The organism is Halobacillus rhizosphaerae, assembly GCF_046719735.1.
GTDB classification, from domain to species: Bacteria; Bacillota; Bacilli; order Bacillales; family Halobacillaceae; genus Halobacillus_B; species Halobacillus_B rhizosphaerae.
Genome location: NZ_JAUTWQ010000011.1, coordinates 173014 through 229488, shown reverse-complemented (window position 1 = coordinate 229488; position 56475 = coordinate 173014). Strand labels below are relative to the sequence as shown.

62 protein-coding genes, 1 riboswitch and 1 other annotated feature (2 of these 64 cut by a window edge) are annotated in these 56475 nt (G+C 42.1%); of the genes, 16 read left to right on the top strand and 46 right to left on the bottom strand.

What is annotated here, in order from left to right; all coding sequences use genetic code 11:
• The 10 genes from Q7A53_RS13900 to acpS all read right to left on the bottom strand — a co-directional run.
• On the bottom strand, nucleotides 1-987 hold the 5' portion of the coding sequence (locus Q7A53_RS13900; RefSeq protein WP_411789771.1) for a PP2C family protein-serine/threonine phosphatase. It extends 24 nt beyond the left edge of the window; only the first 987 of its 1011 coding nucleotides appear in the window; the start codon lies at nucleotides 985-987; its stop codon lies off the left edge, out of view.
• A gap of 13 nt (nucleotides 988-1000) precedes the next feature.
• Entirely contained in the window at nucleotides 1001-1402 is a 402-nt protein-coding gene (locus tag Q7A53_RS13895) for an anti-sigma regulatory factor (protein ID WP_411789770.1), read from the bottom strand.
• Between the two features lie 2 nt (nucleotides 1403-1404).
• Nucleotides 1405-1761, bottom strand: a complete 357-nt coding sequence (locus tag Q7A53_RS13890; protein WP_305792008.1) for an STAS domain-containing protein — start codon at nucleotides 1759-1761, stop codon at nucleotides 1405-1407.
• A gap of 5 nt (nucleotides 1762-1766) precedes the next feature.
• Nucleotides 1767-2636 carry an RsbT co-antagonist protein RsbRA gene (locus Q7A53_RS13885; RefSeq protein ID WP_411789769.1) on the bottom strand — a complete coding sequence of 290 codons (870 nt, stop codon included), beginning with the start codon at nucleotides 2634-2636 and terminating at the stop codon, nucleotides 1767-1769.
• A 344-nt stretch (nucleotides 2637-2980) separates the two neighbouring features.
• On the bottom strand, nucleotides 2981-3331 hold the full coding sequence (locus Q7A53_RS13880) for a type II toxin-antitoxin system PemK/MazF family toxin (protein ID WP_411789768.1): 351 nt from the start codon (nucleotides 3329-3331) through the stop codon (nucleotides 2981-2983).
• A 5-nt stretch (nucleotides 3332-3336) separates the two neighbouring features.
• The gene (locus tag Q7A53_RS13875; RefSeq protein ID WP_411789767.1) at nucleotides 3337-3618 is read right to left on the bottom strand and encodes a CopG family ribbon-helix-helix protein; all 282 of its coding nucleotides are present in this window, start codon (nucleotides 3616-3618) and stop codon (nucleotides 3337-3339) included.
• 162 nt (nucleotides 3619-3780) lie between these two features.
• Nucleotides 3781-4941, bottom strand: coding sequence for an alanine racemase (alr, locus tag Q7A53_RS13870; RefSeq protein WP_411789766.1), 1161 nt, complete (start codon nucleotides 4939-4941; stop codon nucleotides 3781-3783).
• A 307-nt stretch (nucleotides 4942-5248) separates the two neighbouring features.
• A complete protein-coding gene (locus Q7A53_RS13865; protein WP_411789765.1) occupies nucleotides 5249-6271 on the bottom strand; it encodes a LolA family protein in 1023 nt (340 codons plus the stop codon).
• A gap of 53 nt (nucleotides 6272-6324) precedes the next feature.
• A complete protein-coding gene (locus Q7A53_RS13860; RefSeq protein WP_411789764.1) occupies nucleotides 6325-7839 on the bottom strand; it encodes an NAD(P)H-hydrate dehydratase in 1515 nt (504 codons plus the stop codon).
• A gap of 58 nt (nucleotides 7840-7897) precedes the next feature.
• Entirely contained in the window at nucleotides 7898-8254 is a 357-nt protein-coding gene (acpS, locus tag Q7A53_RS13855; RefSeq protein WP_411789763.1) for a holo-ACP synthase, read from the bottom strand.
• 125 nt (nucleotides 8255-8379) lie between these two features.
• Between acpS and Q7A53_RS13850 the strand changes: the two genes are divergently transcribed.
• On the top strand, nucleotides 8380-9144 hold the full coding sequence (locus Q7A53_RS13850; RefSeq protein WP_411789762.1) for a rhomboid family intramembrane serine protease: 765 nt from the start codon (nucleotides 8380-8382) through the stop codon (nucleotides 9142-9144).
• A 544-nt stretch (nucleotides 9145-9688) separates the two neighbouring features.
• On the opposite strand, the gene Q7A53_RS13845 is transcribed toward Q7A53_RS13850, so the two are convergent.
• Nucleotides 9689-11164, bottom strand: a complete 1476-nt coding sequence (locus tag Q7A53_RS13845) for a DEAD/DEAH box helicase (RefSeq protein WP_411789761.1) — start codon at nucleotides 11162-11164, stop codon at nucleotides 9689-9691.
• A gap of 229 nt (nucleotides 11165-11393) precedes the next feature.
• Here Q7A53_RS13845 and Q7A53_RS13840 point away from each other — a divergent pair, with 229 nt between their 5' ends.
• Together Q7A53_RS13840 and Q7A53_RS13835 are read left to right on the top strand one after the other, a co-directional pair.
• Complete coding sequence (locus Q7A53_RS13840; protein WP_411789760.1) at nucleotides 11394-12323, top strand: DMT family transporter; 930 nt, start codon at nucleotides 11394-11396, stop codon at nucleotides 12321-12323.
• A gap of 19 nt (nucleotides 12324-12342) precedes the next feature.
• Entirely contained in the window at nucleotides 12343-13194 is an 852-nt protein-coding gene (locus Q7A53_RS13835) for a DegV family protein (RefSeq protein WP_411789759.1), read from the top strand.
• A 128-nt stretch (nucleotides 13195-13322) separates the two neighbouring features.
• Here the strand turns inward: Q7A53_RS13835 and Q7A53_RS13830 are convergent, their stop codons facing one another.
• The 12 genes from Q7A53_RS13830 to Q7A53_RS13775 form a co-directional block, all read right to left on the bottom strand.
• Entirely contained in the window at nucleotides 13323-14600 is a 1278-nt protein-coding gene (locus Q7A53_RS13830) for an MFS transporter (protein ID WP_411789758.1), read from the bottom strand.
• Between the two features lie 20 nt (nucleotides 14601-14620).
• Nucleotides 14621-15310: an alpha/beta hydrolase gene (locus Q7A53_RS13825; RefSeq protein ID WP_411789757.1), complete on the bottom strand. Its 690-nt coding sequence runs from the start codon at nucleotides 15308-15310 to the stop codon at nucleotides 14621-14623.
• A gap of 202 nt (nucleotides 15311-15512) precedes the next feature.
• Complete coding sequence (locus Q7A53_RS13820; protein WP_411789756.1) at nucleotides 15513-15932, bottom strand: YppG family protein; 420 nt, start codon at nucleotides 15930-15932, stop codon at nucleotides 15513-15515.
• Nucleotides 15933-16028: 96 nt separating this feature from the next.
• Nucleotides 16029-16310: a glutaredoxin family protein gene (locus Q7A53_RS13815; RefSeq protein ID WP_411789755.1), complete on the bottom strand. Its 282-nt coding sequence runs from the start codon at nucleotides 16308-16310 to the stop codon at nucleotides 16029-16031.
• Nucleotides 16311-16653: 343 nt separating this feature from the next.
• Nucleotides 16654-17442: a uroporphyrinogen-III synthase gene (locus Q7A53_RS13810; protein ID WP_411789754.1), complete on the bottom strand. Its 789-nt coding sequence runs from the start codon at nucleotides 17440-17442 to the stop codon at nucleotides 16654-16656.
• A gap of 14 nt (nucleotides 17443-17456) precedes the next feature.
• The gene (locus Q7A53_RS13805; RefSeq protein ID WP_411789753.1) at nucleotides 17457-18071 is read right to left on the bottom strand and encodes an NAD(P)-binding protein; all 615 of its coding nucleotides are present in this window, start codon (nucleotides 18069-18071) and stop codon (nucleotides 17457-17459) included.
• Nucleotides 18072-18127: 56 nt separating this feature from the next.
• Nucleotides 18128-18871 (bottom strand): sirohydrochlorin chelatase, encoded by a 744-nt coding sequence (locus Q7A53_RS13800; protein ID WP_411789752.1) that lies wholly within the window; start codon nucleotides 18869-18871, stop codon nucleotides 18128-18130.
• Between the two features lie 10 nt (nucleotides 18872-18881).
• Nucleotides 18882-19658, bottom strand: coding sequence for a uroporphyrinogen-III C-methyltransferase (gene cobA / locus Q7A53_RS13795; RefSeq protein ID WP_411789751.1), 777 nt, complete (start codon nucleotides 19656-19658; stop codon nucleotides 18882-18884).
• 153 nt (nucleotides 19659-19811) lie between these two features.
• Nucleotides 19812-20540: a phosphoadenylyl-sulfate reductase gene (locus Q7A53_RS13790; RefSeq protein WP_411789750.1), complete on the bottom strand. Its 729-nt coding sequence runs from the start codon at nucleotides 20538-20540 to the stop codon at nucleotides 19812-19814.
• Between the two features lie 105 nt (nucleotides 20541-20645).
• Nucleotides 20646-20749: riboswitch (SAM riboswitch) on the bottom strand.
• 258 nt (nucleotides 20750-21007) lie between these two features.
• Nucleotides 21008-22864, bottom strand: coding sequence for a ribosomal protection-like ABC-F family protein (abc-f, locus tag Q7A53_RS13785; RefSeq protein WP_411789749.1), 1857 nt, complete (start codon nucleotides 22862-22864; stop codon nucleotides 21008-21010).
• Nucleotides 22865-23005: 141 nt separating this feature from the next.
• The gene (locus Q7A53_RS13780) at nucleotides 23006-23113 is read right to left on the bottom strand and encodes an RAxF-45 family protein (protein ID WP_411789748.1); all 108 of its coding nucleotides are present in this window, start codon (nucleotides 23111-23113) and stop codon (nucleotides 23006-23008) included.
• A 60-nt stretch (nucleotides 23114-23173) separates the two neighbouring features.
• Nucleotides 23174-23638 (bottom strand): MarR family winged helix-turn-helix transcriptional regulator, encoded by a 465-nt coding sequence (locus tag Q7A53_RS13775; protein ID WP_411789747.1) that lies wholly within the window; start codon nucleotides 23636-23638, stop codon nucleotides 23174-23176.
• Nucleotides 23639-23833: 195 nt separating this feature from the next.
• On the opposite strand from Q7A53_RS13775, the gene Q7A53_RS13770 reads away from it, so the two are divergent.
• Nucleotides 23834-24445, top strand: a complete 612-nt coding sequence (locus Q7A53_RS13770; RefSeq protein WP_411789746.1) for a class I SAM-dependent methyltransferase — start codon at nucleotides 23834-23836, stop codon at nucleotides 24443-24445.
• 32 nt (nucleotides 24446-24477) lie between these two features.
• Here the strand turns inward: Q7A53_RS13770 and Q7A53_RS13765 are convergent, their stop codons facing one another.
• Both Q7A53_RS13765 and Q7A53_RS13760 read right to left on the bottom strand, forming a co-directional pair.
• Entirely contained in the window at nucleotides 24478-24858 is a 381-nt protein-coding gene (locus tag Q7A53_RS13765) for a VOC family protein (RefSeq protein WP_411789745.1), read from the bottom strand.
• 718 nt (nucleotides 24859-25576) lie between these two features.
• Nucleotides 25577-26509 carry a YegS/Rv2252/BmrU family lipid kinase gene (locus Q7A53_RS13760; RefSeq protein WP_411789744.1) on the bottom strand — a complete coding sequence of 311 codons (933 nt, stop codon included), beginning with the start codon at nucleotides 26507-26509 and terminating at the stop codon, nucleotides 25577-25579.
• 256 nt (nucleotides 26510-26765) lie between these two features.
• On the opposite strand from Q7A53_RS13760, the gene Q7A53_RS13755 reads away from it, so the two are divergent.
• The 4 genes from Q7A53_RS13755 (at nucleotide 26766) to Q7A53_RS13740 (ending at nucleotide 30634) form a co-directional block, all read left to right on the top strand.
• Nucleotides 26766-27437 carry a hypothetical protein gene (locus tag Q7A53_RS13755; protein WP_411789743.1) on the top strand — a complete coding sequence of 224 codons (672 nt, stop codon included), beginning with the start codon at nucleotides 26766-26768 and terminating at the stop codon, nucleotides 27435-27437.
• Between the two features lie 19 nt (nucleotides 27438-27456).
• Nucleotides 27457-28785 carry an efflux RND transporter periplasmic adaptor subunit gene (locus tag Q7A53_RS13750; protein ID WP_411789742.1) on the top strand — a complete coding sequence of 443 codons (1329 nt, stop codon included), beginning with the start codon at nucleotides 27457-27459 and terminating at the stop codon, nucleotides 28783-28785.
• A gap of 79 nt (nucleotides 28786-28864) precedes the next feature.
• On the top strand, nucleotides 28865-29863 hold the full coding sequence (locus Q7A53_RS13745; protein WP_411789741.1) for an LLM class flavin-dependent oxidoreductase: 999 nt from the start codon (nucleotides 28865-28867) through the stop codon (nucleotides 29861-29863).
• A gap of 84 nt (nucleotides 29864-29947) precedes the next feature.
• A complete protein-coding gene (locus Q7A53_RS13740; protein ID WP_411789740.1) occupies nucleotides 29948-30634 on the top strand; it encodes a VOC family protein in 687 nt (228 codons plus the stop codon).
• Between the two features lie 240 nt (nucleotides 30635-30874).
• Here the strand turns inward: Q7A53_RS13740 and Q7A53_RS13735 are convergent, their stop codons facing one another.
• On the bottom strand, nucleotides 30875-31129 hold the full coding sequence (locus tag Q7A53_RS13735; protein ID WP_411789739.1) for a DUF2164 domain-containing protein: 255 nt from the start codon (nucleotides 31127-31129) through the stop codon (nucleotides 30875-30877).
• Nucleotides 31130-31197: 68 nt separating this feature from the next.
• Here Q7A53_RS13735 and Q7A53_RS13730 point away from each other — a divergent pair, with 68 nt between their 5' ends.
• On the top strand, nucleotides 31198-31824 hold the full coding sequence (locus Q7A53_RS13730; protein WP_411789738.1) for a pyridoxamine 5'-phosphate oxidase family protein: 627 nt from the start codon (nucleotides 31198-31200) through the stop codon (nucleotides 31822-31824).
• Here Q7A53_RS13730 and Q7A53_RS13725 read toward each other — a convergent pair.
• From Q7A53_RS13725 to Q7A53_RS13700, 6 genes are all read right to left on the bottom strand, one after another.
• On the bottom strand, nucleotides 31821-32408 hold the full coding sequence (locus tag Q7A53_RS13725) for a class I SAM-dependent methyltransferase (RefSeq protein ID WP_411789737.1): 588 nt from the start codon (nucleotides 32406-32408) through the stop codon (nucleotides 31821-31823). The two genes, Q7A53_RS13730 and Q7A53_RS13725, sit on opposite strands and share 4 nt — an antisense overlap.
• 145 nt (nucleotides 32409-32553) lie before the next feature.
• Complete coding sequence (locus Q7A53_RS13720) at nucleotides 32554-33636, bottom strand: FAD-dependent oxidoreductase (protein ID WP_411789736.1); 1083 nt, start codon at nucleotides 33634-33636, stop codon at nucleotides 32554-32556.
• 62 nt (nucleotides 33637-33698) lie between these two features.
• The gene (locus Q7A53_RS13715; protein WP_411789735.1) at nucleotides 33699-34016 is read right to left on the bottom strand and encodes a thioredoxin family protein; all 318 of its coding nucleotides are present in this window, start codon (nucleotides 34014-34016) and stop codon (nucleotides 33699-33701) included.
• A 77-nt stretch (nucleotides 34017-34093) separates the two neighbouring features.
• On the bottom strand, nucleotides 34094-34909 hold the full coding sequence (locus tag Q7A53_RS13710; RefSeq protein WP_411789734.1) for a DUF368 domain-containing protein: 816 nt from the start codon (nucleotides 34907-34909) through the stop codon (nucleotides 34094-34096).
• Nucleotides 34910-35097: 188 nt separating this feature from the next.
• Complete coding sequence (locus Q7A53_RS13705) at nucleotides 35098-36432, bottom strand: DUF2254 domain-containing protein (protein WP_411789733.1); 1335 nt, start codon at nucleotides 36430-36432, stop codon at nucleotides 35098-35100.
• An 84-nt stretch (nucleotides 36433-36516) separates the two neighbouring features.
• On the bottom strand, nucleotides 36517-37110 hold the full coding sequence (locus Q7A53_RS13700; protein WP_411789732.1) for a nucleotidyltransferase domain-containing protein: 594 nt from the start codon (nucleotides 37108-37110) through the stop codon (nucleotides 36517-36519).
• Between the two features lie 185 nt (nucleotides 37111-37295).
• Here Q7A53_RS13700 and Q7A53_RS13695 point away from each other — a divergent pair, with 185 nt between their 5' ends.
• Complete coding sequence (locus tag Q7A53_RS13695) at nucleotides 37296-38825, top strand: BCCT family transporter (protein ID WP_411789731.1); 1530 nt, start codon at nucleotides 37296-37298, stop codon at nucleotides 38823-38825.
• 52 nt (nucleotides 38826-38877) lie between these two features.
• On the opposite strand, the gene Q7A53_RS13690 is transcribed toward Q7A53_RS13695, so the two are convergent.
• The 6 genes from Q7A53_RS13690 to Q7A53_RS13665 all read right to left on the bottom strand — a co-directional run bounded on the left by Q7A53_RS13690 (nucleotide 38878) and on the right by Q7A53_RS13665 (nucleotide 43626).
• Nucleotides 38878-39867 carry a tryptophan--tRNA ligase gene (locus Q7A53_RS13690; RefSeq protein ID WP_411789730.1) on the bottom strand — a complete coding sequence of 330 codons (990 nt, stop codon included), beginning with the start codon at nucleotides 39865-39867 and terminating at the stop codon, nucleotides 38878-38880.
• A 136-nt stretch (nucleotides 39868-40003) separates the two neighbouring features.
• Nucleotides 40004-40236, bottom strand: a binding site (T-box leader).
• Between the two features lie 69 nt (nucleotides 40237-40305).
• Entirely contained in the window at nucleotides 40306-41154 is an 849-nt protein-coding gene (locus Q7A53_RS13685; protein WP_411789729.1) for an NmrA family NAD(P)-binding protein, read from the bottom strand.
• A gap of 68 nt (nucleotides 41155-41222) precedes the next feature.
• A complete protein-coding gene (locus tag Q7A53_RS13680) occupies nucleotides 41223-41840 on the bottom strand; it encodes a metal-dependent hydrolase (RefSeq protein WP_411789728.1) in 618 nt (205 codons plus the stop codon).
• Nucleotides 41841-42264: 424 nt separating this feature from the next.
• Complete coding sequence (locus Q7A53_RS13675) at nucleotides 42265-42549, bottom strand: iron-sulfur cluster assembly accessory protein (protein ID WP_411789727.1); 285 nt, start codon at nucleotides 42547-42549, stop codon at nucleotides 42265-42267.
• A gap of 303 nt (nucleotides 42550-42852) precedes the next feature.
• Entirely contained in the window at nucleotides 42853-43269 is a 417-nt protein-coding gene (locus Q7A53_RS13670; protein ID WP_411789726.1) for an organic hydroperoxide resistance protein, read from the bottom strand.
• Nucleotides 43270-43344: 75 nt separating this feature from the next.
• A complete protein-coding gene (locus Q7A53_RS13665; RefSeq protein WP_411789725.1) occupies nucleotides 43345-43626 on the bottom strand; it encodes a YkvA family protein in 282 nt (93 codons plus the stop codon).
• Between the two features lie 255 nt (nucleotides 43627-43881).
• On the opposite strand from Q7A53_RS13665, the gene Q7A53_RS13660 reads away from it, so the two are divergent.
• Entirely contained in the window at nucleotides 43882-44433 is a 552-nt protein-coding gene (locus tag Q7A53_RS13660; protein WP_411789724.1) for an NADPH-dependent FMN reductase, read from the top strand.
• 340 nt (nucleotides 44434-44773) lie between these two features.
• Here the strand turns inward: Q7A53_RS13660 and Q7A53_RS13655 are convergent, their stop codons facing one another.
• Nucleotides 44774-45382, bottom strand: coding sequence for a lytic transglycosylase domain-containing protein (locus tag Q7A53_RS13655; protein WP_411789723.1), 609 nt, complete (start codon nucleotides 45380-45382; stop codon nucleotides 44774-44776).
• Between the two features lie 605 nt (nucleotides 45383-45987).
• Here Q7A53_RS13655 and Q7A53_RS13650 point away from each other — a divergent pair.
• Complete coding sequence (locus Q7A53_RS13650; protein ID WP_411789722.1) at nucleotides 45988-46179, top strand: hypothetical protein; 192 nt, start codon at nucleotides 45988-45990, stop codon at nucleotides 46177-46179.
• 140 nt (nucleotides 46180-46319) lie between these two features.
• Here the strand turns inward: Q7A53_RS13650 and Q7A53_RS13645 are convergent, their stop codons facing one another.
• The 4 genes from Q7A53_RS13645 to Q7A53_RS13630 form a co-directional block, all read right to left on the bottom strand.
• Nucleotides 46320-46595, bottom strand: coding sequence for a GNAT family N-acetyltransferase (locus Q7A53_RS13645; protein ID WP_411789721.1), 276 nt, complete (start codon nucleotides 46593-46595; stop codon nucleotides 46320-46322).
• 245 nt (nucleotides 46596-46840) lie between these two features.
• The gene (locus Q7A53_RS13640; protein ID WP_411789720.1) at nucleotides 46841-48283 is read right to left on the bottom strand and encodes a carbon starvation CstA family protein; all 1443 of its coding nucleotides are present in this window, start codon (nucleotides 48281-48283) and stop codon (nucleotides 46841-46843) included.
• 186 nt (nucleotides 48284-48469) lie between these two features.
• Nucleotides 48470-49204, bottom strand: coding sequence for a LytR/AlgR family response regulator transcription factor (locus Q7A53_RS13635; protein ID WP_411789719.1), 735 nt, complete (start codon nucleotides 49202-49204; stop codon nucleotides 48470-48472).
• Nucleotides 49201-50946: a LytS/YhcK type 5TM receptor domain-containing protein gene (locus Q7A53_RS13630; protein ID WP_411789718.1), complete on the bottom strand. Its 1746-nt coding sequence runs from the start codon at nucleotides 50944-50946 to the stop codon at nucleotides 49201-49203. The genes Q7A53_RS13635 and Q7A53_RS13630 overlap by 4 nt, the downstream gene beginning before the upstream one ends.
• Nucleotides 50947-51060: 114 nt before the next feature.
• On the opposite strand from Q7A53_RS13630, the gene Q7A53_RS13625 reads away from it, so the two are divergent.
• From Q7A53_RS13625 to Q7A53_RS13615, 3 genes are all read left to right on the top strand, one after another.
• Nucleotides 51061-51843, top strand: coding sequence for a carbon-nitrogen family hydrolase (locus tag Q7A53_RS13625; RefSeq protein WP_411789717.1), 783 nt, complete (start codon nucleotides 51061-51063; stop codon nucleotides 51841-51843).
• Nucleotides 51844-51940: 97 nt separating this feature from the next.
• Nucleotides 51941-52162 carry a hypothetical protein gene (locus tag Q7A53_RS13620; protein ID WP_411789716.1) on the top strand — a complete coding sequence of 74 codons (222 nt, stop codon included), beginning with the start codon at nucleotides 51941-51943 and terminating at the stop codon, nucleotides 52160-52162.
• Nucleotides 52163-52318: 156 nt separating this feature from the next.
• Entirely contained in the window at nucleotides 52319-52552 is a 234-nt protein-coding gene (locus tag Q7A53_RS13615; RefSeq protein WP_411789715.1) for a hypothetical protein, read from the top strand.
• Between the two features lie 90 nt (nucleotides 52553-52642).
• On the opposite strand, the gene Q7A53_RS13610 is transcribed toward Q7A53_RS13615, so the two are convergent.
• From Q7A53_RS13610 to Q7A53_RS13600, 3 genes are all read right to left on the bottom strand, one after another.
• On the bottom strand, nucleotides 52643-53728 hold the full coding sequence (locus Q7A53_RS13610) for a nitric oxide synthase oxygenase (protein WP_411789714.1): 1086 nt from the start codon (nucleotides 53726-53728) through the stop codon (nucleotides 52643-52645).
• A 323-nt stretch (nucleotides 53729-54051) separates the two neighbouring features.
• On the bottom strand, nucleotides 54052-54255 hold the full coding sequence (locus Q7A53_RS13605; protein WP_411789713.1) for a zinc ribbon domain-containing protein: 204 nt from the start codon (nucleotides 54253-54255) through the stop codon (nucleotides 54052-54054).
• 55 nt (nucleotides 54256-54310) lie between these two features.
• Entirely contained in the window at nucleotides 54311-55648 is a 1338-nt protein-coding gene (locus Q7A53_RS13600) for an FAD-dependent oxidoreductase (protein ID WP_411789712.1), read from the bottom strand.
• 176 nt (nucleotides 55649-55824) lie between these two features.
• Between Q7A53_RS13600 and Q7A53_RS13595 the strand changes: the two genes are divergently transcribed.
• On the top strand, nucleotides 55825-56475 hold the 5' portion of the coding sequence (locus Q7A53_RS13595; RefSeq protein ID WP_411789711.1) for a pyridoxal phosphate-dependent aminotransferase. 531 nt of this gene lie beyond the right edge of the window; 651 of the gene's 1182 nt are visible here — the first part of the coding sequence; its start codon is at nucleotides 55825-55827; its stop codon lies off the right edge, out of view.

Below are 56475 nucleotides of genomic sequence, written 5' to 3'. Positions count from 1 at the left end.
CAGGGTGAAATCATCCCGCAACTGAAAGTCTTGAAGTCTTTCAAAATGCTTAAAGACCTGCTCTACAACCTCTTGAGCAGGAAGGTGGGCATACTGCTTAATCACATGAAGAATTTCTTCTTGTTCAATAAAGCGGTCACCCTGCCGGCATTCCGTCACTCCATCAGTAAGGAGAATGATCATGTCTCCCTGTTCTACTTTCCGCTGATGTTCAGTGTAAGACGCTTCTGCGGACACACCGAGCACGAGTCCTGAGGCTTCAATCTCTTCATATTCGTCGCGGTCTTTGTGGTAATAAAAGCCCGGTTCATGACCTGCAGAGGAATAATGAAAAGTATGAGAATCTGTATCATACAATCCGTAGAACATGGTAATAAACATACTGGAATCGACGTTTCTTTCCACTACTCGGTTCAGACTGCCGAGAATAACCCCCGGGTCCATCCGCAGTTCAGGGAAGCTGTCCATCGAATACTTAATCATCGACATACATAAAGCAGCAGGTACCCCTTTACCAATTACATCAGCGATAGCTACACCAAGCGAGCCTTCCCTGTCTTGGACAAAGTGGTAATAGTCGCCATTCATCTGCTTTGCAGGTACACTAATTGCGCCTACTTCCACTTCTTCCAGTTCAGGTTTCACTGTTGATAACAGGGTTTTCTGCATGTTAGCAGCGACCGAAAGCTCTGATTTAAGTTCAAGCTGCTTCTCACGCAAAGACTGATATTCCTGATAAGCAAGTCCATAAGAAATCATTGTTTCCAGCAGAAAACTCATAGAAGATTGAATATATTCAGGCATTTCCGGGTATAGCTCCTCTAGGGACTGAATATGCACGTTAATAATTTCCTCTGGAGAAATATTATGCTGCATCGAATGCTTGCTGAATTGTTCTGCTTGGTAGAGAGCCTGCTCATCTTTGGTTCTAATATACTCTTGCAATAATTCTTTATAATTTTCTACATCCAGTTTCAATGTGCTCACTAGTTAACCTCCTCTACCGGAGCCATTTGATTACTTTAATTTCAGTACCTTTGCCATCTTCTGAATAAATATCAAATTCGTCCATTAACCGTTTCACACCAGGAAGACCTGCCCCAAGTCCGCCTGAAGTAGAGAACCCGTCTTCCATCACCTGGCTTAGCTCTTTAATTCCAGGTCCGTTATCCATGGCAACAATACTCATCCCTTTGTGATTCATATCGTCCACTGCTTCAAAACATATTTTACCTGTCCCAGCATATAAATAAATATTTCTTGCCAGCTCTGATATGGCAGTGGCGATGCGGGCTTGATCTACAGTTCCAAATCCAATTTTTCTTGAAATGTCCCTGCCCAGCTGTCGGGCGCCCACAATGTCCCACTCTTTTTTAATGTTGACACAGGATTGGAAGTCCATGGCTACTCCTCCAATTCCTGACGAAGTTTAATTAATCCTTGTTCTAAATCTAGTGCAGTAGGGACATCCTGCATGTGAATTCCTAAGTCAATCAGTGTCATCGCTACAGCAGGCTGGATACCTGTCAAGACTACCTTTGCACCCATAAGGTCGGACATGGTAACTACGTCTCCGAGAACTTTGGCGATGAAAGAGTCAATAATATCGACAGAAGTTAAATCTATAACCACACCTGTTGAGCCGCTCTCGTGTATTTTACTTAACAAATCTTCTTGAAACTGAATGGCCGTTTGGTCATCCAAATCAATTTGAATAGAAATAAGTAAGTAGTTATGCAGCTTTAGAATTGGTATTCTCAAGGTGTTCACTCCTTATTCAGTGAATCTATTAGTTTTTCAATGTTTTCATCGTTGTTCTGACTTTCTTCGATTTTGCGGTTTGTTAGTTCAAGGGCCGTTTGGAACCCTTTGCGAAGTGAACTTTTCGTAGGGAATTTCCCTAAATCAATTCCCAGGTTGACGATCGTCTGAGCAATTTCCGGACGAATTCCTACTAATATACATCTAGAACCGATTAATCGGACAGCTTCAGCTGCTTGAATAATGTGATGAGCAACCATCGTATCCACAACAGGAACTCCGGTAATATCAATAAGTACAACTTCCGCATTGTGCTTAATCACACCATCTAGAAGATTTTCCATTATCAGTTTAGCTCTTTCCGTATCAATCGTTCCAATCAGAGGCATAATCGTAATGTTTTCCATTACTGGAATGAGTGGAGCAGACAATTCTTGCAAAGCAACTCTTTGAAGAGAGACAATATTTTCCCAGCTTCCAGAGTACTCATTTACGAGTTGATTAATAACCGGGTCAACCCAGCCATCCACTTTACGAAGCACTTCAGAAAAGTAATCTGAGTCAATCTGATCTGATTGCTTTAAAATAAAGTCGGTAATGACCCTGCGAAACACTTGCATTCCGTCTGTTAAATAGCTCAGCGGCCATCCAAGGTTGATCAAGCGTTCAGCAAAGTCCTCTAAATCCTTTGAAAGTCCCTGCTTCTGAATATTAGAGAAAATGACATTTACAAATTCCCGATTGGTGCTTTCAAGCATCTCATCAGAAATCGTTGCTGTATAGTCATTCTCCTTGTGGGTCTCAACTTCCTCTAACCACATTTTTACAATATCGTTGCTATGTTCAAGAACGATGTCCTTTAGTTTTTGATCCATTTGTAAACCTCCACCATATTCCTATAAAATTAACGAATTAATATCCAAATATAATGTTATCAAAGATTCGATATTTTATATACTAATTAACCCTATTTTATACTTGATTGAAAAAATCCGCTATGTATTTTCCCAAATTTTTGTACTGGCAAACATTTGAAGTGACAATAAAAGCTCAGTATTCGGCCTGCGGTACAAGAGCAGGAAATGAATTTCTATTTATAAACTTGGATCTTAGGCTGCTGGTACAGCTTTTGCTCTATGAAAAAAGGGAGGTAAATCCAATTGACTCAAACTTTTTTGAGACAACAAAAATGAAGCTGCCTTCAACGACAGCTTCATTATTAAAAATCAATTAGTCCAAGACTAATCTGCAGCGCTTCATTCACACGCTGCATCATAGGTTCATCTAGCTGAGTAATCTTGTCGGTCAAACGCTGTTTATCAATAGTTCTGATTTGTTCCAGCAGGATTACTGAATTTCGTTCAAAACCGTATTTGGCTGCATCAATTTCAACATGTGTAGGAAGTTTGGCTTTCTGTATTTGCGCTGTAATCGCTGCAACGATTACAGTAGGACTGAAACGATTACCGATATCGTTTTGAAGAATGAGAACCGGACGAACCCCGCCTTGCTCAGATCCCACAACTGGGGACAAATCAGCGAAATAAACGTCTCCTCGTTTGACTATCAATGGCTTCACACCCCGCCCACTAATTGCTCCAGGGTGTGTTCTGCCTCCTCTTCAGCCTGAAACGCTTCTGAAGCGATGTTTAAATTAATTTTCGCCATTTCCATGTAGCCTCTGCGCATGGATTCTCTAACATGGCGTTGTTTCTTCTCCCGCAAATACATTTTAGTTGCTTGACACATGAAATCGCTCCGATCACTGTTTTCGAGTTGAATGAATCCATCTACTTCATTCAGTAGGTTATCCGGAATCCGGATGACAATCTCTTGCATGCTGTCGGACAAAACCATACACCTCCACCATCTTCTCTAAAAAAGAAACCAGTCAATAAGTCCACCCTAATCTTATCATTCAGGAGTGTCTATTGCAAAGGAGTGTTGGAATTTTTTCGTAAAAGATGCCACCTTAGCTCTCCTGATGGGAAAAATTGCCGAACGCTGACATGAAGCGGGTCACAGGGAGTTATCCACTTCCACAATTTGTCCATTTTTTAAATATATTCGAGGAACTCGATAACTAATCATACAAGGGATTTCATAATTAATGGTATCTAAATAGTCTGCTACTTCATCTGTTGAAATTTCCTGTTGTCCCTTGTCTTTACCAATTAAGGTAACCATTGTTCCTAAAGGATATTCCTGATCAAGCCGAATCATGAACTGATCCATGCATATTCTCCCTACAATTGGGAGTCGTTTACCATCTACGAGCACTTCCATCCCTTGTAATTTTCTTATCCAGCCATCTGCGTATCCTAGAGGAACGGTACCTATCCATTCCTCCTCTTGAGTTTCATACGTGGCCCCATAGCTGATAAATTCTCCCGCTGCTAATTTCTTCACGTGGATTAACCGAGTCTTCAGGGAGAAGGAAGGGTGTAAGTCAATAGGTTTCTCTCTTTTCACTACTTCTGACGGGTAAAGTCCGTACATACTAATGCCAAAACGTACATAATGTTTCATATGCTCCGGGAAGCGCATGCTTGCTGCACTGTTACCCGTATGAATCTGCACTGGATCTTTCCAGACTTTCTTTAAATGATTCAGCAATTGTTCCAGACGATCTGACTGGACCTGGAAATAATCCAAATCTTCTTCATCTGCCGTTGCAAAATGAGTGAAAACAGCTTCTAATTCAAGCATCGAATTCTTACTGATCCCATTAAGAAGGATATCCATTTCCTCTGCCGAGCGAATACCAATTCTCCCCATCCCTGTATCCCACTTCATGTGAAGCTTAAGCGTACAAGGAAGGTCAAGACGGCTGACTTCTTCCAGCCACTCTTTTTGAAAAACGGTTAAGCTGACATCCAGCCGGGCGGCAATTTCCACATCCCCCGGTCGAACCCACCCCATTACCAGAATAGGAGCATCTATTCCTGCTTCTCTTAGTTTAATTGCCTCATCTAATAGAGAGACAGCAAGGGCTTTCGCTCCTGATTCCAGTGCTTGTTTCGCTATTTGCAAGTCCCCGTGGCCATACGCATTCGCTTTTACCACCGCGTAAATCCCCACCTCTTCAGGAAGACGCCCCTTCAGCTGCTTGATATTATAATCAACCGCCGAAAGATCCACCTCAGCCCAGGAATCTCTATAAAAAGTTTCAATAGACAAGGGTTTGACACCTCACTTCAATACAATATCTCTCTATTATTCAACGAGCCAACACCCCTGTCAAATAGAAAAGCGGAAGCGAGCGTTTAGATCTCCCGGGCTAAGCAAGCCACCGGAACGGCGGAGAGAGGTGCCCTTTCCTCTCGCAGGCGATTGACTTATGACTCGAGGGGCTGGACCTTGCAGACGGACAATGAAAAGCGGAAGTACCCGTTCAGCCCCGACCAGTGCGAAATTCGCCCTATAACTTTTCGAATCATTCTTACTGTAAAATAAAAGCAGACCGCTAAGCCTGCTCACCGAAAATTTATTTAACTGCGTGATTATTAATGGAGCTTGCCACAGAAACCATTTCATCTTCAGTCAATTGATCACTCGCTAAATGGAATGTGGTTCCATTCTGTGTCCACTGCAGCCGCTTGTTTGCCATAGCACCAATCACTCCATCTTCAAGCTGAACAGGATCTCCACTTACTTGAATAGAAGCTTGGGCACTTGCCGGCTGCACATCTGCAGTTTCTTGAATTAGAGTGAAGTTCTTATCACCCGCAAAATTCATAATGACTCGTTTTCCATCTTCTGTTTTTAATTCCTGCTCATCAGTAAGCTCAGCGCCGTATGTTTCACCTGGATACAGCACAGCTTCTTCTTTATTATCATCCATACTGGCAACAGGAACTTCAGAAGGAGCCATCGCCATATTTTTATCTACGTCAAAGTCTTCCTTTTTCAAGGAGTCATCTTTAGCGAAGTTTGCGAACTGCACCTCTACTAAAGGATTCATGTCCTGGTCGAATACTTTCACCATCACTGGCTGATAACTTTTCTTATCAAAATAAATTTCCTGGGACGGAAGTGTTTTATTGTTTTGATAATTGGTTTTCGTTTTAAAGACAAAATATTTTTCGCTCGTGTTAAATTCCGCATCCGAGTCTGTCTTGATATCTTTAATTAGTGATGCGAATAAATAAGGCTGGCTGGTGTTCTGCGGCCAATCACTTTGAAACTTAAAGCTTTTATTTAACGCAGGAGTGAGAACATAAACACCGCTGCTATTTTTCAAAATGATCTGGCTTCCTTTTTCATCCTGGTCATTTTGCAGCTGAACTCGGTAAAAATCCTTTTTCTTATGCCACACTTGGATATGGTATTTCTGTTCATCTTTACCCGTACGCATCTTCATATTTGCTTCAGTTTTATATCCAGCCATATCGTCTGCCTTTTGTTCGAGCTTTTTCAAAACATCTTCTTTAGATTGCTGTCCGCACGCACTCAGTGCGAGCAAGGCAAACAATGAGGCGAACAAAAGGATTAGGAAACGTCTTTTCATCTGCTCAACTCCTTTGTCTCAACTGGAGGACAAAGGGAACGCATCACCATAACTCAAGAAAATGTACGAAAGGTTTGGGACAACCCTTCTACCACGTCCGTCGCAAGCAAATCTCTCATTGCGTGCTGCTCGTCCGTTAATAACTCGGCTGTTGTGCCATGAATAAAGCAGCCATTGCTGATTCCGTCCAAAATAGATCCACCTTGTAAAACCATAGCAAGCAGGATGCCAGATAACACATCACCTGTGCCACCTTTTGCAAGCCCTGCATTTCCGGTCAAATCGACTCGCTGCTTTCCTTCCGGGGAAGTAATAATCGTAGCCGGACCTTTTAACACGAGATACACTCTATGCTTGCAGGCAAAGCTCCGACAATACGCAAAGGGAGATTGCATAATGGTCTTAATCGGCTTTCCCAATAGACGAGCGAACTCTCCAGGATGGGGAGTAAGAATAGTCGGATACGGCCGCTGAGCCACTTTATCAAAAAGTTCCTTCAAATGAAAAAGTCCATCGGCGTCGATCAAAAGCGGAGCTTCTATTTGCTCAAGAAGCTCTTCTATCAGCTCCTGTGCCTCCGGATGACGGCCCAGTCCCATTCCAACCGCTGCTGCGTCAAACCCTTGAAGGTCATCCTTTATGTGACCGGTAATCTTCCCAGCCGTTTCACTCATCGCAAGAAAGGTTGCTTCCTGCACGTAAGAAGAAACAGAAGGGATGACTTCCTTAGCCGTTGCTACTGTTAACAGCCCGGCACCGCTCCTAAGAGCCGCTTTTGCGGACATGGCGATTGAACCCGGCATTAGATCAGAGCCCCCGACCATTAATCCTTTCCCGTGACTCCCTTTATGAGAATTCGTCATTCGCTCCGGCAGGCTTCGCTTTACATCATGACGCTGCCAGACAAGACGTTCGGGATGGCGGAGCTTGCGAACAGGAAGCCCGATCTCCACCATCTCGATTTCCCCGTAAAAGGGTCGTGTATGCTGTACAACTGCACTCATTTTCAATGCAGCTATCACTACTGTTAAATCCGCCCGAACTCCATCAAACTCCTCAATTCCTTCATCCGCTGGAACTCCAGTGGGGAGATCGACCGCAATCCTGCAGGAATTCTGCTTGTTTACCAGTTCCACTATTTCATTGAAAGGAGAGCGTAACGGTCCCTTCGCTCCAATACCCAGCATGGCATCCACGATCACATCTGCCTTTTCGAGTGACTGTGTCAGAGCGTCCCAATCGTTCAATTGAAAAAGGGAGTAACCTGAAGCAAGAAAGATTTCCTTATGAACTATCGCATCCCCGGATATTTTTTCGTCCGCTGCCACTTGCCAGGCCTCTACTTCGTATCCTCGGTTCAATAAGGTTCTGGCAATGACGAAACCATCTCCACCATTATTTCCTGCTCCGATGAGCACGACCACTTTATGATGTTCCGGTATTCTCCGTTCGATTACATCCGCGGCAGCTCGGCCAGCACTTTCCATTAATATTTTCCCTTCAATTCCAGCTGACTTTATAGCCACCTGGTCCCATTCGTACATTTCTTGTGCGGTGACAATATCCATTTCGTTCCCTCCTACCCGCATTACAATGTTATGAGACAACCTATGTAATTATGCCATTTCACCTTTCTTCGATCACAATTTGAGCAATGACTTGAGCAGAGCTGTGAGAAATCGCAACCCATAAAAATTGGTTTTCATAACCTTTGACTTGTATTTCTGGAGCGCCGCTTGCATTTGGAAGAATTTCTATATCTTGAAAGCTGAGCCGCCCAATCCCCGTACCTGCCGCTTTCGAGAACGCTTCTTTAGCCGCAAACCGGCCAGCTGCAAACTCAGTTTGACGCTTTCCCTTTAATTGCTTATATTTCTCCTGCTCTTTCTTAGTTAATATTCGTTGAATAAACCTTGGATTACGCATTATACTTTGGTTAATACGTTCTATCTCTAAAATGTCTACACCTATGCCTTTGATCACTTTTATCTTCCTTTACAAGTTAACTAGTTGTAGTATACCCGATTATGGAAGTGGTTAAAAAAAGAATAATAGATGTTCTTTTTGCTTATATTGACGAAGAGCAGTTATGTAAAGGAGAATGGCCTATGTTTGTTCGAACGGAAAACTTCAAGGAATTTTTTAAATTTTATCCCATCGTTTCCTGGCTGGTGATTATTAACTTTGGTCTATGGTTATTAATTGATGTACTTCAGCTCGGGGCAGCTGAGGAATTCTTCCGCTGGGGTCTGGGCATCAATGTCCTGGTCTCACAGGGAGAGTATTGGCGGTTAATTACACCTGTCTTTCTCCACGCCGGTTTTTCTCATGCTTTGTTTAATTCTTTCTCCCTCGTTTTATTCGGGCCAGCGCTTGAACAAATGCTTGGCAAGGGAAAATTTATTGCGCTTTATTTATTTGCAGGATTTGCTGGAAACTTAGGTACCTTTGTAGTCCAGCCTGATGCCTACAACCCTCATTTGGGGGCATCCGGTGCCATTTTTGGATTGTTTGGCGTCTATATTTTTATGGTTTTGTTTAGAAAGAACTTAATTGACCAGGCGAATTCCCAGATCATATTCGTCATTTTCATTCTTGGCCTCATCATGACCTTTTTACAGCCGAACATTAACGTGTTGGGCCATGTCTTTGGTTTCATCGGCGGGTTTGCACTTGGTCCAATCATTTTGAAGAACGTGCAAAGTTTTTCACTTTCCCGAATAAGGGAGAAGCATTCCACCAGTTCCTCTATTGGGTTTAACCCCAACCGGTACAGAAACAAAAATCCGTCAGCCGGCAATATTGGCCGCTACCTATTTTGGGGAGCCATCATCTTTTTCGTCGCCGTTTATGTATTCAGTAACTTTCTATAACAACCCAGAAAATCCGTCTCTACATGAGGCGGTTTTTTTGTTTTGTTACATATCATTAGTTAATAAAACTAACATGCAGTTTTGGTTCATACTTGATTTCGAGATAACAAAGGTCCATTGCTTTAATAGAATAAAGGTGGCTTTCCTGCAGGGAGCAAATGACCTGCCGAGTTACATTCACTAGCTATTCATTTTTATGTACAGCCTATACTCAATGTAGATGGTAACTTCTTCCCCGAAAAACAAAATCAAACCTTTTTCCATAGTAGTGGAGGCTGCATGTTATCATCAGAATTTCCGTTTTCTCAAATGGTTTCGAGATTCTTCTATGGTTAAGGGACGGAGGGAAACGGCGAGACTCCTGTGGGAATTGCGGGACAGATAAGACCCCGGAGAGCTTAGCTCGAGGAGGCTTAGCGCCCGCCCCACGGAAAGCGAACCTTTTCCCGAAGCCCCTAAGTTCAATTATAGTCTCGAAACCGATCCTTCCGGGTAACAAAAAACTGACAGACCACGAAGGATCTGTCAGTTGATGACTTATATCTTATTTAGCGTTTGAGTTACGGCTTTTGTTCTGAAAACCACGCTTGTTTTTACTATTAAAGTTGCGATTACGTGATTTATTACCACCACTGCGGTTGAAGTTACGGTTCCCATCTTTACCACGGTAGCTCTTCTTGTTTTTACCTTGAGCGTTTTTAACGCTAATCGGTTGAACAGAAGACAAACGAACTGGAACTTCATCACGTTCTTTCGTCAGCATCTTCAATGCAGCTGCTACGACATCAGAAGCATCATGCTCCTGCAGCAATTGATCTGCAGCCTGATGATACTTTTTCAAGTCATCTGATTGCAGGTTTTCAGTAATTTTTTCAACTGCAATTTGCTGCTGGCCGCGTTTAGCTTCATCAGAAGATGGTACGCGCAAACGCTCTACTTTTTTCTTCGTTAGTTTTTCAATTAAGTTAAGCTGAGCTTTCTCACGTGGTGTAACAAAGGAAACGGATTCCCCTTTACGTCCAGCACGACCCGTACGGCCGATACGGTGTACATAGCTTTCTGGATCCTGAGGGATGTCGAAATTGTACACGTGAGATACTTCAGAAATGTCCAGTCCACGAGCAGCAACATCAGTTGCCACAAGGATTTCGATACGTCCGCGTTTAAATTTGTTTAACACAGACATACGCTTTCCTTGCGTTAGATCTCCATGAATACCTTCTGCACGGAAACCGCGAGCCTGCAGTCCATCAGACAGTTCATCTACACGGCGTTTCGTACGGCCAAAGACAATAGCTAGAGCCGGTGCATGAATATCAAGTAAACGAGTAAGTGTATCGAACTTATGTTTCTCAGGAATCTCCACATAATACTGTTCGATATTTTCCACAGTCATTTCTTTTGATTTCACTTTAACCTCTTCAGGTTTTTTCATAAGGGTCGTTGCGATATTACGGATTTCTTTCGGCATTGTTGCAGAGAACAATAAGGTCTGACGATGTTCTGGCAATGCTTTAAGAATATCTCTAATATCATCAATAAAGCCCATGTTTAACATTTCGTCTGCTTCATCTAGCACAGCCGTATGAACATTCTCAAGCTTAATTGTTTTACGACGAATATGATCTAGCAGACGTCCAGGTGTGGCTACAACGATTTGGTTATCTTTCAGGGCACGAATCTGACGTTCCATGTTGGAACCGCCATAAATTGGCAGTGTGCGGACTCCGCTGTTTTTACCCAGACGGTTTACTTCTTCCGCTACTTGAATCGCAAGCTCACGTGTAGGCGCAATTACAAGACCTTGTACTGATTTAAGGTCTTTATTAATTTTCTCGATCATCGGAATTCCGAAGGCTGCTGTCTTTCCTGTTCCGGTCTGCGCCTGTCCGATGACATCCTTACCTTCTAAGCCTAGGGGGATGGTTTGTTCTTGAATTGGTGTTGTTTCCTCAAAGCCCATATAATCTAATGCTTTAAGAACTGGTTTTGATAAACCTAATGATTGAAATGTTGTCACTATACTTTCATACTCCTTTATAATTAAAATCTTCTACCTTATATGCATACGAACATGTAAAAAAAGCCTTCTGCCACACTACACGGGAGAGGCCTCTCAAATACCTGCCTGATAGATTCATTCATCATAACACACATAACAGTTTTAATTCTACACATTTCCTCTATGCTTTTCAATCTTAATAATGATAAAATGAGTAAAAACTGTCATGTTCCCGAGGAGGGATCCAATGGATAAGCCTCCATTCCACCCCTATATATTATTATTTATTGGTGTGGCGTCAATCTCGACAGCTGCCGTCTTTGTGCGGCTCGCTGGAGATGCACCGGCTTCTATAACCGCTTTATACCGATTATTAATGGCTGTCATTATTATGGCCCCATATATCGGTTGGAAATACCTTCACGAACTAAAAAAAATTTCTTCAAAAGATTTAATTCTTGCTACTTCTGCAGGAATCTTTCTAGCTTTTCACTTTATTTTATGGTTTCAATCCTTGAACTATACATCTGTAGCAAGCTCAGTAGTTCTCGTTACCATGCAGCCAATCTTCGCTTTTATAGGCACATACCTCTTCTTTAAAGAACGTTTTACAATCGGAGCCGTGCTTAGTATGATCATTGCGCTTACCGGCAGTGTGATTATCAGCTGGGGAGATTTTCAAATCAGCGGCATTGCCTTACTTGGTGACTTTCTCGCATTAGCTGGAGCCGCCATGGTTACAGGATATTTTCTTTTGGGGCAGAATTTACGTAAACGACTGTCCTTGATGACGTATACCTTCCTAGTTTACAGCATGGCGTCTGTCACTCTGCTCATTTATAACCTGATCCTTCAAGAGCCCTTTACAGGATACTCTCAGCAGCAATGGCTGGCATTCCTGGCTCTTGCGATTATTCCCACTTTCTTTGGGCACTCCCTTTTTAATTGGACCCTTAGATGGGTAAGCACCTCCACCATTACGATGGGGATATTAATCGAACCTATTGGTGCTTCACTGTTAGCCTATTGGATTTTAGGCGAAGGAATCACTTGGTTTCAATGGCTCGGCGGTTCCATTGTAATCTTCGGGCTAATGATGTTCATTTTCAGTACCGCGAAGAAAGGTAAACCAAAGCTTACTCATGCTTCCAACAAGGCTCATGGACCACCCAAATAAACCGAGAGAAGGTGTACCAATGCCGATCAAGCTGATCGTAGACGGAGGAGGAGATTTTCCTCCACAGATGGTAAATCAGTACGATATCGAAACGATTCCCCTAAACCTTCAGTTTGGGGACGACCAGTATAAAACCGGAGAGATGGATTTACAAACTTTTTATAGAAGGTTAAAACAATCGGAGGAACTTCCAAGGTCCTCCTCTCCCAGTCCCAACGATTTCTACGAAGTGTTCAAGAAGGTGGACCCAGCGTTCCCAATCCTTGTGCTGAGTCTGACTCAAGGTCTTAGCAGTACTTATGAAAATGCCGTCATGGGCAAGAACCTTTTATTAGAAGAAGAACCGGACCGTCAAATCGAAGTGCTCAATACGAAAACCGCTTCTTCAGGTGTCGCCTTACTGCTTCACGAAGCGGAAAAGACTATTAACCAGGGCGTTCCTTTCCCGGAACTCGTTTCACATATGCAGGAAAGAATCGAAAAAACTACTACCCTGTTTATTTTGAAAACGTTAGAAAACGTTATCAAAGGCGGCCGCCTGGACAAAGTAAAAGGAAAAATTGCGAAAACGCTAAATATCAAGCTGTTAATGAGAGCGAATGCAGAAGGCGCCATCGAAGTATCTGAAAAAGTTCGCGGCAATAAAAAATCTTTACGCCGGTTTATCGATCAAATCGGTGAATACACAACAAGCTTTGAGGATAAAGTAATTTCTTTATCGCATTGCAATGATCAAGAGCGCGGGCATAAAGTGTTAGAGGCCATTAAAGATCAATACAGCTTTAAGGATTCTTTATTTATGGAAATGGGACCTCTTATATCGACCTATGCGGGAGAAGGTGGCCTTGTGATTGCTTTCTTCAAAGACTGAGGCTGAAGGAAATAAGGAAGCGATGAGAAATTCTGTATTAGGTAAGACAAAAAATCCTAACGGTGGTAGCAGAATGGCGTTAACATTTCACCACCGTTAGGATTTTATCATGGTTAAAACGCTGCCTCTTATCCATGATAATCTTCATATCGGGGCTGAGGAGAAGATAATGCCAGAACCCCTGCCGTAATGGGGAAAAGCAGCGTCAGGAGTATAATAACCTGATAATTGCCCAGCCAGTCATAGAACAATCCAAACGGAAGCGGACCAAGCGCTGACCCTACTACCATGACTGTTTGAGCTAAACCTTTAATGCTGCCTAAATGCTCTCTGCCAAAATAGTTCGGCCAGACAATATTCAATACAATTCTCTCAAATCCATTGACCATTCCCCAAACGACTCCAAATCCGATCGCAAGCCACCAGCTTGAAGTGAAGAGCAATAAGAGCAAAGTGAATATATGGCCGAAAAATGTGATCGCTAAAATATAATGCACGGAAAAACGATCCACCAAATAACCGACTATAAACGTCACAGGGAAACCGATGACGGCCATTAAAGTGAGTACTGACGCTGCAATTCCTGTACCCAGCCCCCTCAGTTCCATAATAGAAACCAAGTGAAAAGTAATCGCGGTATTTACAAGGGCGGGCACCACAACGCAGAACAAAATAAACCAGAATGCTCTCGTTGCCATAGCTTCTCTTAACGTCCAGCTTTTTTCATTCACATCTATGAAAGTATTGGGGTCCTCCCCCTCTTTCAACGGCTTCGGCGTGCCATCAGGAACTTCTCCGATCAACTTCGGCTGGTTTCTTACGAATATGTACGCGAGGGGCACAAAAACAATCAGTACAGCGGCTCCCCAAATCCCCCATGTTGTCCGCCAGCCGACATGCTCAATTAGAAAGGCATTCGCTGGCGGAAACATCGCTGAACTAGCGAAGCCTCCAATTGCCATGACACTTAATGCCCGTCCCCGTTTTTTAATAAACCACTGAGGAACAAGCGTATTGGGCACCAGCGTCATCGAACCCTGACCAAACAAGCGGATCATAAAAAACCCAATGAACATCATAATCGGTCCTAACAAGAAGGCATTCCAAAACAAGGCAAGGGAGAGCATGATTCCAACCGCTGTCATCATCGTCCTTTGACCAAAGCGATCGACTAAACGCCCCATCATAAATAACGCAAATCCTGCCCCTAATGTAGCTGCAGAGTAAATGCCGGATACTAGAGAACGTGAATAACCAAAATCATCAATATAATAATTAATAAAGATAGATACAGAATACGTTTGACCCGGTCCCGAAAAAAAGACACCGAGTCCTGCCAATGCGACGATAACCCATCCATAGAAAAAACGAGTTCTAATAGGGACTTCTTCTTTTAATGCATTCACTTAGTAATCCCTCTCTTCTGTTATGGGTTGAGAAAAGAAAGGACGCGGCGGCATAATTCTTCACGGTCATCTCCATGGCATATTAAGTGCTTCGATTTAGCTAGTAACACCACTTCCTTATTCACCGAAGGTATCTCCGTATTTAGGAAGTCTGCTGCCCGGACAGGCACCATTCCATCTAATTTCCCTTGGATAATAAGAACAGGGCAATGAACCTCCCGTAGGCAAGGAAGCGTATATTTCACACACTTCATAAACTCTAAGGAAGAAAAGAAATAGGTATGTCCGAGTTTACGCTGATACCGAACAAATAACTCATTGTTAGAGAGCGATCCCCTACATGCATCGCCGGCCATTTCGAGAATATCCTTCGCCATTTGCGGGAGACTGATGTACTTACTGGACGCTGAGAGCAATACCAGCTTATGAATATCATATTTAGCCGTTAAGTAAGCAGCAATCATCCCTCCCATAGAAAAACCTACCAGAAGGATTGTCTCATTTCGTTTCATTAAATCTAATAGAGCAAGCTCTGCGGTCATGATCCATTCTTGATAGTAATGACCTCTTAAATGCAGCGTTTCGCCGTGGCCGGGCAGCGTTGGAGAAGCAAGTTCCCAATCTGTATTGGCTTCTAAGAATTCTGCTAATGGCCGAACTTCATCCGGACTCCCTGTATAACCGTGAATACACAAACAGCCAACACTCATTTTTCTTCCCTCACTATCCACTATTTCGTTTCCCGAAATAATCATACCATATTTATCTTTCCAGAAGCATTCAGGAGGATGTGCCTGAGAACAACTTGTCCTGTTAAATCCAGGCAAGTTCACCTGACCGGGACACAAACATTGATCCACTCCTATCCTTTGCTTTAATCTTATGTAAAAAAACAGCGCGCCCCGGCGCGCTTTATTTTATTCCTTTAACAAAGGAGCCAATTCCTTTCACAAGGGGAGAAACTTGCTGCACTGTCTTCATCACTTGACCGGTGGTTGACATCATTTTGTCAAAATCGAGTTCGCCATTTTCGTCATGAAAATAGTTCATAACCCCTTTAGGGATGCCGGCAGCTTTCTGACCTGCCGCGCCGGAACCTGGTTCAGTTTCAGTATATCCTTGATACCCGTAACCATACGTATATGGAGGTTGAGCAGTTGTATAGGGTGCTTGATTCCAGCCATAAGCGGTGTTGGAGTACCCCGGCTGGCCAGCAGCATTGGCGAAAGCCTGCTGATTAAATGAGTAAGGAGTATAACTATAATTAGGATAGTAACCCGAACGAAAAGTCGCGTAATTCCATCCATTCCCTTGGTTTTGATTCGAATACATAGGAGTTCCACCTTTAATGATTATTTACTTCAGCCTATGTTGAAATCAAAAAAAAGTGTAAAACAAAACACGTGATTTGGACCATCACTTGCTACCTTATGAGAAATTCATAGAATTTGTATCGAGAAAACGCTCCTCATACGGAATTCCTAAGGTGCGCCTTAGTTTTCTTTCCTGATACCCTAATATTTTCTCGTCATCAATAAAGGTTGCAGGAGTTCCATATACTTTCTTACTTTGCAGTTCTTTAAAATATTGTCTGTTCTCAGAAATATTCTTCTCTTGGTAATTAACTTCCCATTCTGACAATCTGGAAATCAGCTTGTCACAATTAGAACAGTCATTGCTTGTGTAAACCACTACCATTTGATCGCTCATAGCTGACCCTCCTCATCCTGCCTGCCTTAATTTAAAGCCAAGTTTATCTTTGTAATTTTACATTACCCTAATATTCCTGTAACAAAACCCCTTTTTTAGGTAAAAAGAAGCGTATCATTAGAACTCCTTTTCTTACCATTACTTTTCCAGCGGATTTATCGAGTTTTTAGATTCCCGATTGGTGAAAGAGACCAGCGAGTGATGTTTTCCTGTCGAAAGTATTTCTCTTCTCCCCTCCACCCTTGAAACGTTAAGCAGAACAGCGGTTCAAACAGAAGGAAAAAATATTGATCTGACAATTAAAACAGCCGCTGAAGCGAGACATTGTCCCTCAGCGGCTGTTTCATTTATAGTAATCGGCCAAAGTCATTACCATCGCACCCATCTTCGGCTGCTCAGGCTGTATAACACGCGTCAGCCCGTTTTTTTCCAATTCTTTCGCGGTAACTTTCCCCACCGCTACGGGTAATACATGTTCTTGAAAGGCTCTCACCAATTCTGATGGGTCTGATAAAGAGCGAAATAAGTTTTGCACCTGCGTTTTACTTGTAAACACAACTGCATCTAAGGCACGGTCGTAAATATGTTGAATGAGACTGTCCAGGATCTCATCTTCCGGCTTTTCATATTGATAGGGCTTAGATAAATATACCGTGTATCCAAGCTTCTCTAACGTTTCCTGTAAGGCAGCATCATCTTGATTATAGGCTTGCAAAAACACACGAGATCCTTTATGCTCCTGCTTAAATCCTTGGAACAAATTTTCCATCGTTCCATCCTCAGACGTAAGCAAGGGCTCCAGAGAATGCTCCTTCATCCAGCGCAGAGTTTTACTTCCTCTAACCGCAATACTAACTTGACTGAGCTTGTTCAGAAAACCCTCTTTTTCCTGGATGCTTTCTGCTGAATTTTCTAATGTTTTAGCCCCAATGCCCGTAGTGAGCACTGCCCAGTCAAACGGGAGTTGAATAAAGTCCTGAACATTATTCCTGCTGTCTGCTTCATTTAACAGCTGTTTACCCTGAATGGAAAATAATGAGCCAGTACCGCCTTGTTTCTCAATTAATTTCGTAATGGCTTCCCCTTGTCTCGAGGCAGCAATTCCAATTCGTCGTCCTTTTAACTTCTGCATTCTGTCTCCTCCTTTCAACAAAGGGTTTGCAGCCAATCCAGCATCTTCCTCTGGTATTCTTTAAGAAAGAATTGATCGGCAAGCAGTTCTTTCAGCAAATTTCTTTGCATTTCTTTTGAAAGCAGGGACTTCTTAATCAACTGCCTTGCTTCATATAAGAAATCCACGTATTCCTCGTACTTTTCATCATATTGCTTTTCAAGATCTGATTTAATCTGACGGGATAAATAAGGACTTGCTCCGTTAGTGGAAATAGAAATGGAGAGTCTTCCACGATTAAATTGAGCTGGAATCATCACATTACCTTTCTCAGCATTGGATGCGTCATTAATGAGAGCCCAATGAGGTGCCGCATCTCGCACGGCCTGATTTACTTCTTCGTGATTCGTGGCAATCACAATAAGTCCTGCGTCTGAGAGGTCTCGAGGTTCAAAGGTTTTTTTCTCCCATTTAATCATCTGCCTCTTCCTTAGCTTAAACAAATGACCTGTTAGCTCTGGGCTGATCAACGTAGGAATGACACCGCTCTCCACTAAGGTGTTGACCCTCTTTTCAGCAATTCGGCCGCCCCCGACCACTATGACTGACCTGTTAGTTAAATCTAATGTAACAGGGAGTGGCTTCGACATGTTTACTTCACCCGTTCTTCAGCATGATAAGGATTTATATGTAGTCTAACATACAATTAAAGCTGATTTTCAGGAGTTTGTCCAAGGGCTTGCATAACGCGGTCACGAAGCGCTTCTTGAATATTAGGATGGCTGCCTAAATGCTGACATAAAATAAACCGACCTCCGTAATCCTTAATCTTATCTTCCATTGAACGCATAAGCACGCCCGTAAACCAAAGATAAGGAACAATAAACACCTGCTGTTCCCCATCCTCATAAGATTTATGAACCGCTTCGTCAAAAGAAGGCTTCAAAACAGCAAGGAAGCAGCTCTCTACTCGTGCCACGTTTGTTTTCTGCTTTAGTTTTCTGCCAATTGTCTCGATCGCTTTTTTCGTGGCAGGGTTTTTGCTTCCCCGGCCAACTACCAGAATCTTAGCCGCAGATGAAGGTGTAATCTGGGTTTCTCTTATTCGTTCTGCCATAATGTCAATTAAACGCTCCTGAACTCCAAGCGGTTTCCCGTAAGTAAACGTGACATGCGGATAGATGTCTCTCAGCTGGTCTATTTCCTCTGGGATATCCTTATAATAGTGACCTGCAGCGAAAAGTAATACAGGTATCACAGCAATTTCATCTGCCCCCGCATTTACAAGTCGTTCAACGCCTTCTGGTATCCCGGGGTTCACAATTTCTAAAAAGCAGATTTGTTGAAGCGGAACGTTGACATCGGACTGGACGGACTGGATAAAATTTTCCGCCTGCTTCTTTGCCTCTTCTACACGACTTCCATGACTCACATATAAAACACTCTTCATTGTTTACCTCCTATCCAACCACCGCTTTTGCCGATGAGTCTTCTTCCAATGTTAACTGCTCAAACCATTGCAGCTTTTCTCTTAACCTGACCACTTCCCCAACGATAATCATGGATGGGTTCTTCAAATGTTTTGCTTCTTGAGTAATATTCGAAAGCGTCCCCGTTACCGTTTCCTGAACTTTAGTTGTGCCCCAGTGCACAAGAGCAATCGGGGTATCAGAAGAACGGCCATGACGGATCAGCTTGTCACAAATATCCGGAAGCTGTTTCACTCCCATATAAATACAAAGTGTATCCATACTCTTCGCTAAATGTTTCCAGTATTCCTCTGCATCGGCATCATTTTTTGCGACACCCGATACAAAAGCGACAGAAGAACTATAATCTCTGTGAGTCAGAGGAATACCCGCATAAGCCGGAGCTGCTGATCCAGAAGATATGCCTGGTACAATTTCGAAGGGGATCTTCTTAAGAGCGAGCTCTTCCGCTTCCTCTCCCCCTCTTCCGAAGATAAACGGGTCTCCGCCCTTCAACCTGGTGACGGTTTTTCCTTGATTGGCAAATTTGCAAAGTAAACGGTTGATGTCCTCCTGGGTTAACGAATGATTATTTGGGCTTTTCCCACAATACACCAATTCAGCTTCTGATTTCTTGTAGTCGAGAAGTTCCTTATTAATTAACCGATCATAAAGGATGACATCCGCTTTCTGAATGGCTTTCATTCCTTTAACTGTTATTAAATCCGGATCGCCCGGACCAGCACCTACTAGATATACTTTTCTCATACTTCCACCTCATCCTCATTGTTAAGTCCTAAACAAGCCACTTGCTGAGACAGCTATCCATAAAGTCTATGCCGTAAACAAGCCATTTTCTTCATCATTTACAGGGTTTTTTCCTTAAATCTACTATTAGCGGTAAGAAAGCAGAAAGGGGAATTAAATTCCCCCGCCGTGCAATCCACATTCCGTTTTGTCAAAACCGCTCCATCTTCCTTCTCTCGAATCCTCAGTATCTCCAGTTGGAAATGTACAAGGCATGCAGCCGATGCTAGGATACCCCTGATCATGTAATTCGTTGTATGGCAACCTGTTTACTCGGATATAAGACCATACTTCATCCCATGTCCAGTGAATAAGGGGGCATACCTTCAGGGACTTAAAGCGATCGTCCTTATTCACGAAGTCTGTTTTACTTCGGCTGACTGACTGTTCACGCCGCAATCCGGAAATCCATGCTGGAACACCTGTTAACGCATCTTCCAAAGGTTTAACCTTCCTAATATAACAGCACTGATTCGGCTGTCGTTCCCATAAAGCAGGTCCGTATTTCTCCCCTTGCTCTCCAATCGTTAATTCAGGCTTTTTCATCTGAATTCGGAGCTTAGGATACTTAGCTTTCATTTGGTCTATTAAATCATAGGTTTCCGGAAAATGAACCCCCGTGTCTAAAAATACAATTTCTGCATCCTCTTTTACCTTGGAAATCAAATCGATTAAGACAATTCCTTCCGCACCAAAGCTGCAGGCATAAACTACGGAATCACCGTAATTGTCATACGCCCATTGTAAAATGGTGGTGGCACCTTTTGTTTCATCTTCCGGTTCCCATCCCTTAAATGGATCGCCAGTAAAATGATCGTAGCTGACGCTGCTATTAGTTGTCATATTACTTCCCCTCCTAGCTGCAAGAGCTATAAAAATATTTCACCAATAAAAAATCCTCTTCTTGAGGACAAGAAGAGGATACTAAGTTTAGATAGTCATCGACTCTTCTTATCTACCAGACATTGGTCTGTAGGAGTTAGCACAGTGTTTCAAAAGAACCTGTTGCCGAAGCTTCAAAGGGCCTATCCCTCCACTTCTCTGGATAAGAAATGATCATATTTGATTAATGATGACTATCATAAGATGATCGAGCAGAAAAGTCAACAGGAGTTATAAGAAAATTTATATTCTTTAAAATATTATTCATGACGAATGCCTGGCGTGCCAGTAATTTTTACCAATTGCTAAAATTTATTAATTTTCCAGCAGGATCCGTAGCATATAAATCAGGGGTTTCACGGTTAATTCCACCGAGGAAGGTAAAACCTCGAATGAAAAAAGCAGACGAGGAAAACCCCCGCCTGCTTCTATGATTTATCCATCCACTCCTCATAAAGCTGTTCCACTTGCTGGGCCAGCCGCTCCTTTTGCTGGTGCAGACCTTCCAGCTCCATTCCTTTAGCTGCCTGGATCTCTTTATTAAGCTCGGAAAGCTGCGTTTCTAATGATTCAATTTGTTCTTCCGTTGTTTTCTCTTTTTGGATAGGTGGTGTTGGCTTCTCTTTCGTCGAAGCTTTTTCATACTCCAACTCTCGCTGCTCCTGTTCAAGCCATTTATCCCAGTGGTGTCTTGTTTCATTGTAAGTGCCAATATAACGGTGGAGCTTACCCTTCACCATATAGGACGTATGGGTAAAACACTGATTGAGAAAATAACGATCATGGGAAACTCCAACCACCGTCCCTTCGAATCCCCGAATGGCTTCTTCCAGCACTTCCTGAGATTCTATATCCAAGTGATTGGTAGGTTCATCAAGCACCAGCACATTAATTCCCTGATGCATAAATACGGCAAGCTTAAGCCGCATTCGTTCTCCCCCGCTCAGATGAGAAATCTTTTTGAACACATCATAGCCATAGAACATGAAAGCTGCCAGTTGATGACGGGCCTCCCCCTCTGTAACCCGGATATGAGTTCTAAAGTAGTCAATCATCCTTTGATCCGGGTCCGCTTCTTGGAGAGGGTTCTGAGGCAGGTAGCCGAACTCCACGGAAGGACCGATCTTAACAACCCCACTATCAGGTGCTTCCTGAGCTAGCAGCAGACGCAGCAGCGTGGATTTTCCGCAGCCGTTTCCCCCGACAAGCGCCAGCCGTTCTTTGTAGCGAATATGAACATCTACTCCAGATAAAATCATGCGGGATCCGTAAGATTTAGTGACCCCCTCCGCAACGAGAACATCTTTGCCAGTACGACTGCTGGCATCCAGGGACAAGTTCATCGTTTTTGGATCGATGACTGGTTTATCCATCTTTTCCATCCGTGCTAGCGCCTTTTCCATACTTTTCGCTTTCTTAAAAAGTTTAGGGTTAGGTGGATTGGCTTCATTAGCCCATTGTCGAAGCCGTTTGATTGCTTCTTTCATTTTTTTAATCTTCTTTTGCTGTTCTTGATATTGATGAAATTCAGCTATTAATTTCTCTTCTTTCTGCTTTTCATAGGAAGAATAGTTTCCTTGAAAACAATCAATCTCTCCGGATTCCAATTCCATAATTTCTGTTACCGTATGATCAAGGAAGGATCGATCATGAGAAACCATGCAGACTGCACCGTTATATTGTTGAATGTATCTTTCCAGCCACTCTATGGCCTGCAGATCTAAATGGTTAGTAGGCTCATCAAGTAACAGGACATCGGGCTTTTCCAGCAAAATTTTTGCCAGACCCAGCTTTGTCTTTTCGCCCCCGCTGAAATCAGCGAATGACTGGTTAAGCAAAGGCTTGATCTGTAATCCATTAGCCACCTGGTCAATCAACGCATCCATTTCATAGCCGCCTTCTCTGGTAAAGCATTCTTGCAGCTCCCCGTATTTCTTAAGGGCAGCATCCATCTGTTCAGGATCGACCATGGCTGCTTCCAGCTGTTTCATATCCTGAAGCATCTTTAACAGAGAGTCGAATGCGGATTGCAAGTATTCATAGCCTGTCTGACTTCCTTCTTCAGGAATTTGTTTCAGGTAACCAATGGTCAACCCTTTTTGAATAAAAATGTCCCCGCCATCGACTGGTTCCTCTTTCGTCAATATCCGGAACAGGGTAGATTTGCCGCTGCCATTGCGGCCGACAAGCCCCGTTTTCTGGCCGGGCTTAAGCTCAAAGTTCAATGATTCGAATAGTTCATCTCCACCAATGATTTTATATATGTTTTTTAACGTAATAAGCATAAAAAGTTCCTCCTAAAGGTTCAAAAGTTTCCGTCCAGACTGAACAGAAAGACAAAAAAAGCCAGAGGTCTAGTTACCTCTGACTTGAAATGATAAAAAATATCACATTTTGTTCAGGTATAAGACGCTACACATTGTTCACTATTCAACTGTAAAATTGGACAGACCTGTCCCTAAAACAGTTGATTCATGAAAAATTGCACGGATGAAATATAACTTCTGCTGATCAATCACGTGCGTGTGTATCATCTTTATACCCCCTTTTTCCTTTAGAATTAGTTACAGTATAACTTGAATTCAGAAAATTTGCTACCCTTTTTGTTCTTCCGCATACATGCCGAGTTTTTTCAGCAGCTGAATAGCCTGGTTCTTTTCATCATCAGAAAGTCCTGCGGTAATAGCTTCGATTTGCTTCCAATGATCAGGGAAGATTCCGTTTAACAGCTCTCTTCCTTTTTCGGTAATGGAAGCAAAGGTAATCCTGCGATCTTCTGGGTGAGGGAGGCGCACTAAGTATTCTTTTTTCTCTAATTTGTCTACTACATACGTAATGCTTCCGCTTGCAAGAAGTATCTTTTCACCTATTTTTTGAAGTGGCTGATCTCCCTGATGATACAACAGCTCGAGGACTCCAAATTCAGTAGGATTCAAATTATACCGCTGTATGTCGTCCTTCACTAAATCAGAAATGGATCGCTGTGCTTTCGATAAAACAACAAAAAGCTTTAAAGAAGGATCCTGCTTTTTCTTAAGGTATAATTCTTGTTCATTCATCACCTTCGCACCCCTTTCTTAGTAGTTGATAGTCAAAAGTTTAAAAGATTGTTCTGCATGCCTTTCCTGGCTACTCTTAGTAAATTCCAGGTTCTTACCTCGTTGTCTTTCAACTTTGGTATATGATTTAAAGTGTGTCATAATTTAATTAGTACGATTCTCTATTTTATCACATAGAAAGCGGTGACACGAAAATTGGTAGAAGATACTGGAGAACGAGTAATTCCTGCTTTTATGAAACCTACTAATAATCTTCTCCTGGAACATATAGCAAGATACCAGTTCGCTCTTCATTATATGCGAGGTAGAGTTCTGGACCTTTCCTGTGGATCAGGCTATGGAACCCATATGATAGCAAAGCAGTGTAAAGAGGATATCGACGAAATCGTCGGGGTAGATATCGATCCAGACATTATCACCTATGCGAGAGGGGCCTATTACCATCCTAAATCACGATTTGAAGCAGCAGATGCCATTGAACCGGCGCTGGTCGATAAACTCGGAACTTTTGATGTGATCGTGAGTTTTGAAACTTATGAGCATATTTCTGAAGAAAAAGCACTGTTGGATAATTATTATCGTTTGTTGAACAAGGGAGGTACGCTCCTCGTTTCCACACCGTTTGGAGAAGGACGCGGCATTGATTGTGGTTCCCCTTTTCACGTGCACCAGCTTAAGCCAGAGGAATTTCATGAATTATTCAAGCCTTATTCAGCTTGTGAATTCTATTACCAGAAGGGTGTTCTTATTGAACCTCGCAGAGAAGGGGTTTATTATCCACTAGGAATCGCTTTATGTAAGAAATAAGAAAGAGCCGTTTGCAGCACGACGGCTCTTTCTTATGAAACTTCCCCGCAAACCATCACAGCATGGCCATCCGGATCTTCAATATTAAACCAGCCAAAGGCACCGTGTTCTTCCATTTCCCTCACCACAGTAACCCCCTGAGCTGTCAAGTCGGCATACGTCTTCTTTAAATCATTGGACAGAAAATTAAATACCGGCGTATGAATTTTTTCAAATTTATAATGAGGATCGTTGCAATGATCGTCGATCGTTAAATAAACTCCTTCCTTCAGCGGAAGCGTATAGACTGGTGATTCCACTTTCTCGTCTTCAAAAGGAAGATTCAGCAGCCAGCTATACCAGGCGGCCGACCTCTTTAAGTTCTTCGTATGAATGAAAACTCCATGAACTCCAGCTTTTAATGTTTGTTCCATCGTTTACTCTCCTCTCCCTATTCTCCAACCATGGGTTCGACAACTATTTCTGTAAATAATATGGAAAATCCTTCTTGTCGATAAAAATAGTTTTAAGTGTAAAATTGACGAAATGGTACAGGATTCAATTAAAGGGCCGTTTAAAAACAGAGTAAATTGGAACATAGAGGTACTAGCAGACCTCCAAAGTACAAGTAACTTTAAAATTTGCAGCTTAGAAAGGTTTCAATTATTAGGGGGATAGGTTGAAGCTATAGAGGAGAAAGAGAAGGACAGGACTTATCACAGGGGGAGGTCATTTAATAATTTTCCTTCCTTCTCTTTCCATGAAGTATAACAGGGCATGCTTTTTGTCGAAATATCTCATAGGTAAAATAAGTAAATATCCCCCTATCTTTCACTTAATGGATGACTTTGGAAATCCAATATCCATCTGGTGTTCCTCCAAGGTTTTTCATTCATTTTTGCTAATATAAATAGCCTTTAGTCCTAATCGCTAACAAGCGGAGACCTTTTCCATAAAATCGGTACCATTGCTGAGTATGATCCGGAACCGCTTCAACTTCACTTTCGCTATCAGCGAATATGAAATAATCCCCCGGAAGAACGCAGTTGCTGCTTTCTTCCGGGGGATCAAGGCAAGTCATAGGATGCCGCTTTTGTCATTTGAATTATTTCACGTTCATTCTTCCTGCTGTTCGTTCTAATGCAGCGTGGATTACTGCCCTTCTTCTCTTCCCCCTAACTGCAAGGCATTGGTACCGCCACCTAAAAAAGTAAAATGATTCGACAGCACTTCAATGGAGGAAGGTGCTTCCCCTTTAATTTCACCGTCCATATCCACATCTTGACTAGGATTTGCTTCGATTTCTATCCGCTGTCCCTGCATATGAGAAAGCTCCTGAAAATTACGATTTTCCGCTCCGGGCTGCCCCATCATTAATAACTCTCTAAATACAGTAAGATTTGAGTTCTTAACAATTAACACGTCAAATTTTCCATCCTGAAGATTAATCGAAGGAATAGGAATTTCTCGCGTTCCAATAAATTGACCATTTAAGACTAATATCATGACCGCTTCACCCGAAATTTCCTCCTCGTCCACCTTCAGTTTAAATGAGAAAGGCTCTGCCTGGTTCATCGTTTTTAATGCACTAATAAAATAGCTGAGCACGCCAAATTTACTCTTTTGATCTTTATCGATATTAAAGGAAGTTTGAGTCACTAGACCAATGCCCCAGAAATTAAGAAAGTATCCGGCGTTTGTTTTTCCTGCATCTATGGTATGTTCTTTTCCTTGAATAATGGCTCTTGCTGCTTGCTCCATGTTTTGAGGAATATCCAGGATCCGGCTGAAGTCATTACAAGTACCTCCTGGAAGGATTCCTATGACAGGAAGGTTATCCATTTCTGCTAGACTGTTAATACACTCGTGAATAGTCCCGTCTCCCCCAAGAATGAACAGCACATCCACCTCCCGGGCGCGACTGGAACATACTTGTTTTAATTCTTCCAGCGACTTTGTCTGCAAAACACTTAATTCCTTCACTTCCTGCGTTAAGATCGGTAATGTTTGAGAAAGTTTGGCTTCTAAGTCATCACTTCCCGCATTCCCATTATAAATAAATAAACCTTTGTTGTACCTTGGCATACATCCTCTTCCTTTCCGTTCCCTTCTACCTCTATGATTACCTTCTTCAGGTAAATTGAAACTCTCTGAGAATCTAGCTGGTCTTGAAAAGAAGAGCAAGAGTAAGCATGTCTGTATTTTACAAAGAAAGGAAGAGATATTCTGCTAATCTTTCATTTTTCGCTTTTTTCCAACAAATAGCAGGTTCGTCTAGCAAGGAGTGACAAATTCAGTTAAAATAGGTTAAGACTAGACACAGAAAAAAAGGATGGACAGCATGACCTATTCGGTTAATTTATTGAAATTGTTTTTTCGCCGAAGTGATCATTTATTTAAATTAAATGAGGCGGAACGAATTAAAAATGTATATAATCTGTTATTTTTCCTGCTTCTATTAACGATTCTTACATATGTATGGACTTCCTGGATAGGACTTGGCACCGATCCGGTATCAGCAAATATGTCCGACTTTAACCGGATCGATTATGAATTCAGAAAAACCTGGTTTCTGATTGGCCGCGTTGCCTATTCTCTAGTATTCTTTATTTTTATTCTTTATATTTCATCATTCTTCTTCTGGCTCTTTAATAACGTCTCTTATAAGAAGTTGATGATTGTCCAGATGAATGTGCTTTTGCTTATGCTTCTCGAACGAATAACTTGGATACCTTTAATGGTATACGCCGGACTGGACTGGTACGTCTCACCTTTCTCATTCGGCATTATAACTTCCTACTTTACCAGCCAGGACTGGATCATTTACTTCTTCGGGGCCATTTCTATTTTCCAGTTATTTATTGTATGGTATCAAGTTAAGTGTATCTCTTATATGTCTTCCACCAAGATTGGCTGGATCTGGACCGGAGCTGTCATCTGGCATTTGGTGATTTGGGCAGGAACAGCAGCACTCTCCTACTATGACCTGTTTATACTCTACTTAATCAGGTAAGAAAGCCGAGGTCGTAAGGATGAAAAAGAAAAACTATTTAGGAAGAATTATTGGATTATGTATGATCGCTTTAATTACTGCCAATGCTCTATTAATCTACTTTGACAATCACGGCAAAGTCGAGCGGAAATCTTACATAAACCAATGGTCGAAAACCATTACATACAATCTTTATAATACTTTCAAAGCAAAGGGAGTATTCGCATCGGATGATTCGAATGAGGTTTACTTCGATGACCAAGTTGGAGCCTTTCAGAAGTTTCTCGTAACAGAAGGTGATTCTGTTCAAGAAGGTGATGATCTCTACACCTATGAAGTAGTGGATTACAATCAACAACACACAGAGCTCGAGTCGAAGATTAGCCAGCTTGAGGATGAACGGGATGCACTAGATTCCTATATAAATGAGATGGAAAGCATTGATATTCCAGAGCCAAATGGACCTTCAAGTTCCACTTCAAGCTTTCCATCCGCACCCGGATCTTCATCTGCAAATTCAAGCAGTGAATTCAGCCAGTTTAATAGCTCGGCGAACAGCATTCCCAGTTCCTCCAGTTCTGCCAATGGAAACAGGGCAGCTTATGCTCAGGCAAAAGTAGAGAAACAGAAAGCAATTGCTGAAAAGGAACTCGAGATGTCACAGAAGGAAGCCATGATCTCCATGGTAGAGGATCAGCTTGATCAACTTGAGGAGTCTGGTCAGACCATCACGGTTACCAGCCCATTTTCCGGAACTGTAACGAATATTTCAAAGGATTTGAATGATCCTTTGCTCACGATGCAATCCACTAACCTCTTGGTTAAGGGAGAACTCAATGAAGAAAAACGGGCAGAAACCGAAGAAAACATGACGGCCAGGATCGATGTTCCTGATTTGGAACTTCATATGACAGGGTCCGTTTCTTCCCTTCACAGCTTTCCTAAAGATGTGAAGGTGCACCGCTCCAGTTCATATCCTTTTGAAGTAACCTTAGACCAGCCGAACAACCAATTACTGCCCGGCTATCATGCGAACCTGGAAATCATTACTGATGAAGCGAAAGGAGCAGTCGCAGCTAAGGAAGATGCGTTAATTACGAAAAAGAACCTTTATGCGTGGGTCATGAATGATGAAGGACTCCTTGAAAGACGCGCAGTGGAAACAGGAATTACCGAGAATGGTCTAGTGGAAATTAAACAAGGACTTAAAGATGGCGAATGGCTTGCTTATACACCTAAAGATGAATTCAGAAAGCAAGCCACTTTTATCACCCCGATTAAATTGAAAGAACTCTATGTAAAGGACCTTTTCGAACCAAAGACAACCACGATAAAAACCTATGGCCTGCTCGGTTTACTGGCCAGGTAGTTGAAAGCCGCTATGGAGAACCATAGTGGCTTTCCTCTCTCATCCGCGTAAATAAATTTGATTTAAAGGAACGATGATAATGAAATTAAGTGTACTGGACCAATCACCCATTCTTGCAGATACAAGCACACAAGACGCCCTGCATCAGACTACACAACTTGCCAAGCTGGCCGATGAACTCGGCTATCACCGGTTTTGGGTATCCGAGCATCATAGTACAGAAAGCCTTGCAGGATCCACTCCAGAAATTCTTGCCGCTCATTTAGCCGGGCAAACGAAGCAGATCCGCATTGGAACGGGAGGAATTCTTCTCCCCCACTATAGCGCTTATAAAGTAGCTGAAGCATTTAGAGTTCTGGAAACTCTCCATCCTGATCGAATTGACTTAGGAGTAGGACGTGCTCCAGGCGGAAAGCCCAATGTCAATCTGGCTCTAAATAATGACCGGTTTCCTAATATAGAAGGCTATCCCAAACAAATCCAGGATTTAATGGGTTACTTACACGGAGAAGATCCGCAAAATATGGACATTCTGGCTACACCAAAAGGGGAATCAGCTCCCCCCATCTGGATGCTAGGGTCAAGCGGGACAAGCGCTCGTCTCGCTGCAGATGTCGGTGCCTCCTATTCCTTTGCCCATTTCATTAATGGCCGGGGCGGCTCAAAAGCTATGGAAAGGTACATGAATTTCTTCACACCTTCCATCCAGCAAAAAGAGCCGATCGGAAATGTCTCCGTATTTGCGGTGTGCGCAGAAACTGATGAAGAAGCAGAGTACCTGGCAGCAAGCCTTGATTTAGCTCTATTAAAAATTGAACAAGGAAGAAAGATCAACCGTTTCCCATCACCAGAAGAGGCATTACATCATTCTTACTCTATATTTGAACAGGAACAAATTCAGGAAAACCGCGGCCGAATGATCGTTGGCAGTCCGGGTAAAGTAAAGCAGGAAATTGAGCTGCTTGCTGAAAGCTATCTGGTGGACGAAGTTATTATAAATACAATTGTGTCTCCCTTTAAAGAAAGACTTAAATCCTATGAATTGCTTGCCAAAGCTTTTGACCTGAAGAAAAATTAAGCAAAGAAGAAGTATACAACGAGGGTTACAGTTATCAGCAGAAGGACACCAAATCTTTATTACGTCTCTATAAGGAGTGACATTATGTTAGCGTTTGATCACTTAGTTGTAGCTGCTCCTGATCCCGAAGACGCACGCAAACAATTTACCAAAACCACCCAGCTAACCGGGGTTCCTGGTGGGCACCATTCCAACTGGGGAACTCATAACCAATTATGCTATTTCTCTAAAAACAGCTATATAGAGTGGATCGGCATCGAAAATAATTCACAGGCAGAAACAACTACCAATCCACTCATTCGCAACTTGAAATATTCCCTTGATCACGATATTACCGGCCCTATCCAATTCGGGCTTCGTACGGACAATATGGATGAATATATTCGTCACCTGACTGAGCAAGGAATAAACTTTCAGGGTCCATACCACGGGGAAAGAAAAAAACAGGACGGCTCTTTATTAAAGTGGCGCATGCTTTTCCCAACAGCCCAATCGGTCTCATCCCTCCCTTTTCTCATTGAGTGGGAAGGTGAAAATTTACCGGAAGACCTGTCCTGTATAAACGAGCAAGAATTTACTGAGATCGTTACAGGTGTAGATGATCTGGACCAAGCTGTACCGCTTTTTCGCAAAATTTATCAGTTTGGTCCTCCTCATGTAACGGAGGATCAAATGGGGAATACTGCTTATCAATGGGCGCTTGCCCATGGACTCTTGACGTTGAACGAAGGAAATCAAGTTCACGCCTGCTTTAATCCTATATTCATATAAGCTGAATAAACGGCAACCGAGTGAAAGAGCACCTTGCACACCTGTCAAATGAGCACAAAAATACCGAACGATGATGAAATCGGGTAAAGATTTCATCATCGTTCGGGTTTACTAATGGCTAAAGATTTCTTTTCCAATCTCTGTGAATTCTACGATAAATGAAGGTGCTGATTTCAGAGAAAAACTACTTGACTGCTATTCGCTCTTTCCTATGTATCATCTATCGTAGCTCGTTTAATCTTAGCTGCGTTTTGGCCTGCCCGACATTTTTTCTAAAGAAAGTAAATCTTCATCAAGGTTCATTACTTTCTGCTCAACCATTTGCCTGGCATCATGGATTGCCTTATTGTAAACAATCGGCCCTAGTTCTTTGACCATGTAATCCACAAGCTGGTCTGCGGCAAGCTCGCCTATCTCTTCATCACGTTCGAGTTCAAAGTATTCTTGTACGCGGGCCATCACGTAGCCCCGTTCCTCTTTGGTTAATGATTTCATAATGTCACCCCTTTCTCTATTATTCATGGTAGCATATCCTTATATTATACGATCTTAGGAGAGATTGAATGAGAAAATTTGAAACAGTCAAAACCCCAGAAGAACTGCATGAACTGCAAGGGACACCTGGAAAAGTGGCTCTAAACAAAGTGATACACCGAATCGATGAGCATGCAAGCCAATTTATTGCCCATTCTCCGTTCCTCTTGTTAAGCACGGCCAATAAAAATGGAATTTGCGATTGTTCCCCTCGAGGAGATGCGCCCGGGTTTGTTCAAGTCCTGGATCCGCTGCACTTGCTTATTCCAGAGCGCATGGGGAATAAACGGATGGATTCTTTAAAAAATATCCTCGAGAATCCTCAAGCTGGTTTATTATTTATCATTCCTGGACTTGAAGAAACCATGAGAGTGAATGGAACTGCTTCTATAGTTAAAGATAAAGACCTGATGGAGATGATGGAAGCTAAGGGTCATATTCCGGACCTGGGAATTATTATCAAAGTGGAAGAATGTTTTATTCATTGTGCCAAAGCATTTAAACGATCCCACCTTTGGAACAAGGAAAAGTGGCCAGACACTTCCAGCCTGCCTTCTCCAGCCAAAATAATGGCAGCACATGCCCAAATAAAAGACGTAGATGAAAAGAAAGTTCAATCCTCTTTTGATGAAAGCTATACTAAACGCCTTTACTAAACCATTCCTACCGCACAGACAGTATTATTAGGCTTTGTATGCTTTATAAACGTTTCTATTTTTCGAAACCCGGCTTTCTCTAAGAAAGAACTCAGCTGCCCGCTCAGTACTTCAGTGGTTTCATCCGTTGCTCCTTCTTCATGTGGGCAAAGGGTCAGCGCGATTTTCCCTTTGGGGCACATATGTTTATTTAAATACTCCAACGTTTGGATCGGATTCTCCCAATAAGTAATGTTGTTTATAGAATACACTTTATCAAACGGAACAGATATGTTCTCCGCTTCGTTTGCCTTTCCATGAATCATACACACCTGTTTATCTATTCTTAATTTATGAAGCCTGCGCAGGGTGGTTTCCACCATTGCTTCAGAAGGATCAATTGCATATACTTCACAGGACTTGTACTTCAACAGCTCTTTCACTGCACTGCCAGGTCCTGAACCAATTTCAAGTACACGCTCATCCTCTTGGATATTTAAGAAGGAGAGTGTCCATTGATTTAATGTTTTGTTTTCCTTTGCCATAAACCAGCCGGCAAGTTTGCCCACTGTGCCTTGCGGCTGTGAAAATTGCGACTCGATCATTTTCCAACCTCCTAAAGCTAAGTTTTCTCTTTTATTCCCCACCTCCACCTCCCCTAACCAATGATTTCGAACAGTACACACCTATTAAGGATCAGCGTCTAAATTGGACTGAATATAAAATAAACACGCACCAGGATTTACGTGTCTATTTATATTTATCCATATAGGAATGATCAAGTTTATTTTTTGTCTTCCAAGCCCTATGCGTGTGGAGACAAATGGGACCATAAATGAGAAATCCCATATAATTGCCCGTAGATAGTATATAGGAAGCATTTTTTTTCGGTTCATAATCCTCTAATTTCTCATTGCCCAAGTATAGGCGGAGATTTCTATCAAGGATCGGTCCTTCCCGAACCACATATACCCCGCTTTTAGGCAGATCAGGGTGGTCGATAAAGGATACACAATCTCCTGCACCGAATATATAATCATAATTCTTAAATTGAAGCGTAGAGCGAACCAGAGCAAAGCCCTTCTCATCGATATCGACGCCTGAGGATTGGAAGATAGGATCGCCAATTGCTCCCCCCATCCAAAGCACTCCTGAATGTCTTACTTTATTACCCCGGTCTGTTCGCACATAATTCTCCCCAACTTCCACTACTCTTTCATTTTCCCAGATGCGAATGCCCTTCTTCCGTAAAATGGAGTGGAGTTTATCCGAAACTATACGGGGAGAAGGTGCGAGCAGAGCTTCAGAAGTAATCAGCCGAACCTGGCCTTGAATTTGCTGTTTTTCTTTATAAGCTTGAATAGATAGAGCGAGTTCTGTTCCTACAGCGCCGCCTCCAACAATTAAAGGTTGAGGTGTTTCACGAAGCAAATTAATTTCATCAATGAATTGATAATTGGGTTTAACTGACCTGGCAGCGGATTCTTCAAATTCATAAGGAATACTTCTAGAACCAATATCGAAGCTGATCACATCAAATGGATAAACTGAACCATCTTGGCAGACTAGTTTCTTATGGTGAGGACGAATAGCGGAGGCTTCTTTCTTAATAAACTGGATCCCAGCTTTTTTTGTCAGCTTTCGCAAATCAATTCGAGTGTCCTCTTCTGAGTTGATTCCTTCTGTATAACCAGAAAACATTCCTGAATAGTACTGAAACTCGGAAGGAGAAATTAAACAAATGTCAGCAGCGTTCAGAGTCTCTTCTGTTAATGACCGCAGGACTTCTAAGTGAGCGTGCCCCGCTCCCACTAATAACAAGCGCTTTGTCAAATTCTACACCTCCTTGGTTAGAAAAAACGTCCCCATGGCCAAACACCATGCGGACGTCCTTCTTAAAGACTTTTTTGTAAGAATTCCTCTACTTCTTCAGGAGTTTTAGCGTTAGCACTGTGCAAATGAGCTATTTTCTCTCCTCGTTTAAAAACAAGCAGGCTCGGAATCCCCATGACCTGGTAATGATCGGCAATGTCCGGAAGTTCATCACGATTCACGTCGTACCATTGATACCCTTTATATTCCTCCAGAATATCCCCGATAAACATATCCATCCGGCGGCAATCTGGACACCAGTCTGCTTGAAATTTAATAATGACGGGGTCGTCACTAGTAATAATTTGGTTAAATGACTCTGTTTTATGAATCGGTTCCATCAAAGATCTCTCCTTTTATTTAACTAGACTTTATTATAAATCATACGGGAAAATCAGCCTGTTGTCTTATGCCCTGCTTAAGTGTACTCCACTCTGCCAAGAAGCCAGGCAGCGCCCCACCCAAGAATAAAGGTAAGGATACTGACTGTCCACATCGCACCTGAACCAGGAAGACCAGGAAAGATAACAAAGATCGATCCAACCACAAACCCGATGACTAATGCGAACGTGCCCGAGGCATGATGGTCCAGGAAATAATGAATAATTTTACTCATAAAGATGATTCCTAATAGTATACCTAAACCTACAGCTAGAATAACTCCAAACTTCAGGTTGGAAACCCCATGAATAACAGTTGTATAAACTCCAATAATTAATAAAATAAACGAACCGCTTATACCCGGAAGAATCATAGCACTGCTGGCAATCCAGCCAGAGAAAAACAATAGAACATAGGAAGCGAAATTTAAATTCTGCATAGGCTCTGTCTCATTGGCCTGGAAAAACACCATAGACCCGACGAGCACTGCCCCTATTATGAAAATGATATAGTGACGGGCAGAAAAATTACGTTTCACATCTGCTTTATGAGCTAAATATGGAATCACTCCAATAATTAGCCCTAGAAAAAAGAACTCTGTAGGACCTGGATAATGATCAAACAGCCAGCCAATCAACTTGGATAGCAATAAAATAGAAATACCAATTCCTATACCGAGAGGAAGCAAAAACTTTAAGTGCCGCTTCCATTCTTTACTGAAAAAACCGTTTACGGCTTCAATAAGCCGGTCATAAATTCCTAACACTACCGCGATTGTACCTCCGCTTACTCCCGGAACCACATCACTAGCCCCCATGAGCATTCCACGGTAAATATTCTTCCATTCCCACATGAAACTAAAACTCCTTTATATTCAACTATTCACCTCTACTATTCTATCAAATACCGATGCCAGATTACTATTTTAAGGAAAGTCTCCTTGCAATGAAACAGGAATATAATATCCCCGTTTTTAACAGGCAGGAGAGCAAGAGTCGCTTGGGGGAAAACCCGAATGTAAATCAGTGTAAGGCGGTTAACTTATGCCGTTCGATCATAATCAACTGTTTCATTACAAGCTTCAGCGAGCTTTCTAGCTTGAGCATCAAAATGTTCAAAGTCCAGCTCATCAAGCTTATCGACATCTACTGCCTTCATCATATATTTTCCGAACCGCCATACATCTTGTTGAATGGCTTCATCATGAACGATGGAAATTTTATAAAGAGCTTCAAGGACCCCATTCATTACGGAAATATCATGTTTCCCATAAATTCTGATTTGATAAAAACTTTTATATAAATATTCACTGTACTTCTTGGGTTCCATCATCAATCTGACTTGATTATTGCTATCCGCATAATAACGAATAGGCTCGTATTCTGTACCAAGCTCAGCTAACAAGGAACCGATTCTATTGATACAGTTTACTGCTGTATGAGGATCGTTCGTACTTGGCGAAATTGCTTTTACAGCAATTTCTACCAACTTCTGAATAGAGAACTCAATATCTTGAAGGTCTGCTCGCTCATTACCAATCATTAAATAGTGAAGACAGCCTTCACTGTCCTCTTCTTCTTCCGCTTCCTCTCTATTCTCCCAGTAATAGAAGAGCGGCATCCCCTTTTGAACATAATCTCCGATAAAGAAATTCGCTTCCAGAACGACCCCTTGCCGCTTTGCCCATCCAATCAGCGGCTTCATCTGAATCCCTTGTATATAACCCGACTGTGAAGCTTGAACAACTTTTCTGGACTGCGAACGAATTTCTTCAATCTCTTGTTTATTCCATTCTGTGGTTTCGTTGTAATCCTTATCTGCAAAGGTTTTGGAAATCACTTTGGAAGTGGATACTCGGATTTGTCCAATTAAGTTATTGACTTGGACAAACTTTGAAGAATGATGGATAAAAAGAACAAAGAATGCTAAACAGACAATGGAAACTAAAACAGTGAAAAAGGGACTAATGAGCCCATTCTTTTGCCCATTCCCAAGCAGCAATAAATTAATCAATGCAAAGATAAAGCCGAAAGAATAAACCCCAAGAACATGCTGAGTCACTTTACTTTTCATAAAGTCCTGCAGTGTCCTAGGAGAAAACTGGGTACTGTATGTAGTTAATACAACCATAATAGTTGAGAAACTGATGGTCGTCATTGTTAATATAGAAGTAATCAGCGAGCCATACAGCGTTTGGGCGACACTCTTTTTCGCCAGTAGAATCTTTGGAATCTGTTCCTTCACCTGAGGAACAAGCAGCATGTCCAATACGCTGATTAAGCTAACTGCTACAATAGATATTAAACTATACACTGCTGGCAGAAACCAAAAACTATCTCTCACACTCACCCACATTTTTTCTCTATTCATATTCATAAACAATATCCTCATTTCTTCCTCTAGTCATAACAAGATTATTTCCTACACCATTCACATTCAAACTGGCAGAACTTGTATATCTTAATTATTTAGAAGCTTTCCAAGCCATGGATGGTTAGGTTCAAAGTGGATCAGGGCTTGTTTTAACCATTCTCTCTGGCCCTCATTTAAGTGAGGAAAGATGTGAGTAAAATCTATTTCATCTTTCTTCTGAGTGTTCTTCGATTTGTATAGCAGGACAATTTCTGGGTTTAAATAAGGAATACCGAATTCCGATTGAAGATTCATCCTTGCTAATGGAAAAGTGATCGCTTCATTTCTGCGAAAACGAAAGTCTCCTCTACTTCTTTCATTAAGCAGTATCTCAAGCTGAACTTCTCCACCTTTTGAAACATGAATTTCGTGTACGGGCGGCTCGAGTCTCTTCTCCATATTCCAATGGACCAAGCGCCCTTGTTCCACTGCCATAGTTTCGCAACTCGCAAGTAAGGGACCTAAATGAAGCTGTTCATCTCTAAAGATCGCCACTTCTACATCTTCATGCATTCTGGTCTCCTCTCCGATATGCAAATCAATTGCCCAGCCCCCGGCGACCATCCATTTCCCTTCAAACAAACGCATCCATTCATACACTCTTTTCACCGGTCCAAACATGTCACCCTCACCTTCTTCCACTCTTAATAATCTCCTTATCATTTAAACAATAACTTCTCCTTGAAAAAGTTTAAGCAGGGAAAAATAGGGAATTTATTTAACACCCTGTTTTTCCCTCGCTCTTTCCGGTATTCTGTACTTAGAACATTTTTTTGAATATTTAGTTTTTATTGGAACACAAATTCTTTTTAGAAAGGACCTATGATATGAAGAAAAATGTGCTTACTCCTGTCTTTATTATTTCATCAATTGTAGTCCTTATCCTCGTCATCATAGGGGCAGTTAACCCTGAAGGATTTGGCACGGTTGCAACGAAATTATTTAATTTTACTACGGCCGATTTTGGCTGGTTTTACCTGCTTTCTGTGTTTGGATTTGTCATATTTTTAATTGCTTTAGCTTTAAGTAAATATGGAAAAATTCGTTTAGGTCCTCCCGATTCACGGCCGGAATACCCTTTCTTTACATGGATCGGAATGCTGTTTTCTGCAGGTTTTGGTGCGGGTCTCGTTTTCTGGGGCGTAGCAGAACCGATGAGCCACTTCTTTAAAACTCCTTTCGACGGATTGGAAGCTCAATCTGATGAGGCCGCTCGTGTTGCTATGGGATATGCGTTCTTTCACTGGGGAATAAGTCAGTGGTCTGTTTTTGCTATCGTAGGGATGATGATTGCTTTCCTTCAATTTAGAAAAGGCAAAAATGGATTGATTTCAACAGCAGTGGAACCTGTAGTTGGGAAAAACAAGAGTGTAAAAACAATCATTGACTCCCTTGCTGTTATTGCCACTGTAATGGGGATTGCCACCTCTCTTGGTCTTGGTATCCTGCAAATGAACGGCGGGTTAAATGCAGTGTTTGACGTACCTAACTCAATTACAATTCAGCTGATCATTACAGTCTGCCTTCTGGCTTTATACTTATTATCTTCAAGTACGGGTCTGAATAAGGGGATTAAGTGGCTGAGTAATATTAACTTAGGATTATGCCTGCTGCTGCTTCTCTTTGTATTCATAGCTGGTCCAACGGTATTTATCTTAAATGCATTTACACTTGGTATTGGCGATTATATTACTAATTTTGTTCAATACAGCTTACGGCTTACTCCCTATGAAGGCGGAGACTGGCTCCGTGAATGGACCATCTTCTATTGGGCCTGGGTTATTGCGTGGTCTCCATTTGTAGGAGCGTTTGTTGCCCGCGTTTCCCGCGGAAGATCGATTCGCGAGTTTATCTTCGGTGTCTTGATTGTACCTCCTGCAATTGCCTGTCTATGGATTGCTACTTTTGGCGGTACTGCCCTAAACAGTGATTTAAATAATGGAACAAAAATTGCAGAAGCGGTTAATAACGATGTGACGGTAGCATTGTTTGAAACCTATCAGCACTTACCATTAACGCAAATTGCCTCTATTCTATCGATCTTATTGATCGCAACATTCCTAGTAACATCAGCAGACTCTGCTACTTATATTTTAGCAAGTATGACATCTAACGGAGATCTGACACCGGCTCTACCAGCGAAAATAGTCTGGGGTGTATTAATGGCAGCTATTTCTTCCGTACTGCTTGTAGCAGGTGGACTCAACGCACTTCAAACTGCTTCACTTGTATCTGCACTGCCTTTTACACTTATCATCATTATTTTCGTTTACGCCTTTACTAAGATGATACGGCAGGAAGATGTTCCAGAACGAAAGATTAATTCTCAACCTTCAGAGGGAAAGAAAAGAGCTTGATCACACTAAATCCCCTCCACTTAAGCACCCAGCTTTTGTGGAGGGGATTTCTTTATAATAAGCCGATCATTTCTTTTACTTTCTTAACTTTTAGTTGGGCATAAGGACGAACTTTATCAGCTCCTGACTCTAGCAGCTTATCGATCTTTTCCGGATTCTCTAATAACTGAACGTATTTTTGCCTTGGTTGCTTTAAAGCCCGGTTCATGACCCTGAAAACTTCCTGCTTTATTTCTCCATATCCAATCCCCTGTCTAAAAGCATCCGTCATTTGAGCAAGTTCTGTATCCGTTCCAAATTCCCGATAGAGCGTAAATAATGTGGAGCCCTCGGTTTCCTTGGCCTGTTCTGGGGGAGTGGAATCTGTGACAATCCGTTTAACCAGCTTTTCTAGTTTCTTCTCTTCACTAAATAAAGGAATTGTATTTTGATAGCTTTTACTCATCTTCCTGCCGTCTAATCCCGGTAGAACAGCGGAAGGTTCTGATACTATTGGCTTAGGAAGTTGAAAGGTTTCCTCATACTGACGATGAAATGCTTCTGCAATATCCCTTGCTATTTCAATATGCTGAAGATTATCTCTTCCTACAGGCACGTCGGAAGCATCCATGAGTAATAGATCCGCAGCCATGAGCACAGGATAATTAAACAGTCCCATATTCACACCCGTATCTTCCTCTTTCCCTGCTGTGCGATTCTGATCTACTTGAGCTTTATAGGCATGGGCGCGATTCAGAAGACCTTTATTGGTCACAGAACTAAGAATCCATTGAAGCTCTGTCAGTTCTCTAATATCGGACTGTCGATAGAAGAATGACCGGTCAGGATTCAAGCCAAGCGCAAGCCAAGTAGCCGCCACCTCATAAGTCATTTTTTTTAGCTGACTCTTGTTATGAATGGTATTTAATGCGTGAAGGTCTGCGATAAAGTACAGACTTTGTCCTTCCCCTTCTGCAAGTTCTAGAGCAGGCTTAATAGCTCCTATATAATTTCCAAGGTGAGGAGTACCTGTTGGCTTAACACCCGTGATCGTCCTCTTCATGAAATCTCACTCCTTTATTCGAATTAGATTGATTTTGGAAGAATAGTCATTTCTATAACCTTTATCCTCTTCTCCTTTCAAAGTACTTTCCTGTACTTATTCATTTTTTTAGACAAAAAAAGAAGCTCTTCCTCCTAAAAAGGACGAGAGCTCCCGTGGTACCACCTTCATTCACACTTCCGTGTGCTCTTACTGCTACAATCATCAGTATAGCCTCTCTTGTATCGGTGAGAGTTTCCGTCACTCCTGCTCAGAGGTCAAGAGTGATTGCTCCAAAGTCCATTCGACCGCATGCTTTCCTGGTTTGCACCCACCACCAGTTCTCTGCAAAAGCGTCAGCGATGTACTCTTCTTCTTCATCACAACAGCTATGAAATTATAGAAATAATACCTGATCTTCCAAACATTGTCAATCCTGATCTACAGCAGAGACTCTTCTCAAGGAGACATCTGTGAGTGAAAGGCTGATTTATAATCATTGATAAATTCCCGAATATCCGTTGGCGAACGACCCAGTATCTTCTCTGCATCTCTGGTCACTTTTTTAAGAGTTCCATTTTTGGCAGAGGTATATAAGTTAGCTAAAAGCAGGGTCTCTTTTGCAGACAGACCTGCCTGTTCACATCTATTCATAAACTGATGCTTGGTGTAATTTCTAAACGTCACCTGATAACCAAGTTCGTCTGAGAGGATCCTGGCTATCTCAGCATAAGAGAATGCTTGTTTTCCAGTAAGATAATAAACTTCATTCCTGAATTTCCTTCGCATGGAGAGACAAGCAGCTTCTGCTACATCTCTAGCATCGACGAAACTCACCTCGCCATTTCCTGATGGATAATAAATTTCATGATTCTGTTTTACATCCGTGACCAAATTTTGCATAAAGAAGCTCGTTCTTAAGAAAATAAACTGAAATCCCATTCTCATGAGCATCCGTTCGATTTTCCGATGAGGGATATACATCATTTTCTCTGACCCAAGATAGGATAAAAACAAAACGTATTGTACGCCGCATTCCTTCGCGGCCTTTAATGCTTCTTCCAAACTTCCAATATCCAAGAAATCCGGCGGCACCACTAAAAACATCGTACTTATTCCGCTAAAAGCATATTTATATGTGTGAGAGCGGGAAAAGTCCAGCTCCTTTACATCCACACGATCATCTAAACTAAGCTGTTGTGGAATATGAGAAGGGTTCCTTGCTGCTGCTCTAAAAGGAATATCTTTACTTAATAGACACTGGGCAAGTGCTGCTCCTACTTTCCCGGTGACTCCGGTGATTAACATGAGGTTCCTCCCCTTTCAGCTGGCACAATCATTTATAGAGTGTGTTCACGTAATAGAGGAATGTTAATCTACATTTTAAACACAATTGTCATAAGATACCAAACATTACCCAATATCAAGATCGATACGATAGCTTTCTCCACAAGGGATCCTGTCCGGAAGGTAACGGGAAACCGAAAGAACCTTTTCGTCAATGGATAAAAAAGTGGAATACCTTTCCTCGTCACAAAATCTCCGCATAAATGAGAGATGGCCCCTAAAATTATTCCACTAAATAGATAAAAGGGAACTTGAAAGAACTTTTCGATTAGAAAGCTGTAAAAAACAAGCAAGCCAATAAAGAGAAAGGAATGAGTCATTTTACGATGGCTTTTTATCATAATTAAAATAGGAAGCATCAATAACACATAGACCTTTAACTCTTCACGATATGTATTGAAAAACTCGGGGGCAAAAAGAAATACAAGGAGAGCTAACGAAAAGACAAGCATCATCAAACGCCAGAATTTCTGCCCGAGCTTGGACCGGGGGGTATCAATATCTGGTAAAAGCGCTCCGAATAATACAAAAACTAGATAAAGGACCGTTTGAAACGGGCGGTCCGGAAATAATTCAACTTCGGGGAGCAGAACAAGTGCCCCGACCCCAAATGTAAAGCCTACAACCTGGTGTCCTGTTGCCATCATGGTGAATATAAACCCTCATTTCTTTTTTTCATAGGCTAGGGAGCAGGTCTGTCTCCATATATGTTTGCACGAATCCGCCATAATCAAGTGAACAGGTGCTTTCATAACGTCTCCCGCCTTAAACCGGCATAATTATCTCGAGAAATGCTAGCTTATCCATTACTTGTTGAGGCAAGAATGACTCATAACTTATCAAGACAGATCCTGCCTGTCCCCTATTATCGCAAAAAAATCCTTGCTTTTGGAACTGAATTTATAAGGGGGGTCCGACATAACTAAATTGGACGAAAAAGAATCCCCTCCTATCAAGAAAAGAACAAAGGTATCCAGGTAACGAAAACATATTTAATGCTAACTAAAAAACCCCGAACCAGAGGGGCGTAAATGGTTGGGATTTCTGTTTAGACTATAATTCTCTTGTCGTTTAACAATCCTTTTCCGGAAGCCCCAGTAGTTGAAACTTAGGCCCCTCCATCGTTTGTTTACCTTCAATGGTTAAATTCTTTGTTAAATGAACAATACGCTTATCAATGGCCACGGGGACCGAATTTATATGGTGAAGTTCATCTTCTGCCTCAGGTTCTCCAAGCGTCATTCCTATATCAGGTTCTCCGCAGCCAAACCCGGCAAAAAATATCTTCAAGCAGGCAGCTTCTTCATCTTCTAGTAACTGATCTAGTAAGTCGCGAGCTTGATCGGTTATTTTCATAAACGTCCTCTCCTTCGCCTATAAAATACCATACATACACCTTAAAAATGAACTAATAACCCTTCCTTGATTCTATACTGAAAAAAGGATCTCTTATCTTCCTGCTATTCTAAAGCAGCGGAAGAACGTTGATACTCCTTAATTACCCCTGTGGATTCAAGAAATAGCAAGAGTGCTTCAACGCCCCGACAAGTAGAAGTTAAGCAGCTAACTGTAAATGCTGCCCGGTAATCAATTTATGGATAAGGACAAAAAAAGCCCCAGGATCAGATCCTGGGGCTTTTATTCTTCTATTCTTCTATATTAAACAGTCTTGACTTTAATCTCTACATCGATGTTGCCGCGAGTAGCCTTAGAATAAGGACATACTTTATGAGCTTCTTGTGTCAGCTCTTCTGCTTCTTCTTGAGACACTCCGTTAATTTCAGCGTTTAGGACAACCCCAATTTTAAAGCCATTATCAGCTTCATCCTTAAGGAAACTTACATCCGCTGTAATTTGTGATTCGATCTCTTTCTTTTTATTGCTGGCTACCAGGTTAAGTGCGCCATCGTAGCAGGCAGCATAAGTCGCTGCAAATAATTGTTCCGGATTTGATCCCTTTTCTTCACCTTCACCAGGCATAGCCAGATTTAAATCAATCAAACCATCATCAGATTTCACGTGACCATTTCGTCCGCCTTTAGCCGTAGCTTGGGAAGTAAACAATACCTTACTCATATCATCACTCCTAAAAAGTTTTTATATTGATTCACAATTAATGTGTACCCGAAAATTCCCCGTATTCAAACCTTTTCACTTATCTTTCAGCTGATACTCTTCCTGTAAAGACTCTGGAGCCATTTTCACCATAAGTTGAAGAACAAAGGTAAATACGGCTAAATCATCTACTATGCCAAAGAATATCAGAAAGTCAGGTATAATATCCCAGGGGAACAATAGGTAGCCAAACATCAGTAAAATCGATAGCCATTTTTTACTGCGGCTGACTTCCTTCGATTGAAAGAAACGCACAAGAAAGGGGATAGATTTCTTAATATTAAATACAAATTTAACACGCTTCCAAAATCTAAACATTGAATTCTCTCCTTCAGTGGATAGTGCTTGAGGACAAGAGCATTCTAAGAGCAGCGGCCATTTAGTCACAATTGCTTAATTAGAACGTATGCTTTAACATAATTAATGTATAGAATGCCTTGTCCTTCAATAATTCGGCCTTACTTAGAAAAAAATAAACACCCATCACTTTCACAGGATGATCGAACTATTTTCTATCTGCTCCTAATGTGATGTGTATTCACATCTTGATTGAATAAAGGGGAGAAACTTTCCATGAAAATTCTATTACTCAATGGTACCATTGTTGGGAAAAAAACGAGAGTCTTACTCGAAGAGATTGATAAAGATATTAGCCAGCTTCCCCAAAAACACGAAACAAAAATTGTCGACCTCGAAAATTATGAAATGCAATTTGTCGATGGCAGACCTGCCGATCAATATAATGACGATATGCAAACCCTGATTAAAGAAATAGAAGAAGCCGATGCTTATGTGATTGCTACCCCTATTTTTCAAGGATCCATCCCTGGAACTTTGAAAAATTTGTTTGATGCCGTATCACCACTGGCTATGCGCTATAAACCAGTTTCCATAGTAGCGAACGGCGGAACTTTACAGCATCACCTTGTTATTGAAAACCAGCTCAAACCAATACTGGATTATTTCCGCTGCATGGTAACTCCAAATTATGTCTATACCCATACCAATCACTTCTCCACTCAAGGAGAACTAATCGACGAAGACGTACGAAGCCGTCTAAAAGAAATGACCAAAGTATTTAACCAATACCTCCAAATGAGCAAATCACTCGAAACCGATAAATAACTAAAGCGAAAGCGCCCTGGGAGACCCGACAAGCATAAGACAATCACCTGTGTGAAGTGATCTTCTTTCACACAGGTGATTGTCTTATGACCTCGAGGGGCTGGGCGCTGGAGCTGGATGATCAAAAGCGAAAAGGAGCGTTTAGATCCTCCGGGCTAAGCAAACGGCTGCAAGAGGGGCGCTCTTCTCCCCTCTGGAAGTCGATAACTTAGAACCGCGTGGATCTGCGACTCGGGTGACCCGGTATGCATAAGCAAAACCATGACGCGGCGCCCCCAATATAATTTTCATCAAAACAAAGCGCCCGTGCTTACCGACCAAGCACGGGCGCTGATTCTATTCAGCCTAAAATTTTCTTTACATATTGCTGTGTTTCCTTAAAAGGAGGAACCCCTCCATATTTATCTACGTTACCCGCACCAGCGTTATAAGCAGCTAAAGCAAGTTTTTCATCTCCATTATAGCGATCAAGCATTTGTCGTAAGTACTTCGTTCCACCCATCACGTTTTGCTCAGGATCCAGCGGGTCGCTGACGCCAAGACCGCGCGCAGTGTCTGGCATAAGCTGCATTAACCCTTGTGCACCTGCGTGACTGACAGCCTTAGGGTTGAAGCTGGATTCTGCATTTACTACAGAGCGAATTAACTGCTCATTTACACCATATTTATTGGAAGCATCCTTTATGTAACCGTCTACGCTTTCGCCTCCGCCTGACGTCTTAAGTTGATTTGACACATCTACAACAGGCAGCGGCTTCGTTTGAAACACAGAAAGAGATGGTGTATCTACTGCTGAAGAGGACTGCTGAACCGAGGGTGATAAAGCCGCTGCCAGAACCCCTCTAAACGCCACACTACCAATTCCTTCAGAGAGAGACCCGCTTTCCGAACCTTTCATTGCCGACATTGCCTGCATTTGGATCAAATAACCTACACTTTTAAAATCCATGCATCCACCCCGATTTCATATAATACCTTCATCTTACACGATTCCTTCCCCTTCGACAATGTCTTCTTGTTAATTATGGAATTTGTGTAAATTGAAGTAAAAACTTGAGAAAATACTTACCTTTACCTTTCAATCATTTGCTATTTCACCCTCTAGTTTTCCCAAAGCAGGACAGACACTATGGGTGGTATAATGGAAGTAACCAAATGGGAAAACTCTTATTCTTGAGCCTTCATCTGACAAGGTTTTCTTGCTGAGAAGACCTTTCTCAGAGTTTCTTTATTGAATAGATGGTTACTCAAGGATTCTGGTCAATTGTTTCAAGCTTTCTTGAAACTCTCTTTGGTGTCTTACGTCGAATCACCCTTTCTATTCTTCCCCGTCAGGAAGGATAGACCTGTAGATTTCATGGTAGGTCTCCCTAAATGAAAGAGTCTCTGCCATACCCTCTTCTTGCATCCTATCAAGAAGAGGGTTTTTTTTCTTAAAATAACGAATAAGAATGACAGGATAGATGGACAAGCCCTCTCCTTCGATTATTTTTTTGTTTAGTTAAATAATCGAGAATAGCCGAGCATATATTGGATGTAAAGGAGGGGGATTAAATGGATAAAAGAGTATTTCTGTATCTGTCATGTGTGTTTGCTGGTTTTGCCTTTTCGCTTCTGCCTGATACTGGGACGTTTCTTAACGATTTAGATCAATTCTTTTCTGTTGTCGGCTACCTCGCCATCGCCTTCTTCTCATTAGTACTTATTTATCTCGGTATTTTAAGTTTCTTTCGCAGGGAAGTCTGATCAAGCTGCAAATTAAAAGAAACTGAAACAAAGAGCTTTAATCAGCAAAAGACCTGAACCGTTGTTTTTACCTTGGTTCAGGTCTTTATTACTATGCAGGTCTTTTATTGATCCTATTTCAACTCATCCATTTCCTCTTATTACCGCTTTATTATATCCTCATACTTGGGATTATCCGTTAGATAATGCTGTGCAAAGGAACAAACGGGCTTTATTTTCAACCCATGTTCCCTTGCATAGCTTACAGCGTATTCTACGAGCTTAGAAGCAAGACCTTTCCCCTGCAGCTTTGGATCGACGATTGTATGCGTAATGATCATTTCCTGATTTTTCTCCTCAAAAACCAACTCTGCATCAGGCTGATCTGATTCCCCTATATATAACCTCTCTTTTTCTTCGTGGATGGTGTTCGTCATTCTATCTCCTCCTTATGTAATATTCTCATTCACTGAAATTCTTGATTGGAAACTTCTACTTCCTTTAAAATCAAAGGATATTAAAGTGGGGTAAAAAATTTCATCTAACGAAAACCCGGACCATTTATTTCCATTGGCCCGGGTTTTCATTATTTTAGAAACACTCGTTTCCATTCTATATCATCATGAAAGAAGACAAACTAAACTTACTTCCAAGATTTCCATTATTGTTCTTGAACTTCTACTTATGCTGTCGGTTTTAAGCCTTCTTCCAGAGGAATGTTTTTATCCAGGCCGCGTTTTGCAGCAATAAAGAATGCTGCCACTATAACAACAGTTATAATCATCGAAATTACATAGGATACATTTAAGGACATTCCAAAGCCAATAGGTGCATTCAGTATATACGTAAAGGTGGCCATGGTCATAAAGGCAGCAGGAATCGCTGCAATCCAATAGTTTTTCCTTGCCAGGAATAAATACATCGCTCCCACCCAGAGGGCAATCATGGCCGTTGATTGATTGGCCCAGGAAAAGTACCGCCACAGCAAAGTAAAGTCAATCTTCGTTAATCCAAAGGAAATCACAAACATAGGGATCGCTATCCACATGCGATTCATTACTTTAGTTTGGGAAACTTTAAGATAGTCAGCAATAATCATACGGGCACTACGGAAGGCCGTGTCTCCGGAAGTGATAGGCAGTACAATAACTCCCAGCACAGCCAAGGTTCCACCAACAGCTCCCAGCATGCTAGTAGATACTTCACTTACGACTGCAGCTGGTCCACCGTTCGCCAGCACCTCATTCAATCCTCCAGATCCGCCAAATAAGCTCATGGCAGCTGCTGCCCAAATCATAGCAATGATCCCTTCAGCAATCATCATACCGTAAAAAATCCGGCGTCCCTGTTTCTCCTGCTGCGTAGTCCGCGAGATAATCGGCGTTTGTGTAGCATGGAACCCCGACAATGCACCGCACGATATCGTCAAGAACAGGAGTGGAAAGATTGGAGCATGATCTGGGTGCATATTCGTAAAGGACAGCTCAGGAATTGGTGCTCCAGTAAAGATGAGAGCAGCGCCTACTCCAATCGCACTAATCAAGAGCAATGCTCCGAATAACGGATAGAATCGACCAATGATTTTATCAATCGGAAGTAGTGTAGCAAGCAGATAATAAGCAAAAATTGCAAACAATATAACCGGTAATGCCAGCCAGCTGCTCGTCATATTATGAAGCAAATCAGCAGGTGCGGTGACAAATACTGTACCTACCAGAACAAGTAATAAAATTGCAAAAGCGTTAACTACGTGTTTCATCACTCTGCCTAAAAACTTACCAGCCAGTTCAGGTAAATGTGCCCCACGATTGCGGATAGAAATCATCCCTGTTAAGTAGTCATGGACAGCCCCTCCAAAGATACAACCGACGACAATCCAAATAAATGCCACCGGCCCATAAAGCGCCCCGAGTATCGGGCCGAAAATAGGTCCTACTCCTGCTATATTCAAGAGCTGAATAAGCGCATTTTTCTTCTCTCCCATAGGCAGATAATCCACGCCGTCACTATGAGTGTAAGCAGGTGTCTTCCGTTCTGTATTGATTCCAAATATTTTCTCTACGAATTTACCATAAGTAAAATAGCCGACAACTAAAAGTACGATACTAACAAGAAAAGTAATCAATCCAGCGTCCTCCTTCATTTCTTTGAAATCGCTTACAAAGATCATAGCAAGAAAACGCTTTCCTATGCGGATTCTTGTCTAAGATGTTCATTTGAAGGAACAACACGCCTGTAAGAAGCATCGAAAATTGGAAATTAGAAGGAGACACCTGGCAAATACCAGATCCAGAAAGTAACTATTTCATGATTAGAGCTCTAGCTTCTGTCTTAAGCCCTTTACATAGTTCCTGCTGACCGATAGCTTTTCATTTATTCCTCGCAGTTCTAATTGGTAAGCCCCATTAAACCATGGCGTCAGCCCGTCAATGTATTCCAGATTTACTAGATAGCTTTTGTGGACCCGGTAGAATGAAAACGCAGCGAGACGGCTTTCCACTTCTTTCAGCGCCAACTTTGTTTCATGCGTCCTTTGTTTATCCACAATTTTAGTTATCCTTTCCTCTCGATATATATAGATGATATCTCGGGGATCTAAATAATGAATCGCGTCCTCCCCTTCTACAGCGAGTTTTGACGGTGCTGAAACACCTGTGGAAGGGACCTCTTCTTTAAAGAACTGCTTTTCTAAGCGGGAAATGGCTTCCTTAAGCTGTTCTTCATCGAAAGGCTTTAATAAGTAATCAATGGCCTCATGCCGAAACGCCTCTACTGCAAAATCAGGATAAGCAGTAGCGAAGACAATTCTTGGAACTTTCTTTAATTCCTGTACAGACTTCGCTACTGCCATTCCGTCCATTTTGGGCATTTCGACATCCAGAAACAACACATCTGGCTGCTTCTGAATCGTCTGCATGACCGCTTTTTCTCCTGAATCCGCCTCTCCGACTACCTCGACGGAAGGGAATTGTTTTAACAAATAAACGAGTTCTTCCCGGCTGAATCGCTCATCATCCACTACAACGACAGTAATAGGGTTACTCAAGCAGGCACCTCCTCTCGAAAGTCCGGAATGACAAAAGAAATTATGGTTCCTTTTCCAAGTTCACTTTCGATCTTTAATTTGGAACGTTCTCCGTGCATGTGTTCTAATCGTTTATTAACATTATAAAGGCCTAATCCTGTGCCTTCTTCTGAATTCACTTCAACCACACCAAGACTATTTAAACGCTCAGCATCTATTCCCTGTCCATTATCAATAACTGAGATCTTCACTCCCTCTTCGCTGCTTTGAACACGAATCGTAATTTCGGCATCACCTTCCCGTTCCTTAATGCCATGTTTAATACAATTTTCCACTAAAGGCTGCAGAGTTAGAGGAGCGATTCTTGCTTTTAAAGTGGATTCCTCAATTTCATAATGAACATGGAGCTTATCTACAAACCTTGTTTCTTCTATTAATAAGTAAGCTTTCACATGATTTAGTTCTTCTCCTAGAGAGGTCCATATTCTGGTGGTAGCCCCCAAGTTCTGTCTGAAAAATTTTGATAAAGCTATCAACAGCGCTCGAGCCCGATTAGGTTCAGAACGAATAAGTGAAACAATTACATTCAATGAATTGAATAGAAAATGTGGATTCACTTGTGCCTGCAGGGCTTTCACCTCTGCTTCACGAGCAAGTTCCTGTGCCCTTTCTGCATCAGCAATTTCCAGCTGCTGGCCTAATAACGCACTCAACCCTTGAATGAGTTCAAGTAAGACATTAGACACTGATTTTTCTGACCTTACGTAGAACTTCAAGGTTCCTACCACTTCCTGGCGCCGTTTTAGAGGGGCAATCACCGCGGCCCCGAGCTGACAATCCTCATGGTTGCAATTAATGTCCTCATGCTTGGCAACCACCAGACTCCCCGTGCGAATGACCTTGCGCGTCGCATGAGTCTGGATCGTTTCTCCAGCCTTATGATGGTCATCAGCCAGCCCCACGTGAGCGAGGATCTTTTCTTCATTGGTTATCGAAATGGCGCTTACTTCTACTTCATCATAAATAATTTGCGAAACCTTCAGTGCCGAATCGCTTGTAAGTCCCTTACGTAAATAGGAGATTGTACGCTCTGCAAGCCTCAATGCTTTCTGAGCCTGAATCGCACCGGCTTTTTCTTCTTCATTTAATACATTTCGAATAATCAGCAAAAACAAAGCCGATCCTACACCGTTGGCTACAATCATAGGAATACCGATCTCCTGTACAAGTGCCCACGCCTGATGGAAAGGTTTTGCCCCGATTAAGATGATGCCCATTTGCACGGTTTCAGCAAATGAACCCACTAGCAGTGCGGTTTTCAGTTTTAAGGGCTGATCTTTCTTATGAAAGAAGCCGGAAATGATGCCTGCAATTACTGCCGAAATCCCACAGGCAGCACCCGTAAATCCTCCAAGCGATAATCGGTGAAGTCCCGCGATCGCCCCTGCACCGATCCCGATTCGATATCCGCCGAATAAACCCGCCGCTACAATGCCAATCACCCGAGAGTTGGCAATCGCTTCAGTCTGACCAACATTCATCACCCAGCTTCCAAACTCTAAAGAATTCGTGTTATACGTGATCCCTGTATACGTACCGATAATTCCAAACAAACCAAAAAAAGCAATAGCCATTACATGTTGGCGACGGTTCAGTTTCTTTCGATCAATTAGTTCTCTAAAAAAGCGAAACCTTGTTATGATGAAAGCAACCGTCACGATGATTCCCAGTCGTTCCAGCATCGGTAACAGCAACTCAAACATCTGCCTCTTCCTCTCAAAACTATGATATTTCTATTGTAGCATGCTTAAATCTATTCCATACGGAGAGAAAAACAGGTAAATATCTGGTAAACTATAAGAAAACGAGGTGAAGATATGACAGCCAAAATCGCTATCATTCAAATGGATATTGCATTTGGAAAACCAGAAATCAATCGCAAAATTGCCGCAGAACGGATTAAGGAAGCAGCAAATCAAGGTGCTGAACTGGTTCTTCTGCCTGAACTTTGGACTACAGGTTACGATCTCGAGAATTTTACGACGATTGCTGAAGATTTTCATGGACCTACCCATACCCTGCTAAGCCAGCTTGCTCAACAATATAATCTGACGATAATGGGATCGTCCGCCGAAAAAAATATGGAACAATTTTACAACACGCTTGTGGTTTATAACCCTCAGGGAAAAAGAATTCTATCTTACCGAAAAGCTCATTTATTCCGGTTGATGAATGAAGAGAAATTTTTGCAATCGGGGGAAGAGAAAGGCAGTTTTACTTTCAAAGAGACACCAGTCGCTGGTGTGATCTGCTATGATATCCGTTTCCCTGAGTGGATTCGTACGCATATGATTGATGGATCCAGAGCATTGTTTGTCGTGGCAGAATGGCCGAAGCCTCGTGTAGACCACTGGAGGAGTCTGCTGATTAGCCGCGCAATCGAAAACCAGTGTTTTGTGGTGGCATGTAACCGTGTGGGTTCGGATCCTAACAATACCTTTGGCGGCCATTCTATGGTAATAGACCCCTGGGGGAATGTCGTAGCCGAAGCTCAGGAACAGGAAGAGATTTTAACAGCTGATATTGATTTTTCCGCTGTAGAAACTATTCGTGAACAAATCCCTATTTTTCAAGATCGTCGACCGGACTTATACGAATAGCCGGCGCACCTTACACTTCCGCAGCCGTTGTGCAGGAGTATGATCAATTGGAGAAACTGCATAATCATAAGCCATTTCTTGAAAAGAGGGCCGCGCTATGAATATAGTAGTGAATATCATCGAAGCATTACTCGTGTGCATGATCTTTGGGCTGACTGCTACTGGAGTTGTACTGGTCGTGTACTGGTACCCCAAGCAAAAGAGACGGCAGGGAATTAAGAAAAACAAACCTTTAGAATATAGCTTGATGACTATATTGAGTCTCGCTATTATTCTCCTCGGCATCTATGTTCTTACTTTCATTTTTAAAACCTTTTAAAAGATCAGAAATTGAGGCAGTTTTCCATGGATCGGCGCTTTTTCTTCTTGTCTTCATTTTGTCATTAAAAAAACACAATTTTAATCTAGCCGTCAGCTGTTTTGACGTTTATACTTTTCTCAAAAGGACGAAATGGAAAGGAAGAAAAGAAACATCATGGTACAAAGAAAGATGGCACTTGGTCTATTATGTCTGCTGGTTCTTGGAGTGACACTCGCTTACTTACTTCATAAGGACGGAGGGTCTTATACGCCCGTAAGAAAAAATGCGGTTCATCACTCCATATCGGATGAATCAAGACAGTATGCAGAATCAGCGATCCTATTGGAGAAAAAAGAAACTGTCCCTTCTTTTATGAGTCAATACATAAAACCCGAACCTCTAGAATAAGCGGTTCGGGTTTTATGCTGAGTACTATTTTTTGTTCCAAGCTGATCTGCTGACCAAGACGACGTTGGAGGACAGTACATTGGGTTCAATCTAATTATAAGCTTTGTCTTGATAGAAATAATTTGGTGTATCCATTCTGTTTGGATAAGAATGATGAAAGATATGCGTAGAAGCAGGAGATACTGGGGGGATCAGCCACGTCCAGTCACCGGTAACTTCCCGGCCGCATGATTCTTCCTTTTCTTCAAACAGCTGAAACTGCTGGGCAGCGGTATGATGATCCACCAAACTTACTTTGTCTTCTTTAAAAGAATGCAGCACCGCCTGATTCAATTCAATCAACGCCCTGTCTTTCCATAACGAAGCGTTTCTTCTAATATTCAGCCCCATTGCTTCTGCGACTGTCGGCAAAAGGTTATAGCGGAAATCATCCGCTAAATTCCGCGCTCCAATTTCTGTTTCCATATACCACCCGTTGAAAGGGGCAGCAGTATAGTGAATTCCGCCGATCTCTAAGCGCATGTCAGAAATAAACGGGACAGCATACCATTTCAGTTGGAGATCTTGAAACCAAGTATAGTCTGGATGTCTTAGAGGGACTTCAAGAATCTTATCCTCAGGAATCTCGTACCATTCCGGCTTGCCTTCATTAACTTGAATGACAAGCGGCAGTACGTCAAACGGACTACCTTTCCCCTTCCAGCCTAAAGCTTGACAACGCTTGGTAAATTCCAAAGAGTCCGGATCGCCGGTTTGTCCAGTCTCTCCATCATATCCTGCATACCGAATCAGCTGGTGGTTCCAGATCCTGACTTCTCCATACTTATCTTTGGGTCTAAAAATGGAGATAGTCGGGCGAACTCTCCCTTTATTCGTAGCATAGTCCATATGGGAAAATATCGCATCACGAATATCCGCTTCTTGATTTAAAGAGCGGTGATCAAAGACTTGCAGGCTTTTCCAGAACAACCGTCCAATACACCGATTGCTATTTCTCCAGGCAAGCCGGGCTCCATGTTCAAGCTCTTCATACGTATGTTCATATGTTCCCTTCTCCCTAATCGACCGTTCCACCTCGGAGATTCTCTGCTCTATGTGTTGTTCAGTTTTTCCTAATTCGTAATAGCACTGATGTATAAATTGCTCAGCTTCTTTAAATAATTCTTCTTTATTCAAAGTGGTAAGCCCCCTGTGTGTTCTGTCATTCTACATATTATCATATTTTCGTAAGTCTTCCCGATCCTTTGTTTTTCTAGAAATCACTACCCCTCCCAGTTACGTGGGTAAACGATCTACCTTAAGACCTGTTTTCTCACTAAAAATTAAGAAGTGAAGGGGCGTTATCATAGAGGTGTAAACCACGTTTATTGAGTATGACATGAAATTCCGCCTCATTGAAGACAAAAAAACCCGAACGATGATGGAAGAATAGCGATCACTCTTCAGCATCGTTCGGATTAATATTTGCTAATAGACTTCTCTCCTTTTGGAGGGAATACTTATCCAAAGAACAAGTCTAAAATATTGCTGCCCATGGAGGCCTGTTTATTATAAAACTCGGAGTAACCGCACTTTTTACAATATACCACCGTGAATTTATTGTTTTGCACATCAAGCATTTTAGATAACCCCGATCCTGTCATGGATACATCCTTTTCACCTGCATCCTGACTTCCACATTTCACACATCCTTGTTCACTCATATAACTTCCTCCTTTAAATAATCTAGCTTATATACGAATGAAGATGTAAAAAGTTTCACTCTGCTCGCCGGGCAGCCTGTTGAATTGGATCCCACACACTGTTGTAGGGAGGAGAATAAGAGAGATCAAGATCAACAAGATCGTCAATGGTCATCTCATGGTAGAGGGCTGTGGCAAGGACATCAATCCGCTTATCCACGCCTGCTTTACCGATGATTTGTCCTCCCAGCAGCGTACGTTTCTCTTCATGATAAAGAAGCTTAAGAGTCATGGGGTCATCTTTAGAATAGTAACCGGCCGCATGAGTAGAGTTAAGGGTAACCGTTTTAATTGGAAAATGATCTTGTTCAGCTTCTCTGCTCGAAATCCCCGTTCTTCCTAAAGTTAGATCAAAGAATTTCAAAATCGAAGTGCCGACCATCCCTTTATAAGGTTTCCGGATATTGACGATACTCAGCCCAGCGATTTGTCCTTGTTTATTTGCGTGTGTACCCAGAGGGACATAATCATTCTGTTGCTTAATGCGATGAAATTGGGTCGCACAATCTCCTGCCGCATAAATATCTAAAATACTCGTCTCCATAAAAGCGTTGACTTCAATCGCTCCATGATAGCTTGTGTACACACCCGTTCCTTCTAAGAAAGCTGTATTCGGCGCGACTCCTACAGCTACAAGGACTAAATCCGTGTCATAATTCCCTTGATCTGTAGTAATGGTCTGGACGTGATCCGTTCCTCCAAATCCTTCTACGGACTCTCCAAGAGTTAACTTCACCCCGTGCCGCTCAGCTTCTTCATGGATGAACTTCCCCATATCTTCATCAAAAATTTTTGCCACTTGTGTGCCCCGATCAATCATTTGCACCTGCTTGTTCTGTTTTACAAAGGCTTCTGCCATTTCTAAACCAATATATCCTCCGCCAACGATCGTAACCCGTTCTACCGAAGGATCCATATTGTCCATTATCCCCTTTAAATCCGGGATCGTTTTCAAGGTATGAATGCCTTTCAGATTTCGTCCTTCCCATGGCGGGAATACCGGATCTGCGCCTGTTGCAATTAATAGCCGGTCATAGCTTTCTTCAAAATCTTTACCCGTCTTGTGATTCACTCCATAAACAACTCTATGGTCACAATCGACCCGGGTCACTTCATGCAGAATGCGGCTGTCAATGCCATATTTATTTCGAAACGTTTCAGGATTTCTAGCAATTAAATCATCGGTCGAATCTACGTTTCCGCTAAGTACATAAGGCAGACCGCATTGACCGTATGAATAAATTTCTCCTCTTTCTAATGTGATGATATTATGTTCTTGATCTTCACTATTCCTAACAATCTGCATAGCTGCACTCATTCCAGCAGCATCTCCGCCAATGATGACAACTTTCATCGTTCCACTCCTTTAGTAACAGATCTCCTCTCTTATACTTACCCAAAAGCAACTGGTCCAAAAAGAATAACGGAAAAATGACTGAAAAAACGCCTTAAAACCTTTACAAATCAGACGACATTCGATAATATCAGTTATTAGACTTTTCGAAATTATCTATAAAAAGGCGGGATGAAATGAAACAGTTTACACAATCAGAAGCTCTCAATCGACTCCCCGACCAGTTCTTTGCTAAATTAGTAAAAAAACTGAATGCCTATCAGCAGAAGGGACAAGACGTGTTGAACTTAGGACAGGGAAACCCTGACCAGCCTACTCCAGATCACATCGTACAAGCCTTACAAAAAGCGGCCGAGAACCCTGTTTACCACAAGTACCCCCCTTTTCAAGGATTTGATTACCTAAAAAAAGCTGTCTCAGAATTTTATCAAAGAGAATACGGTGTTGACATCGATCCTCAGTCCGAAGTTGCCACTATGTTTGGCAGCAAAACCGGGCTCGTTGAAGTGAGTCAATGTTTCTTAAATGAGGGAGATGCTGCTCTTGTTCCTGACCCGGGATATCCGGATTATTGGTCTGGGGTCGCCATGGCCAATGCGATTATGGCACCTATGCCTTTACGCAAGGAAAATGACTTCCTGCCTGACTATGACGAGCTCGATCCTGAGATAGTGGAAAAAGCAAAGCTGATGTTTTTAAACTATCCAAACAACCCAACTTCGGCGATTGCAGATAGACAGTTTTTCGAAAACACCATTTCGTTTGCGGATGAACATGACATTTGTGTGGTTCATGACTTTGCGTATGGAGCTATTGGCTATGATAAC

Excerpts from the sequence above, each read along its gene's own strand:
- Q7A53_RS13895 (WP_411789770.1), bottom strand. The coding sequence starts at position 1,402 with ATGGACTTCCAATCCTGTGTCAACATTAAAAAAGAGTGGGACATTGTG.
- Q7A53_RS13885 (WP_411789769.1), bottom strand. The coding sequence starts at position 2,636 with ATGGATCAAAAACTAAAGGACATCGTTCTTGAACATAGCAACGATATT.
- Q7A53_RS13875 (WP_411789767.1), bottom strand. The coding sequence starts at position 3,618 with ATGGTTTTGTCCGACAGCATGCAAGAGATTGTCATCCGGATTCCGGAT.
- Q7A53_RS13865 (WP_411789765.1), bottom strand. The coding sequence starts at position 6,271 with ATGAAAAGACGTTTCCTAATCCTTTTGTTCGCCTCATTGTTTGCCTTG.
- Q7A53_RS13860 (WP_411789764.1), bottom strand. The coding sequence starts at position 7,839 with ATGGATATTGTCACCGCACAAGAAATGTACGAATGGGACCAGGTGGCT.
- Q7A53_RS13850 (WP_411789762.1), top strand. The coding sequence starts at position 8,380 with ATGTTTGTTCGAACGGAAAACTTCAAGGAATTTTTTAAATTTTATCCC.
- Q7A53_RS13840 (WP_411789760.1), top strand. The coding sequence starts at position 11,394 with ATGGATAAGCCTCCATTCCACCCCTATATATTATTATTTATTGGTGTG.
- Q7A53_RS13835 (WP_411789759.1), top strand. The coding sequence starts at position 12,343 with ATGCCGATCAAGCTGATCGTAGACGGAGGAGGAGATTTTCCTCCACAG.
- Q7A53_RS13825 (WP_411789757.1), bottom strand. The coding sequence starts at position 15,310 with ATGAGTGTTGGCTGTTTGTGTATTCACGGTTATACAGGGAGTCCGGAT.
- Q7A53_RS13820 (WP_411789756.1), bottom strand. The coding sequence starts at position 15,932 with ATGTATTCGAATCAAAACCAAGGGAATGGATGGAATTACGCGACTTTT.
- Q7A53_RS13815 (WP_411789755.1), bottom strand. The coding sequence starts at position 16,310 with ATGAGCGATCAAATGGTAGTGGTTTACACAAGCAATGACTGTTCTAAT.
- Q7A53_RS13810 (WP_411789754.1), bottom strand. The coding sequence starts at position 17,442 with ATGCAGAAGTTAAAAGGACGACGAATTGGAATTGCTGCCTCGAGACAA.
- Q7A53_RS13805 (WP_411789753.1), bottom strand. The coding sequence starts at position 18,071 with ATGTCGAAGCCACTCCCTGTTACATTAGATTTAACTAACAGGTCAGTC.
- Q7A53_RS13800 (WP_411789752.1), bottom strand. The coding sequence starts at position 18,871 with ATGAAGAGTGTTTTATATGTGAGTCATGGAAGTCGTGTAGAAGAGGCA.
- cobA (WP_411789751.1), bottom strand. The coding sequence starts at position 19,658 with ATGAGAAAAGTATATCTAGTAGGTGCTGGTCCGGGCGATCCGGATTTA.
- Q7A53_RS13790 (WP_411789750.1), bottom strand. The coding sequence starts at position 20,540 with ATGACAACTAATAGCAGCGTCAGCTACGATCATTTTACTGGCGATCCA.
- abc-f (WP_411789749.1), bottom strand. The coding sequence starts at position 22,864 with ATGCTTATTACGTTAAAAAACATATATAAAATCATTGGTGGAGATGAA.
- Q7A53_RS13780 (WP_411789748.1), bottom strand. The coding sequence starts at position 23,113 with ATGATACACACGCACGTGATTGATCAGCAGAAGTTATATTTCATCCGT.
- Q7A53_RS13775 (WP_411789747.1), bottom strand. The coding sequence starts at position 23,638 with ATGAATGAACAAGAATTATACCTTAAGAAAAAGCAGGATCCTTCTTTA.
- Q7A53_RS13765 (WP_411789745.1), bottom strand. The coding sequence starts at position 24,858 with ATGGAACAAACATTAAAAGCTGGAGTTCATGGAGTTTTCATTCATACG.
- Q7A53_RS13760 (WP_411789744.1), bottom strand. The coding sequence starts at position 26,509 with ATGCCAAGGTACAACAAAGGTTTATTTATTTATAATGGGAATGCGGGA.
- Q7A53_RS13755 (WP_411789743.1), top strand. The coding sequence starts at position 26,766 with ATGACCTATTCGGTTAATTTATTGAAATTGTTTTTTCGCCGAAGTGAT.
- Q7A53_RS13750 (WP_411789742.1), top strand. The coding sequence starts at position 27,457 with ATGAAAAAGAAAAACTATTTAGGAAGAATTATTGGATTATGTATGATC.
- Q7A53_RS13745 (WP_411789741.1), top strand. The coding sequence starts at position 28,865 with ATGAAATTAAGTGTACTGGACCAATCACCCATTCTTGCAGATACAAGC.
- Q7A53_RS13740 (WP_411789740.1), top strand. The coding sequence starts at position 29,948 with ATGTTAGCGTTTGATCACTTAGTTGTAGCTGCTCCTGATCCCGAAGAC.
- Q7A53_RS13735 (WP_411789739.1), bottom strand. The coding sequence starts at position 31,129 with ATGAAATCATTAACCAAAGAGGAACGGGGCTACGTGATGGCCCGCGTA.
- Q7A53_RS13730 (WP_411789738.1), top strand. The coding sequence starts at position 31,198 with ATGAGAAAATTTGAAACAGTCAAAACCCCAGAAGAACTGCATGAACTG.
- Q7A53_RS13725 (WP_411789737.1), bottom strand. The coding sequence starts at position 32,408 with ATGATCGAGTCGCAATTTTCACAGCCGCAAGGCACAGTGGGCAAACTT.
- Q7A53_RS13715 (WP_411789735.1), bottom strand. The coding sequence starts at position 34,016 with ATGGAACCGATTCATAAAACAGAGTCATTTAACCAAATTATTACTAGT.
- Q7A53_RS13710 (WP_411789734.1), bottom strand. The coding sequence starts at position 34,909 with ATGTGGGAATGGAAGAATATTTACCGTGGAATGCTCATGGGGGCTAGT.
- Q7A53_RS13705 (WP_411789733.1), bottom strand. The coding sequence starts at position 36,432 with ATGAATATGAATAGAGAAAAAATGTGGGTGAGTGTGAGAGATAGTTTT.
- Q7A53_RS13695 (WP_411789731.1), top strand. The coding sequence starts at position 37,296 with ATGAAGAAAAATGTGCTTACTCCTGTCTTTATTATTTCATCAATTGTA.
- Q7A53_RS13690 (WP_411789730.1), bottom strand. The coding sequence starts at position 39,867 with ATGAAGAGGACGATCACGGGTGTTAAGCCAACAGGTACTCCTCACCTT.
- Q7A53_RS13685 (WP_411789729.1), bottom strand. The coding sequence starts at position 41,154 with ATGTTAATCACCGGAGTCACCGGGAAAGTAGGAGCAGCACTTGCCCAG.
- Q7A53_RS13680 (WP_411789728.1), bottom strand. The coding sequence starts at position 41,840 with ATGATGGCAACAGGACACCAGGTTGTAGGCTTTACATTTGGGGTCGGG.
- Q7A53_RS13675 (WP_411789727.1), bottom strand. The coding sequence starts at position 42,549 with ATGAAAATAACCGATCAAGCTCGCGACTTACTAGATCAGTTACTAGAA.
- Q7A53_RS13670 (WP_411789726.1), bottom strand. The coding sequence starts at position 43,269 with ATGAGTAAGGTATTGTTTACTTCCCAAGCTACGGCTAAAGGCGGACGA.
- Q7A53_RS13665 (WP_411789725.1), bottom strand. The coding sequence starts at position 43,626 with ATGTTTAGATTTTGGAAGCGTGTTAAATTTGTATTTAATATTAAGAAA.
- Q7A53_RS13660 (WP_411789724.1), top strand. The coding sequence starts at position 43,882 with ATGAAAATTCTATTACTCAATGGTACCATTGTTGGGAAAAAAACGAGA.
- Q7A53_RS13655 (WP_411789723.1), bottom strand. The coding sequence starts at position 45,382 with ATGGATTTTAAAAGTGTAGGTTATTTGATCCAAATGCAGGCAATGTCG.
- Q7A53_RS13650 (WP_411789722.1), top strand. The coding sequence starts at position 45,988 with ATGGATAAAAGAGTATTTCTGTATCTGTCATGTGTGTTTGCTGGTTTT.
- Q7A53_RS13645 (WP_411789721.1), bottom strand. The coding sequence starts at position 46,595 with ATGACGAACACCATCCACGAAGAAAAAGAGAGGTTATATATAGGGGAA.
- Q7A53_RS13630 (WP_411789718.1), bottom strand. The coding sequence starts at position 50,946 with ATGTTTGAGTTGCTGTTACCGATGCTGGAACGACTGGGAATCATCGTG.
- Q7A53_RS13625 (WP_411789717.1), top strand. The coding sequence starts at position 51,061 with ATGACAGCCAAAATCGCTATCATTCAAATGGATATTGCATTTGGAAAA.
- Q7A53_RS13620 (WP_411789716.1), top strand. The coding sequence starts at position 51,941 with ATGAATATAGTAGTGAATATCATCGAAGCATTACTCGTGTGCATGATC.
- Q7A53_RS13615 (WP_411789715.1), top strand. The coding sequence starts at position 52,319 with ATGGTACAAAGAAAGATGGCACTTGGTCTATTATGTCTGCTGGTTCTT.
- Q7A53_RS13605 (WP_411789713.1), bottom strand. The coding sequence starts at position 54,255 with ATGAGTGAACAAGGATGTGTGAAATGTGGAAGTCAGGATGCAGGTGAA.
- Q7A53_RS13600 (WP_411789712.1), bottom strand. The coding sequence starts at position 55,648 with ATGAAAGTTGTCATCATTGGCGGAGATGCTGCTGGAATGAGTGCAGCT.